Source organism: Acidovorax sp. Root70, assembly GCF_001428225.1.
Taxonomy (GTDB): Bacteria; Pseudomonadota; Gammaproteobacteria; order Burkholderiales; family Burkholderiaceae_C; genus Acidovorax.
The window spans coordinates 233,260-290,930 of the sequence record NZ_LMHQ01000027.1; the positions used below are offsets into that span (position 1 = coordinate 233,260).

A 57,671-nucleotide genomic window follows, 5' to 3' on the forward strand; every position below is an offset into this window, starting at 1 on the left:
CTCTCGCCGCATCCGCATGCGCAGCCGCACTGAACGCACCGTCCTCACCGCCATCGCGGTCGTGGTGGTAGCTGCCGCCGCCGCTGCGTGGTGGACGCGTGATGCCTGGCTGCCGCACGCGGGGCCCTGGTCCGAGCAGGTATGGAAAAAGATCACCCGCCCCGGCGCTGACACCTTGCCGCCCGACAAGCGGCCCGCCCAGGCGCAGCCCCAGCGCAACGGCGCCTCAACCCCGGCTGCGCCGCAACCGCGCAAGTGTGTGAAAGACGGCCGCACCACCTACACCGACCAGCCCTGTCCCAAGGGCACGCAAGAGCTGCCGGTAGATGGTGCGGTGACTTCGCTCCCGCCCTGACGGTTCGCTGCCCAGCGGACAAAGACGTGCCCAGGCGCCTGAGCCCGCGCTTGTGTGCGGCATGGGTTCTTGCATCGCAGCATTCACTGTCGCCCCGGTGTCTCCTGCGTTTCTGCCCTGCGGACATCCGCGCCACCATGTCACGCCGCTGCAATGGCGCCGCCCTAGAGTCGGCCTCTTTTCAGAAACGGAACCGCTGCCATGAAAGCCTTGTCCTCCTTCGCCGCCGTCTGCCTGTCTGCCCTGGTGCTTGCCGGGTGTGGCGGTAGTGACGATGCGCCCGCGCAACCCCAGGTCATCGCGCACCGTGGCGCCAGCGGTTATCTGCCCGAGCACACGCTGGGCGGCTACGAGCTGGCCATCCGCATGGGGGCGGACTTCATCGAGCCCGACTTGCAGATCACCAAAGACGGCGCGCTAGTCGCCATCCACGACGACACCCTGAACCGCACCACCAACGTGGCCACGCTGTTCGCGCAGCGCAACGGCGGCTACAAGGTGTCTGACTTCACCCTCGGCGAAATCAAGACGCTGACCGTGGTGCCCACCGGCACGGGCAAGGCAAGCTATCCGGGCTTCACGCCCAGCTCGGCCAACGCGTTCGCCGTGCCCACCTTCCAGGAAGTGGTGGACCTGGCCAAAAAGCAAAGCAGCACCGCAGGCCGCGAAGTGGGCATCTACCCCGAGGCCAAGCAGGCGGACCCCGCCATGGAAGACGGCATCTTGAAGACCTTGGCCGCCAACGGCTACAACGCCACCAGCAAGGTCTTCATCCAGTCGTTCAGCGATGCCACGCTGCGCAGCCTGCGCACCAAGCAAGTCGCGCAGAACAACAAGATGCCGCTGATCCTGCTGGGGGTGGCCACCACCGCAGCGGACGGCACCGCACGCATGGGGGTCACGGGCGCCACCGGCGTGCAGGCGCTCACGCTCAAGGATGTGGCGGCCTTCACCGAGGGGGTGGGCGTGCTCATCAACAACACCACCTACCCCGTCACGAAGTCCTTCATCGACCAGGTCCATGCCGCAGGCCTGAAGGTGCACGGCTGGACCTTTGCGCAGGCCGATGCCGCTCCTGCCGCCGCAGAGTTCCGCAAGCACCTGGACATGGGCATGGACGGCATGTTTGCAAACTACCCCGACCTGGCGGTGACCGCCCGCAACGCCTACGTGCAAGGCAAGTAACCCCGGCGCAGCGAAGGGGGGGCGGTCCCCGCACACAGCGTGCCGGTGCGCTGGATAGCCCCCATGCGACAACCGGGCGGGCGCTTCTGGGCTAGTCTTGCGGCAACGCCCTGTGCTTGAGCCTTTCGACCATGTCCTCTTCTGCTCCTTCTCGATCCCTGCCCCTGCGCGGCGCCACCAACTTCCGCGACCTGGGCGGCTACACCGGCCACGGCGGCCGCCCCGTGAAGTGGCGCCGCATCTTCCGCTCCGACCACCTGGCGGGCCTGACCCCCGAGGACCAGGCCTTGCTGGCCGAGCTGGGTGTGGCCCGTGCGGTAGACTTTCGGGGCCAGGCCGAAAGCGCTGCGTATGCCTACGCGCTGCCCGGCGTGGCCTACCACCCGCTGCACATCGAACCCACGGTGGTACAGCGCGCGCTGGAACTGCAGCGCACCGGCCGCCAGCTCACCGCCCAGGACGCCGTGGGCCTGATGCAGGACACTTACCGGGGCTTTGTGCACGACAACGCCCCGCGTTTTGCCGAGCTGTTCCGCCTGCTGCTGGCCAGCGATACGCCCACGGTGTTTCACTGCACCGCAGGCAAGGACCGCACCGGCTTTGCCGCCGCCCTCATCCTGCTGACGCTGGGCGTGCCGCGCGATGTGGTCATGCACGACTACCTCCTCACCAACGCGCTGTACCAGCGCCCGCCCGGCATGGGTAGCCACGCGCCAGAGGAAGTGCTGCGCGTGCTGTGGCGCGTGCAAGAGGAGTTTCTGGACGCCGCCCTGCACATGGTGGACAACGACTTTGGCGGGCTGCAGGCGTATCTGGTGGACGTGCTGGGTGTTGACGCTACCGCGCAGAAGGAATTGGCAGAGCGGTATCTGCAGACGGCCTAAATCGCTGATGGTGCCCGCTGGCGGCGCCTGCCCAGCTTACCCCGGGCTGTGCTGCGGCCGTATTGTCACAGCGCGCTGTTGGCGCACCCGCCAGAACAGCCAGCCCACGATGGACAGGTTCAGCAGGTTCCACGCCATGCCGTTCAAGAACGCCGCACGGTAGCTGCCCGTCAGGTCGAAGATCCAGCCCGACATCCAGCCCCCCAGCGCCATGCCGATCAGCGTGGCCATGATCACCGCGCCCACCCGCGCGCCCGCCTCTTGCGGCGCGAAATACTCGCGGATGATGATGGCGTAGGCGGGCACGATGCCGCCTTGGAACAGCCCGAACATGGCCGAGATGACGTACAGCGGCACCAGCCCGTCAAACGGCAGAAACAGCGCCAGCCCCACGCCCTGCAACGCTGAGCCCAGCAGCAGCGTGCGCACGCCGCCAATGCGGTCACAGATAACGCCCGACACCAGGCGGCTGACGATGCCACACGCCAGCATCAGCGACAGCATCTCGGCCCCGCGCGCCGCGCCAAAACCCAGGTCGGTGCAGTACGCCACGATGTGCACCTGTGGCATCGCCATGGCCACGCAGCAGGCCACACCCGCCACACACAACAGCAGCTGCGCATGCAACGGGCGCAGGCCAAACGGGCGGCTGCGGTCGAGCAGTAGCGCAGTGGGCACCACACCAGCTGCCACACCTTGCGCCGCAGCGGCCGGTGCAGGGGCTGCATCCATCTGCGCCACCGGCGCGCGCTGGCGCATGCGCAGCGCCAGCAGCAGCATGCCCACGCCACACACCAAGCCCAGCAGCACATAGGTGTGGCGCCAGCCGATCAGCTCGATGCCGTGCTGCACGATGGGCGGCCACAGCGCGCCCGCAATGTAGTTGCCGCTGGCGCAGATCGCCACCGCAATGCCGCGCCGCTTGTTCCACCACAGCGCGGTGTCGGCCATCAGCGGCGCAAACGTGGCCGAGCTGCCAATCAGCCCCATCAGCCCGTGCGCCAGCCCAAATCCCCAGATGCTGCCCGACAGCCCCGCCCACACAAACCCGCCACACACGGCCACCGCGCCCACGCACAGCACCGGCATCAGCCCATGCCGGTCGGCCATGCGCCCCGTCCAGATCCCGCCCAGCCCCAGGCACACCATCATCAGCGTGTAGGGCAGCGACGCATCCGCACGGCCCACGCCAAACTCGGCTTGCACGGCGGGCAGCACCACCGACACCACATACATGCTGCTGTTGCCCAACACCACCAGGCCCAGCGTGGTCAGCAGGCGCCAGGCGGCTTGGCGGGAGTCGATGAGGGATGCCGGGGCGGCGGCAGAGGGGGGCGAAGAGGTGTTCGGCATGCGGGGCAATTTACCTGACGGTACTGCAGGGACTTGCAGGGCGGCACCAGTGCACGCCGAGGGCCAGGGTACCGTTAGTTGATCGGTATGAAATTGATAGCTGCTATCGCTTATTGGATAAGCGCTACAGGCCAATATGGTTTGAATGATCTTGGTTGGGCAAATCTCTCTGCAGCGGCCCACTCTACCGGCGCTCGCCAAAACGTTTGGCATCGAAAAGTTGCGCCCCACTGCTGCACCACCTAAAGTGCCTTAACAACTGCATACAAAGATATGTACCGCACAGCATAGGGAGGGGCAACCAGCAACATGGCGAGATTAATACCGGCACTGGGTGCGTGCTTGCCGCGCATGACCAGTGGAGAAAAGCGGCAGGTTAAGAGGCTGCAACAAAAGACCAACGACTCGCTTGAATTGAGGTCGTATTACCGTGGGCGGTGCGCGCGCCCTGCTGCGTGATGGAATTCGCCACCATCACTCAATTCGGCGGCGCCTTGGCCGCCTTGATGCCACTGGTGCTGATCGCTTGCTTTGTCTTTGTGATCTGGCGCACCGTGTCGCTGCACACCTTGCTTCGGCGCCTGTGGCTGCTGGTGCACGGTAGCGAAGAAATCTCAGACCCCAAGATCCGTGCGTATGTGGACGAGCAGACCAACCTCATGTCCTTTCGTATGTTCTCTGGCGTGCAGGCGGCCAGCCTGGTAGAAGCGCACCAGCTGATTCAGTGGGCTCAACTCCACAGCGTCGATTTGCGCCAGATCGCCGCATGCGGGCGCTACTTCGACACCGGGCTGCGGCAGGTGCGCAAGCAAGACTTGCCCTCTCGCACCCACCTGTTTGCCCAGATTGCAGTGTTCGTCGTGTCCCTTGTCGGTTCGTTGGCCTTTGCTTGGCTGCTGCTGATCCCGCAAGTGCCGTTCACCTTCAAGTCGAGCGAGCGGACCTTTCTCGCCACAGAGTCCAGCGCCCAGACCTTGTGGCCCCCGGTCCTGTTCAACAGAAACCCAATGAAAAAGGGCGATTGCGATCAGCCAATGGCCGCGAACGCGGCGCGTACCTCCTTCACGGAGGCTGAGGTGAAAACGTTGTGCGAGTTTTTGCCCAGCGCAGAGTGGCCCGCACATCTAGCGAGCAAGCTGAAAGAACAGCGCTGGTCTTTGTTTATCTGCACGTTGTTCTTTCTTGCTCTGCTTGCTCGCGCGGTTGTGGTTTTGAACAAGGTCGTTGCGGCGAAGGATCTTTTGGCCCGTGGCCTGACACCAGCGTTGCCGGGGGCGCAGGCGGAGTTGGATTTCTGTGGCGCGAAAGATTGAAGTGCCACACTTTGACTGCTCTAAGCGGAGGCGCATCGGTATGACTTCGCTAAGGGGCAAAGCGGTGCTGTGCGCAGACACCAAGACGCGCGACCTGTGCCCCCTCACCCTGGCGCAACGCAAGCTGCCGGTAGAGACCCGGGGGACTTTGACCCCAACAGCAACAAGATCAAGTTGATGACCATGAAGGTCAGCAAGGGCTTGGGGTTCCCCGTGGTGGCGCTACCCCGTGTGGCGCATATACCTGCGGCGGAGGAGGATGAGAAGGAAGCGGCGCGGGTGTCTTATGTAGCGGCTACGCGGGTACGCAGAGGTTGGTGATTAGGCCAATCGGATAGGGAAATTTCGCAAACCAACTAAAAATCTAAATTAGAAGAGTGTGAAAGAGCTCACGCACAACGGCTTAAGAAATATTCAAAGATTACAAGGAAAAATATGCTTCTCGGTATGGGTTTGAAAAATTACAAAGTTTACAAAAGTGTTCAATACGTGCCCATTTCATCGGGTGCAAGTTTTTCAGCATTCCTTGGTCCAAATGGAATCGGAAAAACCTCCATATTTGAAGCCCTTGATCGATTTTTTAATGGTGGTGAGTGGGTTACCAATAATGAATCCAAGAAGACGTCAGGTGACGACGCCTACGCCGCACCGCTTTTCTTGATACCCATAAATGATATTTCTTTGAACAAAAAAGAGAAAAGAATTGCCACATTGTTAAGTTCCTATTTCTGGGATTACACAGGCGCTCCTTACGACCCTTTTGTAAAAGCTGTCATTGATAACCTCGCCGCGAACAAGGCAGCAGGTCACAGCAAAGATTCTCACTATTTTTTTATGCTCGGAAACACCAACCAAGCAAATGAAATAAAAATTCCATTCTTTGAAAATGAAATAGAAACATTATTTAATCAACATACCGATGTTGAATTCAACGATCTCAGCGATTTACTCAAAAAAATAAAATCCCACTATAGATATATATACCTTCCGGCAGAAGCAGATTCGCTGAGCTTTAGTCGCATGGAGTCCATATACATCAAAAAATTACTGGACGAGGACATTAAAGCAAAAATTCAAGACTCAATCAGCAAAAGTAGCATTGACGACATCAACAAAAAACTAAAAGAATTTATCGACCAGATAAATAATACGCTTGATCAGTATGTATACAAAGGCAAATACAAAGATCAACTCACAGCAAATGATCTTATCGAAAGAATATTTTCCGCATATTTCGGAATAAAGGTCCTTCACAAGAAAAATTCAGGCAAGGACACAACGATAAAAGACCTCAGTTCGGGGGAAAAAAGGCAGGCATTGATCGATCTTTCCCATGCTCTTATCTCCAGATCGAATCTGAAGAATTATCAAATCATACTTGCGATAGATGAACCAGACGCTTCGATGCATGTTGCGGCGTGCCATGATCAATTCGAAAAGATCGCCAGAATACCAAGCTTATGCAAACCCGCCCCTCAGGTCCTAATTAACACACATTGGTACGGCTTCATACCGGTCATACGATCCGGCATAGCACACTCACTATCCAGGGGTACAAATTCTATTGATTTCTTCTCTTTCAACTTAGAAAACTTCAGAGAACACATCAATCAGAATGTAAAAAAATCACACGGCAAATACCCAAAAGAAGTCGAGCTTAAAAGCTATCAAGACATGATCCAATCGGTCGTTGTGAGCATGCTTCGCGACAAGCCTTACAACTGGATATTCTGCGAAGGTTTATCAGATAAGATTTATCTTTCACACTATCTATCCAACCTTGTTGAAAACAACAATCTTCGCATCGTTCCTCTCGGAGGTTTCAAACAGGTGCGTCGCGTATATCAATATCTTTCGGCACCATTAAGCGATAAAGAAGCAGGCTTTAAGGGCAAAGCTTTGTGCATCGTAGATACAGATGCACAAAAGGAGCATGTTGAACTAAGTAAAGAGGCCAAGTGTCTCTTTTTCAAACGAATAGTACGAGATGAAAGTCAGTTGGAAGTTGTAGCACTCGACACGGATAGTCAGCACAGCTTCCCAACGGAAATTGAGTTTTCTTTGCGCGAGGAGGTATTCAAGAAATTACTTGATTCACCTGATATGCAAAAAGGCATGGAGGCCTTCTCGGTACTGCAGAAGATCGTGAAGGAAACAACCGTATCTGATGGTTCAAACAATCTTTACGACTATTTGAATCTGGGTCCGAGGCAGAAGAAACAATTGATGGATGATTTTTTCGATATCGGCAATAACAAGGTTGCCTTTGCCAACGCCTATATCGCCTGCGATTCAGAGAGGTCTTTTGAGCCCAAATGGATGGAAACTATCAGGCAATCTATCAAAGGGCAATAATGTAGTCACAACGTTCTTGCGTTTGCATTAATGACCGCTTGCGAATATTCCAAATGGCTTGCCGCTCTATTTGGCCAAAAATACCTTGATATTTACGCGTCGTCCGGCTGCTGCTCCATGGTCAAACATCAGACGCTTCAGAAAGCAACGGTATGCTCCCTCAGCTACCTATCCACCCGGCAACATACGTCCTATGCACGAAATCATCTGCCCCCACTGCAGCAAAGCCTTCAAGATCGACGAGGCGGGGTATGCCGACATCCTCAAGCAGGTGCGCGATGGCGAGTTTGAGCAGCAGTTGCACGAGCGGCTGGAGCTCGCCGAGCAGGACAAGCGCAATGCGGTGGCGCTGGCGCAGGCCCAGGTGGCCAATGAGCTGCAGAAGTCGGCGGCGGCCAAAGATGCCGAGATTCAAACCCTGAAGGTGCAACTGGATGCGGGCGCGGTGGAGCGCGACCTGGCGGTGGCGCAGGCCCTGAGCGCAGTGGAGAAGCAGCGCGATGCGCTGGCCAATGAACTGGACCGTGCGCGGCTGGCGCAGCAGGCCGCGGACCAGTTGGCACAAGCGCGGCTGGCGCAGGAACTGCAGGGCGTGGCGGCCCAAAAGGACGCAGAGATCCAGCAGCTCAGATCGCAACTGGAGGCGGCCGACGTGGCGCGCAAGCTGGCGGTGACCGAGGCGGTCACAGTGGTGGCCCGCGAGCGCGATGAACTCCAAAATAACCTGAACCTGGTGGTGGTGAAAAAGCAGCTCGAAGAGACCGCCATCAAGGAGCAGTACGCCTTGCAGCTGCGCGACCGCGACGGCGAGATTGCGCGGTTGCGGGACATGAAGGCACGCCTGTCCACCAAGATGGTGGGCGAGACGCTGGAGCAGCACTGCGAGACAGAGTTCAACCGCATCCGCGCCACGGCGTTTCCGCGCGCGTACTTTGAGAAGGATAACGACGCGCGCAGCGGCAGCAAGGGCGACTACATCTTTCGCGATGTGGACGAGGCGGGCAACGAGATCGTCTCGATCATGTTTGAGATGAAGAACGAGAGCGACGAGACCGCCACTAAGAAACGTAACGAAGATTTCTTGAAAGAGCTGGACAAGGACCGCAATGAAAAGGGCTGCGAGTACGCGGTGCTGGTGTCGCTGCTGGAGCCCGAGAGCGAGCTGTACAACACCGGCATCGTGGACATGTTCTACCGCTACCCCAAGATGTATGTGGTGCGGCCGCAGTTTTTCATCCCCATCATCACGCTGCTGCGCAATGCCGCGATGAAGTCGCTGCAATACAAGTCAGAGCTGGCACTGGTGAAGGCGCAGAACCTGGACATCACCAAGTTCGAATCGCAGTTGGAGGAGTTCAAGGGCGCGTTTGGGCGCAACTGGCGGCTGGCGTCGGATGGGTTCGAGGAGGCCGTCAAGCGCATTGACGAAGCCATCAAGGACCTGGAGAAGACCAAGGAAGCGCTGCACAAGTCGGCCAACAACTTGCGCCTGGCCAATGACAAGGCCGAGGACCTGACGATCAAGAAGCTCACCCGCGGCAACCCGACGATGGCGGCCAAATTTGCGGAGCTGAAGCAGGTGGGGATGTTGGACGGGGAGTGAGACAGGGCGGCACGGTGAACGGCGTGCGGCTGTGCATTGCAAACTGTCACCGCAAGCGGTGGCCAGGGCCCCGCTCGGCCTGACGCAGCCACGGTGCGCACATGCGCCCGGGCTCACACCTTGATGGAAGCCCCCGTCGCATAAAACTGCCCGCCCGCCACGTAGTGCAGCGTGCGCAGGTCTTCAGGCCCGGTGTCGAACTCCCAGTGCCCGTTGCGGAACACGCGGTCGTCGGCCCAGGCGGCCACCACTTCGCCGATGAAGAGGTCGTAGGCCTGCTGGTTGTGCGGCTCGGGGAGCACGCGGCACAGCAGCCAGGCGGCGCAGCCTTGCACCAGTGGGGGCGTGGTCTGCACGGGCTGGCCCGGTGCTTCAAACAACTCCACGCCATGGCGCTGCAGCTTGTCGGGCATGGTCTTGGCGCTGTCGGTGCCCAGCGCGACGGTGAGCGCCGCCAGGGGCACGGTGGGCAGCTGCAGCGCAAACAACCCGCTGGCCTCCACCAGCTCGCGCGTGCGGGTGGCCTTGTCGAGCACCACCGTGACCTTGGGCGGCGCAAAGTCCAGCGCGCAGGCCCAGGCGGCGGCCATCACGTTGTGCTGGCCCGCGTGCGCGGCCGACACCAGCACGGTGGGGCCGTGGTTGAGCAGGCGGTAGGCCTTGTCGAGAGGCACGGGGGTGACGTGGGGGTGGGAGGCAGTGGGCAGCATGGGGTGTCAAGGCCTGTTCAGAGGGCGATACCAAGCGGTGGGGGCGGGGCGCAGAGCCAGTGGGTGTTGACGACGTTCGCTACAAATTACATAGCTACTCAGACATATTGCACTAGCACTACAGCGCATTTTGACCGCAAACCGGCCTCCGTACCGGCTATGGGGCTGCTACGGAGCCAGGGCGGCGGGCGCAGCCGTGGCGGCCGTGCAGGGCCCTGCGGCGCGCGGCGTGCATGACGGGCTGGTTCCGCGTTGCCCTAACATCGCCCGGCCAGTCCGTTGGCTACAACCCGCCCCCCAGGGGCCTACAGGAGACGATGAATGTTCAGTCATGTGATGGTCGGTGTGAACGACCTGGAGCGGTCCAAGACGTTTTATGACGCGCTGCTGGGCACGCTGGGCGTGCCGCCCGGCCTGGCCAACAAGAACCGCTATTTCTATCGCGGCCCCACCGGTACCTTTGGCATCACCACGCCCATCAACGGCGAGGCCGCCACCTTTGCCAATGGCGGCACGATCGGGTTTGCGATGCAGTCGCCAGAGCAGGCCGATGCCTTTCATGCAGCCGGCGTGGCCCACGGCGGCACCACCTGCGAAGACCCACCGGGCTGGCGCGAAGGCCCCGGCGGCAAGCTGTACCTGGCGTACCTGCGCGACCCGGACGGCAACAAGATCTGTGCACTGCACCGCCCACCCCAGGCGTAGTCAACGGGCGGGGTAGCCCGTGCTGCCTCTGTGGCGCTGCAGCCAGCGTGTGGCGCCCCGTGCGCCGTGGCACGCTGCGCTGGCCGTGACGGCAGTGGCCGCCAGCATGGCCATGGTGTGCACGCCCAGCGCGGCCAGCGCCAACAGCAAGGGGGTGGAGGGCGCACCTGCACCTGCCGCGCCATTGCCCAGGCACAGCGGTACCAGCGCGGGCACCAGCGCCAGCCCCGCGCCGTGCGCGGTGGCCGCCCCCAGCGACCACAGTGCCATGCCCACCGGCCCGGCGGGCTTGCGCAGACGATCCAGAGTACGACCCGGCCGATGCGCGACAGCCAGGGCCAGCACCACCCCTCCACACAACCCGCCCGCCACGGCCCACAGCACAGGCCGGGACAGCGACAGGCCCCACACCACCGCAGCAGCCGTCAGTGCCACCGAGGCCAGGTGCCCTGCGGCCATGGGCAGCAGCGCGCGCAGCGGCACGCTGCGGTCGTTGGCGTGCAGGCTCCAGGCGGTGGCCAGCCCCCAGCCCGTGAGGGGGTTGAGCCCATGCAGTGCGCCCATGGCGGCGATAGCGAGCCAGGGCCAGAGGGTGGTGTCCATGGTTGTCGTCGCAGTCGCGTGTTGCTCAGCTCCGCGCGGAGCAGCATCCAACCGGCGCGGGGTGAGACGGTGCGGCCTGAAGTGCATGCGCAGCGGACGAAGCCGCGGAGACAGCCGTTGCCTGGGCGGGCGCATACCGGTCGTGGTGGCGCACCCAGTCCATGGGGTAGGCCGGGTTGGTCTCGTGGCGGCCTTGGGGCGTGAGGTCCAGCAATTGGTAGGTGCCCATCATGGCCTCCACGCCGCGCCCGAAGGTGGAATAGGCGTGGAACACCTCGCCCGCATCGCTGCGCACAAATACGCTGAGGCCCGGGGCCTCGTCGGCGGGGAACGGCCGCATGCCGTAGTTGTAGAGCACCTCGCCATTGCCGTGTGCGCGCTGCTCGGGCGTGAAGCTCACGGCAAAGTCGTGGTTGAAGTCGCTGTCGTGCGACGACGCCCAGCGGAACTGCCAGCCCATGCGCAGGCGAAAGCGCTCGATCTCGGCCAGCGGCGCGCGCGACACGGCGAGCACCGATACGTCGCGGTGTTGCAGGTGCAGCTCCATGCCGCCCATGTGGTCGGCCATGAACGAGCAGCTGGGGCAGCCCTGCTCCCACCCCGGGCCAAACATGAAGTGCTGCACCAGCAACTGGCTGCGGCCATCGAACAGATCGGCCAAGGCGCGCGGACCCTGCAGCGTGTCCAGCGTGTAGCGCTTGTCCACGCGGGTCCAGGGCAGTGCGCGGCGCTGCGCGGCGACCTCGTCATGCAGACGGGTCAGCGCCTTCTCGCGGTCCAGCAGCGCGTGGCGCTGGGCCAGCCATTGGTCGGCAGAAACCACGGGATGGGGGGTGGGTGCGTTCATCGGGGTGCTCCTGGTAGGTAGTGGATGACGTTGCGGGATGGGATGGAGGAGTGCATGGGGAGGGCGGCGCCGACAGGCGCACCGCTCCCCGGCCTGCGGCATCGCCTGATGCGCGCAGGGCCTGTGGTGGCAAAGGTGGTGGTGGGTGCGGCGGGGCGCCGCGTCACTCAGGGGGTCAGAGCCGGGCCGCCTTGGGCCGGCGCACGGCGCGGACCTTGCCGCTGCCGCCGCCCCCGCAGTAGAAGAGGTCGGCGCCATCGGATTCGAGGCCGCTCACGCCCATGCCCTGCGGCATATCGAGCTGCTGCAGCACGGCGCCGGTGGCGGGGTCGATGTGGCGCAGCGTGCTTTCGTCGCCCTCCCAGGTGCCATGCCACAGCTCGCCGTCCGCCCAGGTCACGCCGGTCACGAAGCGGTCGGTTTCGATGGTGCGCCGGATGGCGCCTGTGGCCGGGTCGATCTGGTGGATCTTGCGGTCGCGGTACTGGCCCACCCACAGGCTGCCCTCGGCCCAGGTGAGGCCCGAGTCGTTGCCTTTGCCGGGCGCGGGGATGGAGGCCACCACCTCGCCGGTAGCGGGGTCGATCTTGTCGATGCGCGCCTCGGTGATCTGGTACAGGTGCTGGCCGTCAAACGCGGTGCCTGCATCGCTGGCCACGGCCAGCGTGCGCCGGGTTTCGCCGGTGGCGGCATCAAAGGCCACCAGGTGCGCCCCCGTGGCGGCCCAGACATGCTGGCCGTCGTGGGTCACGCCGCTCACGCTGTCCGCGCCCGCAAAGGGGCCGTATTCGCGCACGATCTCGGCAGGCTGTGAGGGCTGGTGGCGGCTGGCGGCAGGTGTCGGGTCGTCGTGGGTGCATGCGGTCATCGTTGGCTCCTGTAGGGTGGCCCGGTGGGGGCTTGGCGTCCACTTTATGCAATTGGCAGCGCAGCGGGGAGTAACAAGATCGTCGTGAATCCGGACAGCGGCGGCGCCAGCCAGCGCTGCGCACGGGCGCGGCCGATGGAGCGCACCCGGCCTTGTTCTTCCAGCTCGGCCAGCGCGCGCTGCACGGTGCGCTGGCTGGCATCCACGGCCAGCGCTAGCGCCGATGTGGACCAGGCAGCACCGTCCGACAGCAACGCGAGCAACGCTGCCTGCTCGCCATCGATGGGCGGCGCCAGCACCACCACCGGCCGCCCGTCCAAGGGCTGCAGCGCAAAGCCGCGCGCCGTGGCCTCGATGCGCGCCAGCGGCCGCAGGAGCGCGCGCAGGCGCCCCACTTCCACCCGCAGCCGCGCGCGGTGGGTGTCGTCCGGGTGACGGGTGCGAAAGGCCTCGGCGATCAGCGCCTCGCGGTCTGCGTCGCCGGGCCAGGCTTGCGCCAGCGCGCGGGCGAGGGCAAACAGAATGGGTCGGCGTGCCAGTGGTTGCCAGACGGCGGTGGCGTCTGCGGCGGACAAGTCAACGCCCACCCCCACGCAGCGCCGGCACGCGTCCACCACCAGCGCGCCAGACGCCAGCAGGTCGGCCACCTCTGACAGGCGCAGCGGCTGGTCCACCCCCGCCCCCACGCGGCGCGCAGCGGGCTGGTCCAGCAGGGCGTGCGCCTGCGCCACCTCGGCCAGCAGGGCCGGTACGCGGGCTTGCTGGGCGGCCTCCTGCGCGCGGTCCAGGGCCGCGCGGGCGGCGGCCATGTGCAGCGAGCGCAGTGCCAGTTCGGCGCTGGTCAGGTCGGTCATGGCCCGCAGGGCGGGGGGCAGGTTGCCCGCTGCGGGGGCGGGAGCCACAGAGGCCATGGCGGCAGCGGCTTCGTCCAGCCGGCCGATGCGCAGCAGCCGCCGCGCCGCAATCAGCCGGGCCTGTGTGGCATTGGCAGTGTCGCCATGGGCTTGCAGCGTGTTGGAGGCCTCGAGCAGCGGTCGGGGTGACCCGCCCAGGTCGCGCATGGCCAGCGCCACCTCGGCCTCGGCCACCACGCAGCGGGCACGCGCCTGGGCTTCGTGGGAGCCAAAGGCGCGCGCCGCCTGCCGCAGCAGGTCGCGCGCACGGGGGTGCTCGCCCAGCTGCGCCATGGCAATGCCGCGCAAGGCCAGGGCGGGCGGGTCGTCGCGCAGGGCCACGCGCTTGAGGGCGCCCAGCGGGTCCCCGGCGGCCAGTGCGCGGGCGGATGCGGAGATCAGCGAATCCATGGGCCACAGACTACACGCCCGCCGCAGCCGCCGTCACGCCCACGCCAAGCACCCGGCCGGGTGCGGGATACTCTGGCGCTTTGCTGCTTTCACCGCCACAAGGACCGCCCATTGAAATCCGCCAGTGCCACCACCTTCGACGAGGCCTATTACCAGCGCTTCTATTTCGACAAGAAAACCAGCGTGGTGGACCCGCAGCACTTGGAGCGCCTGGGCACCTTCGTGTGCAGCTACCTCAAGTACCTGCGTGTACCGGTGCGCCGCGTGCTCGACGTGGGCTGCGGCATCGGGCTGTGGAAAGACATCATGGCGCAGCACTTTCCCGCCGCCAGTTACCAGGGCGTGGAGTTCAGCCCCTACCTGTGTGAGCGCTTTGGGTGGCAGCAGGGATCGGTGGTGGACTATGCGGCGAGCGAGCCGTTCGACTTTGTGATCTGCCAGGGGGTGTTGCCCTACCTGAGCCCGCCCGACCTGAAGGCCGCCCTGCACAACCTGGGCCGCCTGAGCCGGGGCGCGCTGTACGTCGAAGCGGTCTCGCGCGAGGACTTCGAGCGCGACATCATCGACGAGGACATCACCGACAACCGCGTGTTCCGCCACCGGGCTGATCTCTACCGGCGCGGGCTGCAAGAGGGCGCCATTGAGCTGGGCGGCGGCGTGTGGCTCAGCCGCAAGGCGGAGGTGCCGCTGTTTGCGCTGGAGCAGGCGGGCGGCCAGTGAACGACTCCACGCCCCCGGCCCCCCATGCGGTAGCCCGCCTGCGCGCCGAGCGCCTGGCCCGCAGCGCCAAACCCTTCCTGGCGCGGGGCGGCCCCAAGGGTGAGCGCTGCGCGGGCTGCCGCCTGGTGCCCAGCCACTGCATCTGCGCGCTGCGGCCTGCGCTGCCCACGCGCGCGGGCATGTGCCTGCTGATGGCCGACATCGAGCCCCTCAAGCCCAGCAACACCGGCTGGCTGATTGCCGATGTGGTGGCCGACACCTATGCCTTTGGCTGGGCGCGCACCGAGGTGCACCCCGACCTGCTGGCACTGCTGGCCGACCCGCAATGGCAGCCGTATGTAGTGTTCCCCGGCGAGTTCGTGGCGCCCGAGCGCGTCGTCACGCAGGTGGCCACGGTCGAGGGCAAACGCCCATTGTTCGTGCTGCTCGACGCCACCTGGCCCGAGGCGCGCAAGATGTTCCGCAAGAGCCCCTACCTCAACCACCTGCCCGTGCTGAGCCTGCAGCCCGAGCAGCTCTCGCGCTACCACCTGCGCCGGTCCACGCGCATGGACCACTTCTGCACCTCCGAGGTCGGCGCGCTGTGCCTGGAGCTGGCGGGCGAGCTGCAAGCCGCGCAGGCGCTGGAGGCGTACCTGGACGTGTTCACCCACCACTACCTGCAGGCCAAGCACCAGTTGCCAGTGGCTGCGGACGATGCCACGCACCTGCGGCTGCGCGCCCTGGTCACGCCCCCCTGAGCCGGTTCGCACCGGTGGCCGTTGCCCGTGCGGGCCAGCCTGCTCACCACGCCCGCGGTCAGCCCCCGCGCTGCGATTGCGCCGCATCCGCCGGTGCAAAGCCCCGGCTCAGGTAACGCGAACCCTGCAACCCGAACCGCCAGGGCATGTCCACCGCCTTGCTGATGCCGATGCGGGGCCCGGCCACCACTGGCAGCGCGCGGCGATGCTCGGGCGCGGGCTCCAGCAGCGCAAAGGGGGGCGCGTTCAGCGGCAGGTGGTTGAAGCTGGCGTCAATGCCCAGTGCCTGCGCCAGCCGGCCGGGCCCGGCGCACAGTAGCCTGGCGTCTTGCATGCCACCACGCCGTGCGCGCATCACGTCCAGCCCGTGGGTGGGTTCCAGGGCCCGCAGCAGCACGCCTGCGCCGTGCCCGGCCTCGCGGCACACGGTGTTGATGCACCAGTGCAGCCCATACGAGCGGTACACGTATGCCCGACCGGGCGGGCCGAACATCGCGGCATTGCGCGCCGTGGGGCCGCTGTAGGTGTGCGATGCGGCATCGGCCTGGTCGTAGGCCTCGGTCTCCACGATGCGGCCGCCCACGCCGTCCACCCACAGCGTCACGCCGATCAAGCGCTGCGCCACCGCGGGGGCGGGGGCACTGAAGTCGATGAGCGCCGGCACGAGCGACAGCTCGGGCAGCGAGGGAGGGGACGGGGACATGCCCGGATGCTAGTCCACGCGCGGCATGCGGCACAATCGCGCCCCGCACAGCGCCTTTGGGTTCCACGCCCCGGCCGACCCACCCCCACCCCTTGCGGGCCCGGGCGCCCCGGTTCGCACTACAGTCGTTCCTCGCGCACCAAGGCCCTGGGGCTGAAGGCGCGCTATTCCCTTGATCACCCGAAACGAAAGAGCTCCCATGACCAAAGACCTGGCCCGCCAGCGTGAACTCCAGCCCATGGTGCTGTGCGAGCCCTGCCAGGGCATCCAGCGCAACTGGCGCAAGGCCCCTGGCCACGCCGAACTGGTGCAGCGCGGCAACCGCAAGGAAGACCGCGAAGAGGGCACCGTCACCATCACCCGCTACGTGTGCGACCGCTGCGGCACCGCGTGGGAGTACGAGAACGACAAGAACAACCAGCGGGCAGGCTGGTCGGTGGTGGGGCGCTGAGCACAACCCATGCCCCGGTGCCAAAGCCGCCACGCGGGCAGACCACCTGGTTGCCAGCGCGCCATCTCCCTGCCAGCCAATGCACCTGTTTTGATAGCTACACAGGTATATGGCACTAGCGCTACCGCCCTGTAGAGCGCATATTCACCTGCGCGAGGGCTATAACCAGCGCACGGGCACCTTTTTGCGCCCCCGGTGTCACACCGGTTTTGACGGAGAGCACCCATGCTGCATCGCAGACGATTCCTGACCGCTACGACCCGTGGCCTCGCCCTGGGCGGCGTGGCGCTGCTGGCGGCGCGGGGCGCACAGGCCCAGCCCAGCTACACCGTGCCCCTGGCCCAGCTGCAGGCCATGGTGGACCCCAAATTTCCCCGCAGCGTGCCAGTGCAGGGCCTGTTCAACCTGACCGTGCAGACGCCGCACCTGCGCCTGCTGCCCGAGGTGAACCGCCTCGGCGCGGCCATGGCGCTCGACGTGGCCGGCCCGGCTTTGCGACGCAGCTACCCCGGCAGTCTGGATGTGGAATTTGCGCTGCGCTACGAGGCCAGCGACCGCACGCTGCGCGCCCACCAGATCCAGCTGGGTCGCATGGAGTTTCCCAGCCTGCGCCCGGCGGTGACCGAGCTGCTCAATGCCTACGGCCCGCAGCTGGCCGAGCAGTCGCTGCGCGAGGTCACGCTGCACCAGCTGCGCCCGCAAGACACGGCAGTGTTTGACGGCCTGGGCCTGCAGCCAGGGCCCATCACCGTGACGGCCAAGGGGCTGACCGTGGCGTTTGTGACCAAGGCGCCCTGAGTACAGACGCTAGGCACCCTGCGCTCAGCCCGACGTTTTTCTCAGATAAGGTGCCAGATACCGCCCCGTGTGGCTGGCCGGGTTGGCCGCCAGCTCTTCGGGCGTGCCCACCCCCACCACGGTGCCCCCGCCCGCACCGCCCTCGGGGCCCATGTCGATGAGCCAGTCAGCCGTTTTGATCACGTCGAGGTTGTGCTCAATGATCACGATGGTGTTGCCCGCATCGCGCAGCTGGTGCAGTACCTTGAGCAGCAGGTCGATGTCCGCAAAGTGCAGGCCGGTGGTGGGCTCGTCCAGAATGTACAGCGTGCGGCCGGTGTCTCGCTTGCTCAGCTCCTGCGCCAGCTTCACACGCTGCGCCTCGCCGCCCGACAGCGTGGTCGCCGCCTGGCCCAGGCGGATGTAGCTCAAACCCACGTCCAGCAGCGTCTGCAGCTTGCGGGCGATGGTGGGCACGTCCTTGAAGTACGCCGCCGCGTCTTCCACCGTCAGCTCCAGGATCTGCGCGATGTTCTTGCCCTTCCACTGCACTTCGAGCGTTTCGCGGTTGTAGCGCTGGCCGTGGCAGATGTCGCAGGGCACGTACACGTCGGGCAGAAAGTGCATCTCCACCTTCACCACGCCGTCGCCCTGGCAGGCCTCGCAACGGCCGCCGCCGGACGACTGCGACACGTTGAAGCTGAAGCGCCCCGGACCATAGCCACGTTCTTTGGCAGTGTTGGTCTCGGCCATGAGTTCGCGGATGGGGGTGAACAGGCCCGTGTAGGTGGCGGGGTTGCTGCGCGGCGTGCGGCCAATAGGGCTCTGGTCCACGTTGATGACCTTGTCGAAGTACTCGATGCCGACGATCTCTTCGTGCGCGGCGGGTTCTTCGTGCGCACGGTGCACCTGCCGCGCCACGGCGGCGTACAGCGTGTCGTTGACCAGCGTGCTCTTGCCCGAGCCCGAGACCCCTGTCACGCAGGTGAGCAGGCCCACGGGGAAGTCCACCGTCACGCCCTTGAGGTTGTTGCCCGTGGCCCCCACCACGCGCAGCGCCTGCACGGCGCCTTGGCGTGCGTGGTGCTCGGCCATGCGCTCGGCGCGGCGCTTGCTGGCCTCGGTCTGCGGAAAGCGCGATTTGGCCTTGGCCTCGACCACGGGCGCGGGCTGGTCCAGCACGGGCAGCCACGGCGTGCGGCGCTGGGGCACGGCAATGGTGCGCGTGCCCGACAGGTACTGGCCGGTGAGCGACTGGGCATTGGCGCGCACTTCGTCATACGTGCCCTGCGCCATCACCCGCCCGCCGTGCACGCCCGCGCCGGGCCCCATGTCGATCACATGGTCGGCGGCGCGCATCATGTCCTCGTCGTGCTCGACCACGATCACGCTGTTGCCAATGTCGCGCAGGTGCTGCAGCGTGGCAATCAGCCGGTCGTTATCGCGCTGGTGCAGGCCGATGCTGGGCTCGTCCAGCACATACATCACGCCCGTCAGGCCCGAGCCGATTTGCGACGCCAGGCGGATGCGCTGCGCCTCGCCGCCGGAGAGCGTCTCGGCGCTGCGGTCCAGGCTCAGATAGCTCAGGCCCACGTCGTTCAAAAACTGCAGGCGCGTGGCGATCTCGCGCACCACCTTGTCGGCAATCTCGGCCTTGGCGCCGGTGAGCTGCAGGGCGCGGAACCACGCGTGGGCATCGCTCAGCGTGGCGTGGCTCACTTCGTAGATGGCGCGGGCCTGTTCGCCCTCGCCCACCTTCACATGGCGGGCCTCGCGGCGCAGGCGCACGCCGTGGCACTCGGGGCAGGGCTGGGTACTGCGGAAGCGCGCCAGGTCCTCGCGCACCACCACCGAGTCGGTCTCGCGGTAGCGGCGCGCCATGTTGGGCAGGATGCCCTCGAACGGGTGCTTTTTGGTGTGCACCTTGCCCTTGGAGGCCCCGCTGTCCATGATGTAGCTGAAGGCGATTTCTTCCTCGCCCGAGCCGTGCAGGATGGCGTGCTGCACCGGCGCAGGCAGCGACTCAAACGGCGCCTCGATGTCGAACACATAGTGCCGGGCCAAGCTCTCCATCATCGCAAAGTAGTAGCCGTTGCGCCGGTCCCAGCCCTTGATGGCGCCGCTGGCCAGGCTCAGCGTGGGGAAGGCGACCACACGCGCCGGGTCGAACACCTCACGCTGGCCAATGCCGTCGCAGGCGGGGCAGGCGCCCATGGGCGAGTTGAAAGAGAACAGGCGCGGCTCCAGCTCGGCCAGCGAATAGCTGCACACCGGGCACGCGAACTTGCTGCTGAACAGGTGCTCCTGCCCCGTGTCCATCTCCAGCGCCAACACGCGACCATTGCCGTCATGGCCGCCCACGCGCAGGGCGGCCTCGATGCTCTCTGCCAGGCGCTGCTGCAGGTCGGCCCGCACCTTGATGCGGTCGATCACCACGTCAATGTCGTGCTTCTCGGTTTTCTTGAGTGCGGGCAGGTTCTCGTGTTCGTAGATCTGGCCATCCACGCGGAAGCGGATATAGCCCAGCGCCTGCATCTGCGCAAACAGCTCGGTGAACTCGCCCTTCTTCTCGCGCGCCACAGGGGCGAGGATCATGAGCTTGGTGTCCTCGGGCAGCGCCAGCACGGCGTCCACCATCTGGCTCACCGTCTGCGCCGCCAGCGGCAGGCCGTGGTCCGGGCAGAACGGGGTGCCCGCGCGGGCGTACAGCAGGCGCAGGTAGTCGTGGATCTCGGTCACCGTGCCCACGGTGGAGCGCGGGTTGTGGCTGGTGGCCTTCTGCTCGATGCTGATGGCGGGCGACAGTCCCTCGATCAGGTCCACATCGGGCTTGTCCAGCCTCCCGAGAAATTGCCGCGCATAAGCCGACAGGCTCTCCACATAGCGCCGCTGGCCTTCGGCATACAGCGTGTCAAACGCCAGGCTCGACTTGCCCGAACCCGACAACCCCGTAATCACCACCAGCTGGTTGCGCGGAATGTCCAGGTCGATGTTCTTGAGGTTGTGCGTGCGCGCGCCACGGATGCTGATGCGCTGCTCGCGCAGGGCGCGGGCGAGGTAGACACCATCGGCGGATCGGTCGTCGGCAACGGGGGGAGGGGTCACGGGCGGGCTCGGTGCGGGAAAACCCACCATGATAGGCGAGAGCCTCTGAGCCGGAGCCTCACTCTTATGACGAAGCGCTGCGCCCTCCATCCCGGCTTGCTACAGCTACCCCTATAACCTTGATCAATTGTTAACATCACCGGTTTAATCAATATCCAGTCACGCCTTGGATGCATTTCGCCCGACGCAACGACCTCGGCGATGCCGAACGCGGGTCTTCGGGAGGAAACAATGAAATGGATTCTGGGCGCAGCCTTGGGCCTGCTCTTGGCTGGAACGTCGCACGCTGTCAATTACGCCGTACAGGATGGTGGCGCAGCAAACGGCTGCCAGAATGCCTGGCCACCCGCTATCGTCGGTAACTACAACGAAAACGGTACGCTCAACGGAGCGCCCCGCTATGACGGAAACGGCTGGTACCTGTACCGTGCATCCGTCTTCGGACAGGACAACTGGGTCGTCAGCAATTCGCTCGGCAGTACGGACCTCAACAACAGCACCATTGCTTTCTACGCGCTTTCCTCGGCCAGCACGCCTGTCACCGGCACGGGCTACAACAGCACCAACTCGGCCTGCGGCAAGATCAACGTACAGCAGGGCGTGACGGTGCCAGCACCTGATGCGCCTACGATCGGCCCGCTGAATTCTGGTGTACAGCCCTACATCTCCGGTGGGAGCACTACCGTATATTGGTCCGGGGTGGCCGGCGTGGTGGGCTACAAACTCGATGTAGCGACCGATGCCGCGTTCACAACCTTCCACCCAGGCTATAACGGGCTGGTGATCACAGCGTCGCCCACGCCTCCGACCAGCGCCACGGTCACGGGTCTCAGCAACGCTGGCACGACCTACTATTTCCGTGTGCGCTCGTACAACGGCGGCGGTGACAGCGTCCCATCGGCCACGGTGAGCACCACCACAGTACCCGCAGCGCCCACCCTACAGGCGGGCACCAATGTGCGCGCCGATCGCTTCACAGCCAACTGGAATGGCGCCACCGGCGCAGATGCGTACCGCTTGCAGGTATGTACAGACGCAGGGTTTACTTCTTGCATCGCGGGCTACAACCCGGCCAGCGTCGGCGACTCGCCAGCCCTCGTTTCGGGCCTTGCTCAAGCCACCACCTACTACTACCGTGTATCCGCCGGAAATGCGAACGGCTATAGCGCCTATTCCAGCAGTGCCAACGTCACCACCAATACCCGCCCCAGCCTGAGTGGCGGCTTCATGACAAACGGAGCAGTCAACGACAACGCCACGATTGCACCGTTCGCGGGCATCACCGTCTCGGACGCGAATGGCGACGCAGTCTCGGTACAAATCAGCTACACAGCAGCCAATGGCACGCTCTCGGGCACAGGGCTCACGGGCAGCGCGGGCAGCTATGTCTTGACAGCCCAGACACCAGCCACAGTGACCAGCAACCTGCGGGGTCTGGTATTTACGCCCACCTACCAGCAAGGGCCAACAGGGAGCACGGTGACCACCACGTTCACGCTGGTCCCTGACGACGGCACCGATGTCGGCACCAGCAACAGCACCACCAAGGTGACCACCACAATGACCAACGTCGCGCCCAGCTTCGTTGGTGCCACGACAACGATTACGGTCAGCGCGAACGCGGCCTCTACCGACATCAAGTCATTGCTGCACGTGAGCGATACCGACACGGGCCAGACAGAGATATGGTCCGTGCAGACGTCACCGGTGCACGGAACGCTCACCATCAGCGGCACAGCGACTCCCTCGGGAGGAACCGACATTGCACCTTCTGGCACCATCACTTACACCCCCGCAACCAACTACAGCGGCAATGACAGTTTTGCAGTGCGGGTGAGCGACGGCTCCGATGGCGACGTACGCACTATCACGGTGACGGTGCAGGCCGTGGCCCCCGGAGCCCCCACCATCGGCACCGCCACAGCAGGCGATACGCAGGCCAGCGTCACATTCACAGCACCCGTCAGCAATGGCGGATCGCCCATCACCACCTACACCGCCACCTCCAGTCCGGACGGCAAGACCGGCACCTGCGCCGGGCCCACTGCCTGCGCCATCACCGTGGGGTCGCTGACCAACGGGCAGGCCTACACCTTCACGGTGACGGCCACCAATGGCGTGGGCACCAGCTCGGCCTCAGGGGCGTCCAATTCGGTCACGCCCAAGGCCAACCAGATCATCACGTTCGCGCAACCCATCAGCTACAACTTTGGCGCCACGCCGACATTGAACGCCACGTCCAGTTCAGGCCTGACCGTGTCGTTCACTTCATCCACCACGGGCGTGTGCACCATCACCACCGGTGGCGCGCTGACATTCGCCGCCGCCGGCATCTGCACCATCGATGCCGACCAGGCGGGCAATGCATCCACCAATGCAGCCACCACCGTGACGCGCTCGTTCATGGTGAATGCCGTTATGCCGAGCGCACCCACCATCGGCACCGCCACAGCGGGCAACGCGCAGGCCACCGTCACGTTCACAGCACCTGTCAGCAATGGCGGCTCGCCCATCACCACCTACACCGCTACCTCCAGTCCGGACGGCAAGACCGGCACCTGCGCAGGGCCCGCTGCTTGCTCCATCACCGTGGCATCCCTGACCAATGGAACGGCTTACACCTTTACCGTTACGGCCACCAACAGCGCGGGTACGGGGGGAGCGTCCGCCAACTCCAATTCCGTCACGCCCAAAGGCGCGCAGATGATCACGTTCGCCAACCCTGGCGCGCAAAACTTCGGCACCAGCCCGAACCTGAGCGTCTTGAATGGTGGTGCATCGTCCACTTCTGGGCTGGTGGTGGGCTTTACCTCTTCCACGACAGGCGTGTGCACCGTCACGCCCGGCGGCGTGCTGACGTTCGTCACGGCGGGCAATTGCACCATCAACGCCGACCAGGCGGGCAACAGCAGCTATTTGCCAGCCACGCAAGTGAGCCGAACATTCATCGTCAACGCCGTGGTCCCCGGCGCGCCGACCATCGGCACCGCCACGGCGGGCGACACACAGGCCTCGGTGAGCTTCACTGCGCCCGCCAACACCGGCGGGACAAGCATCACCAGCTATACCGTCACGGTCAGCCCTGCGGATGTTGCGCCTGTCAATGGAGCGGGCTCGCCCATCGTGGTCACGGGTCTCACCAACGGTACGGCCTACACCTTCACCGTCACGGCGGACAATTTTGCGGGCACGGGCCCGGCATCGTCCAGCTCCAATTCCGTCACGCCCAAAGGCGGGCAGACGATCACGTTCGCCAACCCTGGCGCGCAAAACTTCGGCACCAGTCCTACGCTCACTGCCACCTCGGATTCAGGTTTGACACCCACTTTCACGTCGTCCACGACTGGGGTGTGCACCATCACCACGGGCGGTGCACTGACCTTTGTAACGGCGGGCTCCTGCACGATCAATGCCGACCAGGCGGGCGACAGCAGCCACCTTCCCGCTACCCAGGTCTCCCGCAGCTTTGCCGTCAACCCAGTTCTGTCCGCCTCTGGTTCCGTGGCAGGGATGGCAGGTGTCGTGACCGCAACGCTGTCGGGTGCCGCCACCTGCACATTCGCGCCCGGTGCCACCAGTTTCATGGTGCCCACGGGCATGCCGGCCGGAGTGTCGGTGCCCCATGGGGCCTTTCAGTTTCAGGCGACAGGGTGTGCCGTTGGCGGTGCGACCATCACGTTGCAGTACCCTTCGGCGCTGCCCGCAGGCATTCAGTTCTGGAAGTACGGCCCGGCCACGGCGGGAGCACCGACTTCCACCTGGTTCGCCTGGACAGGAGCCACCCTCAGCCCGGACCGGCGGACCGTGACCTACACCGTGACTGACAACGGCATCGGCGATGCGGACGGTGCAGTCGGAAGCATCCGTGATCCCTTCGCCCCCGCGTTTTTCGTGAGCGTTGGCGCTGCGACCATTCCCGTGGACAACCCCTGGGCCCTGGGTGTGCTGGTTGCGATCATGGCCTGGCTGGGTGTACGGCGTCGGCACCTGCGCATCTGAACGCCGGGGCCGCAATGCCATCCACCGCAACATTGCCTTCCACTGTCTTCGCCACCAACCACCTGGCGGCCGAGGAGCGCTTTGAGGCCTGGCGCAGCAGCATTTCAGTGATCTTCGACGTCGCTCCCATGGGGCGCGAGCCGCCCGGTGACTTCCAGGCCTCGGTCACCGCCAGCCACCTGGGCGCGCTGCTGGTGGGCGACCTGCATTTTGGCCCGCAGCAATTCTCACGCGGTTCGCCGCGCGTGGCGCGCGACGGGGTCGACCACTATCTGGTGCAGTGGTACCGGAGCGGGGGTTTCGTGGGTCAACACGACGACCGTGCCGACATGGCGGTGCATGCGGGCGACATCACCGTGTTCGACCTGGGGCGCACGCAGCGCACCTATGCCCAGCCGTCACATGTGTTGTCGCTCGTCGTGCCGCGCGAGATCGCCGCCGAGTCCTTCGGCAAGCGCGACGCGAACCTGCACGGCACCGTGCTGCGCCAGGGCACCGCGCTGGGCGGGCTGCTCAGCGACTATCTGCGGTCCCTGCATCACCGCCTGCCGGACATCACGCTCGCTGAAGCGCCTGCCGTGGTGCAGGCCACTACCCAGATGCTCGCGGCCTGCCTGCGGCCCAGCCGCCATACCCTGGCCCAGGCACGCGCCGAAGTGCAGGGTGTGACGCTGGAGCGCATCCAGCGCCACATCGCGCAGAACCTGGCCACACCACTTGGGCCCGACGTGCTGTGCCACCGCTTCGGCATCTCGCGCAGCATGCTGTACCGCCTGTTCGAGCCGCTGGGCGGCGTGGCGCACTATGTGCAGCAGCGCCGCCTGCTGCGCGCCTTCCATGCCCTGGCCAGCCCGGCCAACCGGCGCCTGCGGGTGGCCGAGGTGGCCGCGCGCAACGGGTTCCTGAGCGAGGCGCATTTCAGCCGCACTTTCCGAGCGGCCTTCGGTCTCACGCCCAGCGATGTGCGGGCCATGGCCGCTGGCACATCGGTCGGAGCGGCCGGCGCCGCCGGCAATGTGGGCCGTTCGACGGCCGAGTACGCAGACTGGGTGCGCGCGCTGCAGGTTTAGGCTGCGCAGCGGGCACCGTCTGGAACGGGTAGTCAAGAACGCCAAAACGCCCAGTCAAGCCAACCTGCCGGCGGCGCCTAGCATGGGCCAACGCCTGTTCACACTATTGCGCGCGACCCCATGCATTTCATTCGCCATCTGGCTGCGGCTGTGCTCGTGGCCGTGCTGTGCTGTCCGCTGCTGGCCAGCACCCTGCCTGCCGTTACCAGCGTAGCGCCCACCGAGGGCCTGACCATGGGCTGGACCCAGGTGGTCTTCACCGGCACCAACCTGGGCAGCACCTCGGCCGTGCGCTTTGACGGCGTGGACGCCACCAATCTGTTCGTGGACGGCAGCGGCGCCAGCACACGCCCGGGGCACCGTTGCGGTGGAACTGGTCACCGCCCAAGGCACGGCAGCGGCGGGCAACTTCACCTATGTGCCCCAGCCGGACATCACCAACTGGAGCCCCGGCGGAGGCTCAATGCTCGGCGGCACGGTGGTCACCATCACCGGCAGCGGGTTCACCGGTGCTTCGACAGTGTTGTTCGGGAGCCAGCCCGCCACCAGCTTCACGGTGGACAGCGACACGCAGATCACCGCTGTCGCGCCGCCCCAGGCCGCGGGCCTCACGGTGATGTTCGAGGTCGCCACGCCCATTGCCCATATGCCGCACCCCATCGGCTATTTCACCTACACCGTGCCGCCAGAACTGCGGCCCACCGTCACCAGCGTAGCCCCCTGCAGGCGGGGTGCCGGTGGTGCTAACCGGCGCCAACCTCACGGGCACCACGGCGGTGCGCTTTGCCGGCCAGCCGGCCCTCTCCTTCACCGTGGACAGCGCCACGCAGGTGACCGCCATTCCTCCCCCTGCGCCGTTGCAATCGGGAGGCGTGGAGATCACGACCAGCCTCGGCACGGCCCAGGGCTTTTTCCTATATGCCCTAGCGCCGGTCTTGGCCAGCGCCAGCCCTGCCACTGGACCAACGACTGGCGACACCCCAGTAACGCTACGCGGCAGCGGCCTGCTGAGTACGACAGGCGTAAGCTTCGGCGGCGTGGCGGCCCGCAGTTTCAATGTGGTGGACGACACCCGCATCGACGCGGTTACCCCTGCCCATGCCGCAGGCTCTGCCTCTGTGCAGGTGGTGGCAGAGAGCGGAACGGCAATGCTGGACGGTACGGCTTTCACCTTCACCGCGCCGGCCATCGACGGCGCCTGCGGCGCGGCGGACGGGCTGGAGCGCGTCACCCCGCCGACGGTCGGCCTGTGCAGCGCCGGTGTGGCAGGCAGCGTGGCCGCAGCCTCGGGAGCTTTTGCCTGGACCTGCGCGGGCCAGAACGGCGGGGCCAGCTCCCGCCAGTGCAACGCGTCCTGGCCCATGTCCGGTGTCGGGGGGCTGCGCGCATCCCTCACGTTGCCCGACCCGGCCGCCAACCAGGGCTGGGGCCTGGATGCCGCAGCGTTCGATGCCACGTTGCCCGCGCCACTGCCTAGCGGCGCGAGCACGCAGCACCGGGCATTGCGCCTGGTGCTCAGCGGCGGTGGCGTTGGCTCCAGCGCCCAGTTCACGGTGCAATACAGCGAGCCCGTGGCAGCAGGTGCCGTCTACCTCAAATACGGCCCCAGCCCCCCAGGTCTGAACTGTGCCGGTGCCGCCTGCGCCCAGCCCCACTGGTATGCGCTGCCCGGCAACGCGGCGGTGTTTGCCCCCGACCGGCGCAGTGTGACGCTGACGCTGACCGACGGCGGTCTGGGCGACACCGACGCTGTGCCTGGTCGGATCACCGATCCCGGGCTGCCGGTGCTGCTGGCCGGAGCAGGTGGAGGGGTTGGACTGATGTCCGTGCCCGTACTGGGCCCCGGGGCGGTGGCTGGATTGGCGTTGTTGTTGGTATTGCCCCTATTTGGCGGATTGGGACATCGGCTCAGTCAAAAAAAAATAGCTGTCCGCAGAACCAATGTATGCGCTGCAGGCAACTGGTTGGCACTGACTGAGAGTTGCTTGGCTAGGCCAGCGGTACTGTTCCTTATCACCTTCTGACCGAGCGGCCCATCCTATCTGGCCTACCCGCAACGCCCTGCAGAACAGCAAAAACCATCGTCCTGCGCTGAAATCAGGAACCGGCGGCGCCAGCTGCCACCCCACGAGCAATATGGGCCGGGGGTGCCGCCTCACCATGCGTGCTGCCGGAGCAGGCCTTTTCCCTCATAGCCACCCAAGCGCACGGGAGGGTCCGGCCGCCATGGTCACATTCACCTATCCGCGAATCACCGCCCGTGGTTCACGCACGGCGCTTTACCTTGCTCCCTCCGAGGTGCGCGCACCGGCACGGCATGTCGGCTCCCTGCGACGCAGAGCAGATCTGCCAAGTACGCCACCTGGGGTTGGCCCCTGCAAGGCATTTCCGACGTCTTCAGAGCTTCACCAGGCGAGCCCAACGTCCAGGACGCAGGCAGCAACGGCAGGGCGGTTGGAACACCTGGTCAACAAAATGCAAACGCAGAGGCAAGCTGCGGTCCAAAGCGCGGCATAGGATGAGCCACGCTCCCTGTGCGGCCGTGCTTTTCGCATGGAGGCTGTGGGTGCGCCGACCTGCCCCATGTCACAAGCGAGCATCCTTTTTCTGCCCAGCCAGCGCCCGCACCTTATGGCCATCTGCACCGTGGCGCGCGCGCCCCTCAAAGGCTGGGCAAGCGCATGGATGCTGGGTGCGGCTTTGTCCGCCAGCGCAGAAACCATGCCACCGCCCCGATCCACCCACCCCGCGCAGAAGCCTCCCACAATAACCACGGTCGCCCTGTCCCCACCCCGTGCACAGGCGGCGGGCAGGCCCCGCCCAGGCCCAGCGGCAGGGTCCAAGCCCGCCAGCACGTCGACAACCCACAATGGGTCGCACATTCCCACCCCTATCGACAACCCCTGGGCACTCGGCATGTTGGCCGCACTTGCAGCCCGGATGCTGTGGATGGACAGGCGTTCCAAGCAAGGCCACGGCTCAGAACGCGAGCGTCCAAATCCGCGTGGGTGAATCCGAACTGTGCGTGTGGGCCTCCATAACCAACACCGTCACGGAGTCCAACGCAGCCATGGCCCGGGCTACGGAAGGTGTTTGCCGTGCGAACAGGTGTGTTGCCGCTGGACAGGTGGACATGGCAGGCTCTTTCGCGCCTTCTCGGTGCGCCAATCGGCGGGCCCGCGCCCAATGGGCGAAAATCCAGCTTTTGCTTTACCGGGCCATAGCGCACCACCGTGCCGGATTCTTCTCCCCTGTCAGCCACGGCCGCAACGCGGCCACCCGCCCTTGACTCCCACATGACCGCCCTGGAGCGCCGCTCCAGCGTCAGCCTGGCGCTGATCTTTGCGCTGCGCATGCTGGGCCTGTTCCTCGTGTTGCCCGTGTTTGCCCTGGAGGCCCGCAAATACCCTGGGGGCGACGACCCCGCACTGGTGGGCTTGGCCATGGGCATCTACGGCCTGACGCAGGCGGTGCTGCAGCTGCCGCTGGGCATGGCATCCGACCGGTTTGGGCGCAAACGCGTGATCGTTCTGGGCCTCCTGGTGTTTGCGGCAGGCAGCCTGTTGGCCGCATTGGCGGATTCTCTGTCCGGGCTGCTGCTCGGGCGGGCGCTGCAGGGGGCGGGGGCCGTGTCGGCCGCCGTGACCGCTCTGCTGGCCGACCAGACGCGCGACGCCGTGCGCACCAAGGCCATGGCGCTGGTGGGTGGCAGCATTGGGCTGATGTTTGCCGTGGCGCTGGTGGCGGCCCCCGTGCTCACTGCTCACATTGGGCTGGCAGGGCTGTTTGGCTTGACCTGCGCACTGGCACTGGCGGGTGTGGCGGTGGTCGTGTGGTGGGTACCGCCCGAGCCTGCGCAGCACCAGAACGCCCCCCGGGGCCGCCTGGCCGATGTGTGGGCCCACCCTGATCTGCTGCGTCTGAACCTGGGCGTGTTTGTGCTGCACACCGTGCAGCTGTCCATGTGGGTGGCCGTGCCCGCCATGCTGGTACAGGCAGGCCTCACCAAAGACCACCACTGGCAGGTGTACCTGCCCGCCGTGGTGCTGTCGTTTGCCGCCATGGGGGGCCTGTTTGCGCTGGAACGCGCGGGCCGCCTGCGCGCCGCGCTGCTCGGGGCCATCGCCCTGGTGCTGGTGGTACAGGCGGGGCTGGGCCTTCTGGCAGCCAGCGGCATGCCGGCCACGCTGTGGGTACTGGGGCCGCTGCTGTTCGTCTTTTTCTGCGGGTTCAATGCGCTGGAGGCCAGCCAGCCCAGCCTGGTGTCGCGCATGGCACCAGCCCACCTGCGCGGCGCCGCACTGGGCAGTTACAACACCCTGCAGTCGCTGGGCCTGTTTGCGGGCGGTGCGCTGGGTGGCGCGCTGGTCAAGTGGGCGGGCGCTCCGGGCCTGTTTGCGGTGACCACGGCGCTCACGGCCCTGTGGTTGGTGCTGACCTGGCCGTTGCGCCCGGTAGGACGCGGCGGGCACTGAGCCCCAGGTACGGAGGCCCCTTCGGGGGTTCCATTGCTCCTTGGTTGCGGCACAATGGCGCGTTTGGCGCCTGGAATCTCTCCCCAAATCCGGCGCTTTCATCTCTTTAAGGCATAGACAGCACCATGGCATCCGTAAACAAAGTCATCATCGTCGGCAACCTGGGCCGCGACCCTGAAATGCGCACTTTCCCCAGTGGCGACCAGGTGGCCAACGTGACGATTGCCACCACCGACAAGTGGAAAGACAAACAGTCCGGCGAAATGAAGGAAGCCACCGAGTGGCACCGCGTGGTCTTTAACGGCCGCCTCGCCGAAATCGCCGGCCAATACCTGCGCAAGGGTTCGCAGGTGTATGTGGAAGGCAGCCTGCGCACTCGCAAATGGACCGACCAGAGCGGCGTTGAAAAGTACAGCACCGAGATCCGCGCCGACCAGATGCAGATGTTGGGCAGCCGCCAAGGCATGGGCGGTCAGGGTGGCGGCCAGCAAGGTGGCGGCTACGACGACGGCGGTGGCTATGGTGGTGGCGACCAAGGGGGCTACGACCAGGCGCCCCGCCGTGCTGCGCCCGCGCCACGCCCCATGGCAGCCCCAGCACAACGCCCCGCGCCTGCCCCTGTGGCCCAGGCGCCCCGCGCCGCATCGGGCTTTGACGACATGGATGACGATATTCCGTTCTGATCGCCGATCCGATTCGGCGCGTCTCGATTTCTCGGCGCGGGCAGGCACCCAGGGTGTTCTGAGCCTGCTCCTGACAGGGCCCCTCTACGGGGCCCTGCTCTTTTTGGGGTCGCCCCCCAATCGCCACCATCGCCCCCTGACGGCATGGGCGGCAAGCAGCAGAACGCGACCCGCTTGCCGAGCACCGGTTACACCAGGACCACGCAATCCGCCAAGCACACTGGTGGCAGCACTGCGGCATCCACGCGACACACTACATTTTGAAACCTGAACGCCACTGCAGTCACAGATCATCCCCCTGCGTTTCATCGATTGCATCTTGCAACGAAGCGCCGTCCGCCACAGAGCCCCTCGATGGGCCAGCGGCCAGAACACAGCAACAACGAGGGAGGGAGTTTCGTGCCAGGTTTCGTCCGAAAAATACTGATATTCACCACGGGCTACGCGTGGCTGCTGCTGATCGCGGGCCCGGGACTCATCGGCATGTCGGTGTGGAGCCATTGGAAAGCCGAAGGCGACCATGCCTACAAACCACGCGAGCAACTGGAGGCCCTGTCAGGCACAGTCACCAGCGCAGCCGAGATCACCGTCAAACGCAAGCGCCGGGCCACGCAGAAGTACTACGAAGTCACAGTCACCCCGGAGGCAGGTGGCGCTGAGCGCAAGCTGCGCATCGACCACAGCACACCCTCCACGCTGGTGGGCAACCTCATCGACGAAAAGATCTCGGCGCTGTTTGACGGCGATGACAGCAACATCACCTACGAAGTTGTTACCAATGGTCAACCCATCATCGCGTACGAAACCACCCGCCAGCGGCTGCTTGCGGAAGCTCAGTCCAGTGCGCAATCGCTCAGCGGTGCTGGCATGTGGATCTTGGCGATCCTGCTGACGCTGGCGGGCGCCGGCGGGGCCTGGGTAAATCGCACCCTGCGCCGCACGGACGACAAGCTCCAGGCCGCTGCAGCCTGAAACGCGGCACTGATTCATAAAAAGAGAGAGGGAGGGAGGGGCAGCGCCCGGGGTGCGCTCCTCCCGCAGTGGGCGTGGGTCATTGCGCTCATCTCCGCGCTGAAAGACTGACGTCACTGCGCATACGCGGTGACCCCAACGGCAGCCCGGCTCGCCCCGTTGTGGAGAACAACCAAGTGTTCTCGCCCACAGGCCGCCACATGCGCCTTCCAGTCCTTCCGCTTTCTGTTCGCCCCTGCACAAGCGGGCTTACTTCTTGCGCTCAAAAGAAAGACGGCTGGTTAGTCGAGCACCCAATAAGGCAGATAAACGGGGAATAAGCCCCTGATAGCCGCAAGGACGCGACCTTTACAGCCATTGCAGGACTTTCCGCGCAAGTACGAGCGACAGATCGCCCCTTGACGAGCATCATGAGTTTCTGCCCGTTGTTTTATTTTGTAATAGTTTTTATCTATTGAATTGCAGGGACAATCACGGTTTGCGAACTCGGAATCAAACCCTGCGGCGGCTGTGGACGCCAAGGATTTGGACGCAGCGACGGGACAAGTCGCCGCACGAGCCACGGACCTCTTCTAAAAAAATACGCCGATTGAATCTGTTGCGCTCAAAAGCCCGTACAACCCATTCTTCTGTCTCCATGTGGTTTTCTTATGCAGGCTGACAAGCATCCGGGAACGCTCTTTCCAGCGTTCTTTCACACACACGCCCGGCGCTTAGAGCTGGCGATTTGGTGTCTGTCCGCGGTTGTATTTGTCTATCTGTCTCTGATTCCAACGACACAGCATGCACAGGTGCTGATTTCCGCAGCGCTACTCACGGTCCTGGGCGGTTGCTACTTGCTTGGCCGACGTGCGCAAGACCCCCGGCGGCGGCGCCTCGCGCGGTTGACCATCATCATGCTGTGCACCTTTCTGTCATTGCGTTACATGCATTGGCGCGCGACCGATTCGTTACCTCTGCAGTTCGGGCTCCTCTCCATGGTGTGCGGGCTGCTGCTATTCGCCGCCGAAGGCTATGGTTTTGTGAACATGCTTTTCGGCTTTTTCATAAACAGCGAACCATTTGCCCGTCATTCGATACCGTTGCCTGACGATGAGGATGTTTTGCCCCATGTAGACATCTACATACCCACTTACAACGAAGATCCTGACATTCTCCGACCCACGGTCATTGCAGCCACGCAGATGCACTACCCGCGCCACAAGCTGCATGTGTATGTTCTAGACGATGGCGGAACAGCACAAAAACTCAACGACGAGAACCCCGCCAAAGCCGCTGCCGCGCATGAGCGGGCGCAAGAGCTCCAATTGATTGCGCGCCAGTTCGGTGCGGGCTACCTCACCCGCGAGCGCAACCTGCATGCGAAGGCTGGCAATATCAACAGCGCGTTGTCCAGCACACAGGGCGAGTTGCTGCTCATTCTGGATTGCGATCACATTCCAGCGGCAGACTTTCTGCAGCGCACCGTGGGGTTCTTTCTGGCGGATCCCCAGCTTTTTGTGCTGCAAACCCCCCACAACTTCGTCAGCCCAGACCCCGTAGAGCGGAACCTGGACACCTTCGAGAACTCGCCGGCCGAAAACGAGTTGTTCTATGACGTGATGCAGCCGGGCCTGGATTTTTGGGGCACGTCTTTCTTCTGCGGCTCGGCTGCGGTGCTACGGCGCAGTGTGATTGACAAGCTCGGCGGCGTGTCGGGTCAGACCATCACCGAAGATGCAGAGACCACCCTCGATGCACTTTCCCTCGGATACAAGTCTGCTTATTACAACCGCCCCATGGTGTCGGGACTGCAACCGGAGACCTACTCAGGCTTCATCGTGCAACGCGTCCGCTGGGGCCAAGGCATGCTCCAGATCTTTCTGCTGAAAAACCCCTGGAAGCAGCCTCACCTGACCTTCACGCAGCGCCTTCTCTATACCAACTTTGCCTTCTACTGGGGCTTTGCAGGGGCCCGGGTGATCATGCTGCTCGCCCCTCCGGCGTACCTGATGTTCGGCATCAACCTGTGTGACACCACCGCGCCGCAGCTGCTGGCCTATTCCGTACCGGCTTTGATCGCATCGCTGGTTTCCACCCAGTTTTTCTACGGTCGGGTGCGCTGGCCCTTCATGTCGCAGCTGTACGAAATCGTCCAATCGGTCTACGTGCTGCAGGGTCTCGCGGAGGTGATACGCAAACCGCGCTCCCCGTCGTTCAAGGTGACGCCCAAGGGCGAAGTGCTCAACCAGAACTTCATCTCCTCGCTGGCCTGGCCGTTCTACGTGTTGCTGATTCTGACCGTCCTGGGCGTGGGGTTCGGGGTGCTGCGCATATCGAGTGAGCCCTGGAACGTCGGCGCCATCAGCTTTGTGTTGTTCTGGGCCGTCCTGGACACGGTGCTGCTGCTCGGGGTCCTGGGGATCACGTTCGAGCGCCGCCAGTTGCGATCAGAACCAAGGCTGCGCCATGAGGAACCCATCACGGCGCACATCGCCGGGCAGACGTTCGAAGGAACCACCACCAATGCGTCCGCGTCTGGCCTCGCCGTAAAGCTGCGATATCCACCCGGTAAGACCACGCCCGACATCCAGCCAGGCAGCCCCATCGAGATCACCCTGCATGGCCGGCCCGGTCGCCTGCAGGGCCACCTGCAATCCTTCAGGCACATCAACAGCCAGGAGTTCAGCCTTGGGCTCAAATACAGCCACGGCAGGCAAGCCCAGGAGCGTCTTGCCATCGATCTGGCCTTTGGCTCCAGCGATACGCTGGTACAGAACAACCAGCGCCGGCACGCAGGACGGAGCGTGCTGGGCGGCTTGTTGGCAGTTATCCGCTTCGCCCTCACCCAAGGGTTGGGCCATCTGATTTTCCTGGTGCAGCAGCAAGCCCATCGCACGCTTGCCGCAGCGCGCATTCTGCTTTCTCCCAAAAACTCTTCATGATGCATCTCGCCGCGCCCATGCTCCATCACCGCCATGCCTTCAGGGCGACCCGGTTTGCCGTTCTGTTGCCCTTGGTGCTGGCGCCATTGACCGCCATCGCAGACACCAAGCGCCCGGGTGAGCCCAGGGCGCAAGCCCCGCAAGAGCGCACCGATGGCAAAGAATTCACGATCCCGCTGTCGCGGCTGAAGGGGGAAGACAGACCCTACCGCCTGGCGGGCGTGGCCTCCAGCATGAAGCTGTCGCTCCCCCTGCCGGCGCTCGTGCAGGCACAGGACGTGCGACTCGAACTCTCAGGCACGGCCTCGCGTTCATTGACGGCCTCGTCACAACTGGAAATCGCAGTCAACGGCCGTGTGGTCCGGCAGTTGGGACTGAGTGGCAGTGAAGAGAACTTCCGTCACTCCATCAGTCTCCCGCTGAGCGCTCTGCGCGAGGGCTTCAACGAAGTGCAAATCAGTGTTGCACAGCACTATGCCAGCACATGTGAATACCCGATGGCCTCCCAACTGTGGACGGACATCCACCTGCGGGAATCACAGTTCGTCGTATCGGCCACCCCCAAGGCCTTGCCAGCAAGGCTCGACAGGCTCGATGCCTTGTTTGACAAGGCGGTGTTTGCCGATCCCGCCCCCGTCGCCATCCTCACGGCCAAGGCGCCGGAAGGCGCGGTGCTCAGCGCTGCAGGACTCGTCGCCCAGGGGGTCGGACACCGCTATGACTACGTGCCCGTCCGCATTTCCAGTGCACGGTTTCCGGCGACACCGGCCGAGCTGGGCACCGCTTTGCCACCCCAGGCCCGGGCGGCCGTGGTACTGGGCACCTTCGACAACCTCGGTGCCTATCTCCAGGGGCTGGGGACGCCCACGGACTCCGGACCGGTGGTCGCCGTACGTACCTTGCCAGAGGACCCCACTCGCTTTGTCGTGATCCTCGCGGCAGCCACCGAAGCAGAACTCCCGACGGCAGCCACGGCCTTTGCCATGCAGCGCATGCCCTGGCCGGGCAAGGCGTGGGTCGCAGTGCGTGATCTCAAGCTGCCATCGCCAAAGGATCTGCGCGAGGCAGCTGACGCCCAGGACGCATCAACCCATGCGCAGCCGCTGAGCGCCCTGGGGTACGCCACCACCACTTACAGCGGCCTGCCCACCGGCAACGCAAGCCTCCGTTTCTGGAACTCCAATTGGCAAGGGCGCATGCAGGTGCGACTGCACCTTGCCTACGGCAGCGGCATGTCGGCACAGTCGGCCCTCAATGTGGTCGCCAATGGGGTCATGCATGGCTCCATACCACTGAATAACCCTGCGGGCGGCGTGTACACCAACTACGCCGTGAGCCTTCCCACCGGGTCATTGCGCATGGGTTGGAACACCCTGGAGCTGCAGCCTGTGCTGGTGCCCCAATCCAATGGTGGGGAGTGCAAGCCATTCTTCCTGGGCAATCTCGCCACCACGATCTATGACGACAGCACGGTGCAGAACTTCGGGGGCAGCCCGCTCCTGCGTCCCGACCTGGGGCTGATCGCCCGCGACGGGCGCGGCTCTCCGATTCCGCCTCTGGGTGACGGCATGGCGGTGCAGCTGACCGATGCACAGGACCCGACTGTGGGGGCCGGCCTCACGCTCATGGCCAAGCTGGTACAGGTGCTGCGAACCCCCTTGTTGCGCACCTCTTTCCAGGTCGGCCAGGACGAGAAAGCCACCAACCGCCTCTGGGTCGGGGCCATGGAACGCCTGCCGGAGAACGTACGAGAGCGGGCAGGACTGAACACCGCCAGCAGCCTCTTGCTGAATGTGCCCCTGATGCAATCCGTCAGAGTCCCGGTGATCGAAGGCAATGACACCCTGATGCAGCTGCGCGAACTCATCGAGGGCTCGGCAGCACGCCCCCTGGTGCTGGGTGCCGCCGTAGCGATCAACGATGCCCCCACACAACACGCCATTGCCACCACCGTGTTTGATGGCAACCAGCCCCTGACGGTGTTCACCGCGGCCAACCCCGAAGAACTGCAGGCAGCCCTGCATGATGTGGTGGGGTATGGCCCATGGGGCCAACTGCGCGGTGGCATGGCGTTCTGGCGGCCGGGTGAACCCGTGAAGACGGTGATTTCGGAGGACACACCCTTCAGCGCCTACGCCTTGCGCGGCAGCATCGGCCTGTGGGTTTCGCAGTACCCCTGGTGGTCGCTGGGCATTGTGCTGGCCCTGATCGCCTCGCTGGTCGGACTCACGCGCACGGTGCTGGCCCGCTATCGGCAGCGCAATCTGCCGGTACAAACCCAGCGTGCATCCGGGAGCAAGGCATGAGCCACCACCTGCATCGGTATCTCCTGTTGATCGGGCTGTCCTGTGCGGGCCCCTTGGCATCGGCACAAGACGCTGCGCCAAAGCTCTACATCGGGGGTAGCCAGGGGTCCTCAGCAGGTACCTACACCTATGCCGGGCAGATCGTCCCCCTGGAGGGCGCGCAGGTGGGCCAAGGCTGGTTCCAGAAAACCGTGGCGAGCTGGCTGACCTACCAATACGACACCACGGTGGCGGGAGTACCCACCGAGGCGAAAGCCGGTGCTGCGGGCATTGAGAGCGGCTGGGGGTACGCCTGGGACACCGAGCGCTTCAAAGGCGACGTGTCGCTCTCTCTGGGCCTGCGCAATACCCACCTGCGCCCGGCCGCAGTCCGGGCAGACGGTCAACACGGCACCCGCGTCACCCTGACACCACAAGTCGCCGCGCGCTATCTGCTCACCCCCCGGTGGGACGCCGACGTTCTCGCGTCGTACAGTGCAGGCACCCAAAGCAGCTTTACCCGAGCGCGCATGGGCGTTCGACCCGGCGACACCGAATGGCGCCTGGGGCTCGAGGCCACGCTGTCCGAGGGCAAGGACTACCGCACCCGGCAAACGGGGGTGTTCGCGGGTCGCAGCATGGGATCTGGCTGGTTTCTGGAAGTCAATGCCGGCCAGGCACGGCCCAAGGATGGCAAAAGCACGCCATACGTCGGACTGTCTGCATCGCTCGTGCGATAGGCTGGTGCGTTTACCGCCAGGGGGTCTGCAGCGCACCCTCAGCGCTGAATCGATAGCGACCCTCCAGAGCCCCTTGCGCGAACAACGCCAGCACTTGGTCATAGTAGGTCGGAGGGTTTCCCAGCAACCCCGTCGCAAAGCGCGAGGCAGGGCAGCCAAGGGAGGGACGGGCGGCTGGTGCGGCCTGCCGCGTTGAACGCACCACAAGCGCCTGCTGTGCCTGGAGCAGCGCCGTCGCCCCGTGCGCCTTCAAGTACGGCAGAAGTGCGGCAGAAAAACCGGGCGGCGCCACTCCGAGGCCAGAGCCGTCGTCCGTGCGAACCTTCTGCGGCGGCTGGGCATTGCCAGCAGCGAGCCAGTCCCGCATCCCCCGCAGCCCTTTCAACAGTTCAGGGCGGGCAGGGTCGGCCCCATGCACCAAACCCGCCCACAGATACGCACGAATCGCGTCATAGCTGCCCAATGCCGGACTGGCGGCAGTGGCATGCCAGCCTCGGTGCTCACTGTATTCGACCCAATCGGGCACGAAGCCATGGGGTGTCATGGCACGTAGCATGGCGAGCGTGTTGGTGGTGATCTCAGCCCAGGGGCCTTCGCCACGCAGCGCGGCCAAATAGCGCAACTGGTGGATCGGCAGATAGCTCGGATTGAAACGCCAGCGGGCTGTGTCTGTCTGAAAGCCCTGGGGGGCGGGAAGCAGCATCCAGCCCAGGCCCGGCAGCCGCACCAGCTCCGAGGCTTCAATGCGCGCCAGCAACGAGTGCCCCAACTGGCCGTAACTCGGCATGTTCCACAAGCGGGCTGCCTCCAGCAAGGTGTAGACAAGCCACAGGTCTGCGTCCGACGCAGGGTTGGCATCCACCAGCATCCACTCGCCACTGTCGTGCCGCCCCCAGCGCCATCCCGGGAGACGCGCTGTCAGGTCCCCCGCCGCCAGATGGCGCTCTGTCCAGCGCAGCAGCGTGTCAAAACGGCCTCGCTCATTGGCCACCAGACTGAAAAACAAGGCATAAGCCTGCCCTTCGGAGGTGGTGTAGCGCGTCTGGTGCTGGTCATCAATCACACGCCCATCGTCTTGCACAAAACGCGCCAGAAAGGCATCCCACAAAGGCCACGCGGGACACCGGGGCGCAGGCTCATGCAGGGGCGGCGGCGCAGCCGCAACCACCACCGGCCAGGCCAGACATCCAGCGGCCAGGCGACGGCGCCGAAGGTCAACCAGGGGCCGGCCCGGGGGCACCTTCAGCGGAGACTCCCCACAGGTCCCAGCGTCGGCAGGCACCTGGGGAGTCTCTGGCATCACACCACGCTCGCAATCACACCGCCACCCAGGCACACGTCGCCGTCGTACAGCACTGCGCTCTGCCCCGGCGTCACGGCCCACTGGGCTTCGGGGAACTGAAGCCCAAAACCGTCCGGCGCGGCCTCCAGCGTGCAAGCGGCATCCTGCTGGCGGTAGCGCGTCTTGGCGGCATAGGCGCCGGGTGTGGGCGTATGACCGGCGCACCAGCTCACGTCCTGCGCCACCAGACGGTGTGACAGCAGCCACGGGTGGTCGTGCCCCTGCACCACGCGCAGCGTGTTTTTTTCCAGGTCCTTGCGCGCCACGAACCAGGGCTCGTGCGCACCGCCACCCCGCTGTGCGCCCTTTTCTTTCACTCCGCCAATGCCCAGCCCCTGGCGCTGGCCCAGCGTGTAGAAACTCAGGCCCACGTGCTGGCCCAGCTTGCGTCCCCGGTCATCCAGAATGGGGCCGGGCGCATGGCTGATGTAGCGGTTGAGAAATTCACGGAACGGCCGCTCACCGATGAAGCAGATACCGGTGGAGTCCTTCTTCTTGGCGTTGGGCAGGCCAATTTCCTCGGCTATGCGGCGCACCTCGGTCTTGTGCAGCTCGCCCACGGGGAACAGCGTCTTGGACAGCTGGGCCTGGTTCAGGCGGTGCAGAAAGTAGCTCTGGTCCTTGCTCGGGTCCAGTCCCTTGAGCAGCTCGAACAGGCCAGATGTGGCGTTCTGGCGCACGCGGGCGTAATGCCCGGTGGCGATCTTCTCCGCCCCCAGCCGCATGGCGTGGTCCAGAAAAGCCTTGAACTTGATCTCTGCGTTGCACAGCACATCGGGGTTGGGTGTGCGGCCCGCCTGGTACTCGCGCAGGAACTCCGCGAACACGCGGTCCTTGTAGTCGGCCGCGAAGTTCACATGCTCGATCTCGATGCCGATCACGTCGGCCACCGCGGCTGCGTCCACGAAGTCGATGTTGGACGAGCAGTATTCGCTGTCGTCGTCATCTTCCCAGTTTTTCATGAAGATGCCGACGACCTCGTGGCCCTGCTGTTTGAGCAGGTAGGCGGTCACGGCCGAGTCCACCCCGCCGGACAGGCCAACAACGACCCTGTGTTTGTTCATCCCCCGATTATCCCCGGCGCATTGCTACCACCCTCGTTGCGCCCGGAATACCCGCCGTGGAGCGGCGGGAAGGGATGTCCACGCACCCAACCGCTATCGCACCACCATCGACGTGAAGGGCCATACGTAGGCCTGCAGGGTGACCAGCAGCCCGACCAAGCACGCCAGCGCGATCGAATGGAAGAAGACGAAGCGCAGGATGTCCCCTTCGTGGTTGAACCAGCGGGTGGCGGTGGAGGCCACGACGATGGACTGCGCATCGATCATCTTGCCCATCACACCGCCCGAGCTGTTGGCAGCGCCCATGAGATTGGGCGAAAGGCCCAGCTGCTCGGCAGCCACCTTCTGCATGCCACCAAACAGCACGTTGGAGGCCGTGTCGGACCCGGTCAGCGCCACACCCAGCCACCCCATCAGGGTGCCGAAGAAGGGATACAGCACACCGGTGTTCGCGAATGCCAGTCCCAGGGTGGTGTCCGTGCCCGAGTAGCGGGTGAGCGTGCCCAGCGCCAGCATGAGCACGATGGTCAGCAGCGAATAGCGCACCAGCCAGATGGTGCGGAAGAACGTGCCGACGATGGCGACCGGGCTATAGCGCATCAGCAGGGCACTGATCAGTGCAGACAGCAAGATGCCCGTGCCGGTGGCCGACAGCAGGTTCAGCGTGTAGACCGCGCCTTCCTTGGTGGGCTTGGGCACCACGGGAGGCATCTTCTCAATGAGGTTGTGCAGCCCGTCCATGGGGAAAGCCGGGGCGAAGATGCCATTGAGCGCTGCCTTGACCGATGGCAGCCCCCAGACAAACACACACACCGACAGAATCAGCCAGGGCATCCAGGCGTTGATCAGCTGGGCGCGCGAGTAGCGAACGACCGGCTGTGCAGGCTTGGCTTCGGCAGCGCTCGGGTCGTGGCCCCGCATGGAAGGCGAGGTCCAGATCTTCTTGGGCTGCCACACGCGCAGGAACGCGATCAGGCTCGCCATGGAGATGATGGCCGCAATGATGTCCACCAGCTCGGGGCCGATGTAGTTGGAGACCAGGAATTGCGGAATGGCAAACGACACACCAGCCACCAGAATGGCAGGCCAGATCTCCCACATGGCCTTGCGCCCCGCAAATGCCCAGATCAGCCAGAACGGCACCAGCACCGAGAAGAAGGGCAACTGGCGGCCGATCATGGCCGTCACTTCCATCAGGTCGTAGCCATGCACCTTGGCCAGGGTGATCACCGGCGTGCCCAGGGCACCGAACGCCACGGGGGCCGTATTGGCAATCAACGACAGACCCGAGGCCGCCAGCGGCGAGAAACCCAGCCCGATCAGGATGGCGGCAGTGACCGCCACGGGCGTGCCGAAGCCAGCGGCGCCCTCAAAGAACGCACCAAAGCAAAACGCAATCAGCAACAGCTGAATGCGGCGGTCCTCGGTGATGTTGGACAGCGAGTCCTGCAGCACCTTGAAGCTGCCGTTCTGCTCCGTGAGCTGGTGCAGAAAGATGATGTTCAACACGATCCAGCCTATCGGCAGCAGCCCCGTGAAGCCGCCATACAAAGCCGCGCGACCGGCCATGTCGGCAGGCATGCCATAGGCAAATATGGCCACCACCAGCGCTGCGACGAGCCCCATGCCCGCAGCAATGTGGGCTTTGATGTGAAAGAACCCCAGGGCGGCCAGCATGATGATCACCGGGATCGCAGCCAGTGCGGTGGACACAACCATATTGCCCGCCGGGTTGTAGATTTGTTGCCAGATCATGGCCTGTCTCCGTTCGGAAAGGGTTGAAGTGAAAAGATGCGGGCGCAGCATTCGCCTGTGCCAGCTCGCCGGCGGATTCTTCGGGAAAGCGCTTGGGGCGCTCTTGAAATGCAGTCCACCGGCGGTGCAAATAATTTCAAGTCCCCAGCTTCCACAGGGAATTGACGGGCCCCGGATGCGCGGACTGCGTGTTTACCCGGAGCAACGGCGTCAGCCTGCTGAAAGTGCTGCGTTGCGCGCGCCGCACGCAGTCGCCAACGAGTCAGGTGCGAGTGGCGGCACCGGTGTATTTGCGTTCCCGGGAGCAACGGACACGCCGGAGTACAGTGCCGCATGACCAAAAGGGCGCCATGGAACTGAGACAACTGCGCTATTTCGTGCGTGTGGTGGAGCAGGGCTCCATGAGCCGCGCTGCGCTGGACCTGGACGTGGTGCAGTCTGCGCTCAGCCAGCAGATCACCCGGCTGGAGAGCGAGCTGGCCACGCGGCTGCTGCAGCGCACGCCGCGCGGCGTCACGCCCACCGAGGCGGGGCTGGCGTTCTTTCGCGAGGCGCAGCTCACCCTGCGCCATGCCGACCAGGCCGTGCGCGCGGCGCAGCAGGCGCGGCTGTCGGGCACTGTCACCGTGGGCCTGGCGCCCACCACCTCGGGCGTGCTGGGCCTGCCGCTGATGCAGGCCATGCGCACACGCTACCCCGACGTGCGGCTGCACATGGTGGAGAGCATGTCGGGCCACCTCACGGCCATGCTGCATGCGCGCGAGCTGGACCTGGCCGTGTTGTTCGACACCCGCCTGCACCAGGCGCAGCAGGCCGCCGGCGCGCGCCGCTGGGACATGGCGCCGCTGCTGGAGGAGGACCTGTTCCTCATCTGCGCCCGTGACCGAGGGGAGGGCCCCGGCAACCCCCATGGCCGGCAGCTGCCGGAAACCATCACCGTCGCTGAGCTGGTACAGGAGCCGCTGATCCTGCCCACCGGCCCACACGGCCTGCGCAGCACGCTGGACACCGCCTTTGCCCGTGACCGCGTGGCGCCGCACGTGGTGCTGGAGGTGGACTCGCTTGCCATGGTGATGGCCGCCGTGGACGCCGGCCTGGGCTCCACCGTGCAGCCCTGGGCGGCCATGGGCCGCTACCCGGATGCGTCCGAGCGCTTTCAGTGCGCACGCCTCACCGACGCGCCCGCGCGCCGCGTCAATTTACTGTGCAGCCTGCCCGACGAAGAGCTCTCGCCCGCCGCGCTGGCAGCGCGCGTGGTGCTGACGGACTGTGTGCGCGACCTGGTGACGACTGGCCAGTGGTTTGGCACGACATGGATCGGTGGGCAGGACGCCTGCGCTTGAGCGCCCCTCAGCCATCACGATCCGTGATACCCCCATGACCTGAACCTGCTGCACAGCGGGTCTGCGTCTCCCTACAGTCGCCATCACCCCGATGAACGACACGGCGACCGCGCCAGGAGACACCCCATGGGCCCCACAACCCTTTCTTCATTCCCCCGCGCACGGCGCATGGCCTGGAGCCACCGCCCATGAGCGGCGATGCTGTGGTCGATGTGCTGGTGATCGGCGGCGGCAATGCCGCCCTGTGCGCCGCCCTGATGGCGCGCGAGGCCGGTGCCAGTGTGCTGCTGCTCGAATCGGCCCCACGCGCCTGGCGCGGCGGCAATTCGGCCCACACCCGCAACCTGCGCTGCATGCACGACGCGCCGCAGGACGTGCTGGTCGATGCCTACCCCGAAGAAGAGTTCTGGCAAGACCTGCTCAAGGTAACGGGCGGCCTCACCAACGAGCACCTGGCGCGCCTGGTGATCCGCGAGTCGAGCACCTGCCGGCCCTGGATGCGCCACCACGGCGTGCACTTTCAGCCCGCGCTGGCGGGCACGCTGCATGTGGCGCGCACCAACGCATTCTTCATGGGCGGCGGCAAGGCGCTGGTCAACGCCTACTACCGCAGCGCAGAGCAGCTGGGCGTGCAGGTGCGCTACGAAGCGCCCGTGCAGCGCATCGAGATGGATGGCCGCCGCTTCATCGCCGCGCACCTGGCGAGCGGCGAGCGCATTGCCGCCAAGAGCTGCGTGCTGGCCGCCGGCGGGTTTGAATCGAACCGCGAATGGCTGCGCGAAGCCTGGGGCCAGAACGAACGCGGCGAGTGGCCGGCCGACAACTTCCTGATCCGCGGCACGGCCTACAACAAGGGCGTGCTGCTCAAGCACCTGCTCGACGACCACGGCGCCGACCGCATCGGCGACCCCACGCAGGCCCACATGGTGGCCATCGACGCACGTGCGCCGCTGTACGACGGCGGCATCTGCACGCGCATCGACTGCGTGTCGCTGGGCGTGGTGGTCAACCGTAACGGCGAGCGCTTCTACGACGAGGGCGAGGACTTCTGGCCCAAGCGCTATGCCATCTGGGGCCGCCTAGTGGCGCAGCAGCCGGGGCAGATCGGCTACTCCATCATCGACAGCAAGGCCATCGGCCGCTTCATGCCGCCCGTGTTCCCGGGCGTGAAGGCCGATACGCTGCCCGAGCTGGCGCAAAAGCTCGGCCTGCCCGTGGACACGTTCACCGGCACGCTCGATGCCTACAACGCCGCCTGCCGCGTGGGCCAGTTTGACCACACCACGCTGGACGACTGCCACACCGAAGGCGTGGCACCCGCCAAGACGCACTGGGCGCGGCCCATCGACACCGGGCCGTTCTACGGCTATGCGCTCAAGCCCGGCGTCACCTTCACCTACCTGGGCCTGCACACCGACGACACGGCTGCCGTGCGCTTCAACGACCAGCCCAGCCCCAACCTGTTTGTGGCGGGCGAAATGATGGCCGGCAATGTGCTGGGCAAGGGCTACACCGCCGGCGTGGGCATGAGCATTGGCACCGCGTTTGGCCGCATTGCGGGCACGCAGGCAGCTTTAGCCTCCAAACGGCCAGTAGCGCTAGTTGCACATGCCTCAAACGCTACAAAACAAGGAGCAAATCATGCAAACGCTTGAGGCCCTGACGCGCAACGCCCGGGCGCTGGCGAACGGCGACATCGTGCTGTCTGCGCCCGAAACCGAAGTGGCGCGCCAGCTGCAGATCTGCAACGCCTGCCGCTACTGCGAAGGCTTTTGCGCCGTGTTCCCGGCCATGACGCGGCGGCTGGAGTTCGGCAAGGCCGACATCCACTTCATCGCCAACCTGTGCCACAACTGCGGCGCCTGCCTGCATGCCTGCCAGTACGCGCCACCGCACGAGTTTGCGGTGAACATTCCACAGGCCATGGCCCAGGTGCGCGGCCAGACCTATGCCGACTACGCCTGGCCACCCGCACTGGGCCAGCTCTACCAGCGCAACGGCCTCACGTTGGCGCTGGCGCTGGTGGCAGGGCTCACGCTGTTCCTGCTGCTGGCCGTGGGGCTGCACGGGCAAGGCCTGGCGGCGCTGTGGATGGCCCCCGTGGGCGGCTTCTATGGAATCTTTCCGCACAACCTGCTGGTGGGCTTGTTCGCACCCGTGTTCCTGTTTGCCGTGCTGGCGCTGGGCTTGGGCGTGCGCCGCTTCTGGCGCGACGTGACGCCCGCGACAAGCGGTGCGCCGCTGAGCGCCCCCGCCACCGCCGAGGCCACCGATGCCGTGCTGCGCCTCAAGTACCTGGACGGCGGCCACGGCGATGGCTGCCACAACGAGGACGATGCCTACACCCTGTCGCGCCGGCGCATGCACCACCTCACGTTCTACGGGTTCATGCTCTGCTTCGCCGCCACCAGCGTGGCCACGCTGTACCACTACCTGCTGGCCTTGCCCGCACCGTACGACTTGCCCAGCCTGCCCAAGCTGCTGGGCGGTGCGGGCGGCATCAGCCTGACCGTAGGCACCGCAGGCCTGTGGCGGCTGAACCTGCGCCGCCACCCACAACATGGCGACGCCGCGCAAAAGCCCATGGACCGCGCCTTCATCGCCCTGCTGTTCCTCACCGCCACCAGCGGCCTGGCCTTGTGGGCCGCGCGCGGCACCGCCGCCTTGCCGCTGCTGCTGTGCCTGCACCTGGGCGCGGTGATGGCACTGTTTGCCACCATGCCCTACGGCAAGTTTGCGCACGGCATCTTCCGCACCGCTTCGCTTCTGCGCCACGCGGTGGAGAAGCGCCAGCCCAACCCCATCGGCCTCGGTTCCGATTGATCCCCGCACCCCACCACCCACGATGAAGGAGACCCCCATGAAAAAACGCACCCTCTTGATGAGCGCGCTGGCACTCGCCACCGCTGCCGCGACGCTGTCTGGCGCAGCCCACGCGCAGGATTTCCCGCCCAAAAAGCCCGTCACGCTGGTCGTGGGCTTTGCCGCAGGCGGCGCGGCGGATGCGGCGGCGCGCCTCATCGCCAAGAAGCTGGGCGAGAACATCGGTCAGTCGGTGGTGGTGGACAACAAGGGCGGTGCGGGCGGCAACATTGCCCACCAGTTCGTGGCCAATGCGCCCGCAGATGGCTCGGTGCTGCTGCTCGGGTCCGTGGGGCCGCTGACCATTGCGCCGCACCTGATGAAGGTGAACTACGACCCCTTCAAGGACCTGACCGCGGTGTCGGGGGGCGTGAACTTTCCGAACGTGTTGGTGGTGCACAAGGGTGCGGGCGTGAAGACGCTGGCCGAGTTTGTGCAGCTGTCCAAGAAGAAGCCCGGCAGCGTGGACTTTGCCTCCACCGGCGCGGGCTCGGCATCGCACCTGGCGGGCGAATTGTTCAACCAGCGCGCAGGCATCGACATGACCCACGTGCCCTACAAGGGCGGCGCTCCCGCGCTGCAAGACCTGCTGGGCGAGCGCGTGACCTCGTACTTTGCCGCGCCGCCCACCGCGCTACCGCACATCGAGGCCGGCAAGCTCATCCCCCTGGCAACCACCGGCCTCACACGGCCCTCGTACATGCCCAACATCCCCACCGTGGCCGAGGCGGGCTACCCGGGGTTTGAAGCGCTCAACTGGTACGCCTTCGTGGCCCCCGGCAAGACGCCTGCGCCGCTGCTGGACCGCTGGAACCAGGAGATCGTGAAGGTGCTGAACGACCCGGGCGTGAAGGAGGCACTGAACAAGCACGGCCTCACGCCGCAGCCCACCACACGCGCCGAGCTGACGGCCTTCATGAAGAAGGAATCGACCCAGTGGGCCACCATCATCAAGGAACGCAAGCTGACGGCGGACTGAGGCCACAAGACCTCGCGTCGCCCAGCCCGCGCAGAGCTATTGCGCAGCGGGCTCGGTGACCGAAATATCGGTGTGCACCAGCGTCAGCGGAAAACGCTGGCCCGCCAGGTAGTCCTCCAAGCAGCGCAGCAGCAGCGGGCTGCGGTGCCGTTCAGGGCAGGCGCGGATCTCGTCGACCGTGAGCCACAGAGTACGCACGATGCCGGTGTCGAGCGTGCGCCAGTCATGGTGCGTGCCCAGCTTGCCCGCGAACGCAAAACGCAGGTAGGTGGTGTCGTCGCCCGTGCGCGTCTTGGTGAAGCGGTTGAGGTACACGCCGATCAGCGCGGTGGGCTCGAAGTCGTGGGCGGTTTCTTCCAGCACCTCGCGCGCGCAGGCCTGGATGGGCGACTCGCCCGGGTCCAGGTGGCCGGCGGGGTTGTTGAGCTTGAGGCCGTCGGTGGTTTCTTCCTCGACCAGCAGAAAGCGGCCATCGCGCTCGATGAGGGCGGCCACGGTGACGTTGGGTTTCCAGCGATGGGGCATGGCGGGCATTATGACGAGGGCAGGTGACAGTGGGCCTACACAAGCTGCAGCGCTCGCGCCATGTATACGGCGCCGTCGCCGTAGCTGGCCAGGCGGGCCTGCTGGGTGGCGTCCTGCAAGGGGTGCAGCGCATAGCCCTGCCGCTGCCAGTAGGCCTGCGAGCCCTGCACCGAGACCAGCGCGCTGTGCCGCAGCCCTTCTGCGCAGGCCTGCGCCCACAGGGGCTGCAGCAGCGCGTGGGCCAGACCTTGCCCCGCATGGGCGGGCAGCACGGCCATGTCGTGCAGGTACAGCGTGTCGGGCTGGGCGGTGGCTTCAAAGTCGCCATGCAGCGGGGTGACCTTGCCGCGCACGCTGCGGTAGGCTGCCAGGTAGGCACACACCGCGCCGCCCTGCTCCAGCACCAGCGAGCAATTGGCGGGACTGGCGAGGCGGCGGGCAAACACATCGCCGCTCTCCACAAACCCTTCGCCATAACAGGCCAGTTGCACGGCCAGCAGGTCGGCCAGATCGCTCAGCGCCAGCGGGCGCACCACCACGGACATGGGAGAACTTCGCTGGGTCAGTGCGGCAGCACCGGGGCCTGCACAAAGTCGTCGAGCGACAGACCCTTTTCCTTCAACAACGCCTCCAGCACGGGCTGCAGGCGGCCCAGGCTCTCCTGCACGGCCTCGCGCACGGTGTCCACCACCACCTGGGTGCTGCGCTCGATCTCGATGTTCAGGCGGTCACCCACCTTCTTGTGCTCAAACACCGTGGCGCGGCGGGTCTCGGGGATCATCCAGATCTCGAACCAGCCCTCTTGCCGGTTTACCTCGGCCACCGTGAGGCTGGCGCCGTGGATGGCGATGTAGCCCTTGGCGAATACATAGCGGCGAAACGCCTCGGGCACGGCCACGCGCCACACCAGGTTGTTGTCGAACTCGCGGCGCTCGATGAGCGTGCCGGTGAAGTCCACATGGCCCGACAGCGGGTGGCCGCCGATCTCGGCGCCGTCCTTGGCCGCGCGCTCCACGTTCACACGGTCGCCCTGCGCGTAGCTGCCCAGCGTGGTGATGTTCAGGCTCTGCAGCATCACGTCGAAGTTGGCCTGCGTGGGCGACAGGATCTCGGTGACCGTGAGGCACACGCCATCGGTGGCCACGCTGGCGCCAATGGCCAGGTCCTGGCAAAAGCCCTCGGGAAAATCGAGCGTGAACGTGCGCAGCCCTGCGCGGTCGTGGATGGCGGCAATGCCTGCCGTGGCTTGGACGATGCCTGTGAACATGGTGGCGCGGCTTGTGGAGCGTTGGAAGGGGAACCGGGAATTTTGCCACCCGGCCCCCACCGCGCGCTGGTGCCGGGTTACTTGGCCCGGAGCAACTCGCCCACTTCCAGCAGCACCAACTCGTTGTCATCCGCCTTGTTCGGATCGCGGCTGCTGCTGAAGGGCAGGTTGTTGTCGTTGCCCACCACGATGTGCGTGCCGTCCACGATGTCCACGTTCTCGATGGTGAAGAACGGGAAGGTGAGCACGCCGTTATTCAGCGGCTTCTTGGCCAGGCGCTGCGGGTCCTGGATGTTCATGAGGTCGATGTAGCCCACCTTGCGGATCTCGCCGCCCACGTTGGCGTCGCTCAGCTCGACTTTGTAGATGCGCTTGAACTTGGCCAAGTCGTGGAAGCAGTCCGTGCGCTTCTGGCCTTCGGCGCAGGCTTTGTCGGCCGTGCCTTCGCCGTTGTCGCGCTCGATGATCAAACCGGTCGTGTTGTCGATCATGTTGAAGTCGCCAATGGCGTGGTGGTTGGCCTCCAGCACGTACTTCCAGTGGCGGCCGGTCCATTGCTCGGTCTTCACGTCAAATTCGAGCACGCGCAGGTACTGCTTGCCGCCGACGTTTTCATAGGCCTTGGTGCTGTCGTTCCACAGCGCGCCTTCGAGCAGCGCGTAGAGCTTGCTGCCGTCCTTGCTGGAAGCCATGCCTTCGTAGCCCTTGGAGCGCTTGACTTCAAAGGGCGTGGGTTTGGCGTCGGGTGCGCCGGGCATGAGCACGCCGGGCGCGTCGGGCGAGCGCACGACCTTGCCGTCCACCTGCGTCTCGAACACGGCCAGCACCTTGCCGTTCAGGTCGGCCTTGATCAAGAAGGGGCCAAACTCTTCGCCGATCCACAGCGCGCCACCGGCGAACTGGAAGCTCTCGGGGTCGAAGTCGGCGCCGGTCAGGTAGCGCTTGTCGGTGCCTTCGTGGGTGATGCGGAAGGGGATCTTCTTGTCGGGGTCGTGCAGGAAGATGGTCTTGAGGCGGTTGAACTGGCCGCTCTTGAAGTCTACGGTGTAGTGGCTCAGGTGCAGCATGAAGTCGGGCGAGTTGGCCTTGGAGCCGGCGCCGTTGTCGGTGAGGATCCAGAACGATCCGTCGGCCATGCGCTTGATGCCCGAGTGGCCCTGAAGGGGTTGGCCCTGGAAGGGCAGCGACACGCCCGTGTCGCGGCCGCCCGACTGGCCCATCACGCTGCCCACGGCGTCCACGCGGCGGGGGGTGGTGAACTTGCCAGCCACCTGCAGGTCTTGCGGCGCGTCCTTGGGCGCGGCAATCACGGTGAGGGCGGGCAGCACGGCGTGGCCGGCCAGGGTGGCCGGGTAGGCCCGCTGGGCGATGGCGGGGGTGGCGGCGGCGCACAGCAGCGCTGCGCAGGCGGCAATCAGGGACAGTCGGGACATGGTGGTCAAGGTGAAGAGGGCCAAAACCGTGAACAATGCCGCCGCCCTGTGACACCGCCATGAAAGGCGGTTCTCCAACGCCCCCAACCTGGCAACGCCGAATCAGTCACACACCAGGGACCTTGCCAGGGACCTTTTACCGCTGGCAGGAGTCACACCCGCCTCACCCCACCCGCACAGCCTGCGCACCCCGCCATGGAAACCCTCTCTGCATTGCAATCCCTCGGCCTGGAGCTGCCCAGCCCGGCCTACATCGTGGGGGCCATCCTGTTTGGCCTGATCGGTATGGCGGCGTACTGGCACGGCAAGCGTGCGCAGCAGCCGCGCACCCGCTGGTGGGGCGTGGCGTTGATGTTCTATCCCTATGTCGTCTCGGCCACCTGGCTGCTGTATGCCGTGGGCGTTGCGCTGTGCCTGGGGATGTGGTGGGACGGGCAGCGCGGCTAGGGACCCTCTGCACGAATCACCGCGCCGTGTGCATCTGCGGTCTCGGGCGGTCTGCGGCGTTGCAAATACTCGCAATAGCTTCAGCTATTGCTGCGTTTTGCGCCTTGTAGCCCATCCCGATCCGCAGTGCCCACTTACCGCTCGATTCGTGCAGAGGATCCCCAGGGGCCGCCCGTACGAATCGCCGCAGGCATCAACCGGCGGCGGCCACCAGCCCCGCGCCGTGCCCACGCGTGAAGGCCTCTTCAAACACCGAATACCCCGACCAGTCGGCATGCGCAAACGCCAGCCGTGCGGTGGTGGGCGTGGGCAACCAGGCGGCACGCTCACCATTTGATAGCACCTTGGGCATGAAAGACCTGCGCTCCAGGCCGATTTGACTCAAAAACTGCTGCAAACTCGGTGTGGGGATGGACATGGCGTGCCCGTAGCGGGTGATGTCCACGCGCGTGGCGCGCTGGCGCAGGTCTGGGTGCGGCACGGCCAGGGCGGCCAGGGCGGCGTCGGCCCAGTGCTGCCAGGGCTGGGTGGCCAACTGCTGGCGGCCGTCCGCCCGGTCGCCCAGTGCCTGGTAGTAGGTAAGCACGGTGGGCCCGGCCAGCGTGGCGCGGGTGTCCAGGCGCTGGTGGCCGGCGTTCACATAGCCCAGGCCGCCCGCCGTAGGGTCGGCGTACAGGACGTTGTCCCAGGCCGGCGCAGCGCCGGGGCGGTCGGTGAGCGGGCTTTGGATGTGGATGTTGGCCACCAGCCAGGGCGCCCACGACAGGCGCTGGGCCGCCCCGGTGAGGAAGGCGGGCGGGTTCTGCACCACACGCGCCGCCACGAAGACGGGCAGCGCCACGATGCAGCGTGGCGCCTGCCAGCGCTCCACGCTGTCGGTGGCGTGGTTGAACGCATCTACCTCCACGCCGTGGCGGCCTTCGGTGATGCGCAGCACACTGGTGCCAGTGCGCAGCTGGCCGCCGCCGTTGGCCGTGTTGGCCAGCGGCTCGGCCAGGCGCCGGGTGATCCAGCCATTGCCCTCGGGCCAGGTGAGTACGCTCTCGCGGGCTTCGTCCACAGCCTCGCCGGGCGCGTGAAAACCGTGGCGGCTGGCAAAGTAGTGGATGCCCGCCCAGGCCGAGACGCGGTCGGCCCCGGCGCCGTAGTCGTCGCGGCAGCAGTAGTCCAGGTACCAGCGCAGGTGGGCATCGTCCAGCCCTTCCTGCGCCAGCCAGGCAGCAAACGTCACCGCATCCAGTGCCTGCTGGCTGGGTGCCAGCGGGCGCTTGGCGGTCCACAGCTTGAGTGCGGGCATGGCAAACCGCGCGGCCTTCGACTCACGCTCCACCGCCTGCGCAAAGCGGCGGTACTGCGCCAGCGTGGCCTCGCCCACGCCCTGCACGGGCAGCAGGCCCTCCTGCCACTCGCCCTCGAAGTACAGGCGCTCCTGCGGGCTGTGGCACAGGTGGCGTTCGTCGTACTGCCAGCGCCCGGCCACGCGCTGGCGCAGGCCCAGTTCTTCCAGCAGGTCCTGCACCTCGCGCGCGTCGCCGCCGGGCACGGGCAGGTAGTGCGCGCCCTGCGGGCAGGCCAGGCCGTTGACGGCGGTGCCCCGGCTGTTGCCGCCTGCGGTGTCTTCCAGTTCCAGCAGCGCAAAGTCCTGCACGCCCGCCGTGCGCAACGCGCGCGCAGCGGCCAGCCCCGCCACACCACCGCCCGCGATGATGATCTGCGCGCGCCGCACCACGGCGGGCTCGGGCCAGGTGCCACGCGCCAGCCACTCGCGCAGCTGGTGGCCGCGCGCCATGTCGATGCCGGTGAAGCCGCCTTCCAGCGGCGGCATGGCGCGGTCGCACCCGCCCAGCGCCGCCGTGGCCAGGGCGGCAGCGCCCGCCACAAACTGGCGGCGCTGCAAGGTCCAGGGGGTCATGCGGTCACCCCTCAGTCGGCCCAGCGGGCGCGGATCTCGAGCAGCTGCGGCAGCAGCGGGGCGAACAGCGCCACCAGGGCGGGGTCGAAGTGTTTGCCCGCCTGCGCTGCAATGTGGTCCAGCGCGTCCTGCACGGGCCAGGGCTCCTTGTAGGGGCGGCGGGTGGTGAGGGCATCGAACACATCGGCCACGGCCACGATGCGCGCCGACACCGGGATGGCCTCGCCTGCCAGCCCACGCGGGTAGCCGCTGCCGTCCCACTTTTCGTGGTGGGCCAGCGCAATCTCGCGGGCCAGCTGCAGCACGCCGGACGGGTGCTCGCCGATGATCTCGGCGCCGATCTCGGGGTGGCGGCGCATGGTGTCCCACTCGTCGGCGTCCAGCGGGCCAGGCTTGCGCAGCACGGCGTCGGGGATGCCGATCTTGCCCACGTCATGCATGGGTGCGGCGTTGAGCAGGTCTTCGGCCCAGGCCGGGCTGTGGCCGGCAGCCAGTGCCAGCAGCTGGGCAAAGTGGCTCATGCGGATCACATGCATGCCGGTTTCGTTGTCCTTGTACTCGGCTGCGCGGCCCAGGCGCTGCACGATCTGCAGGCGGGTTTCGCGCAGCTCGTCCATGCGCACCAGCGACAGGTGGGTGCGCACCCGCGCGCGCACCACGGGCGGGCTGACGGGCTTGGTGATGTAGTCCACCGCGCCTGCGTCAAACCCGGCGGTTTCGTCCTGGCTGTCGGTGAGGGCGGTGATGAAGATCACCGGGATCGAGGCCGTGGCGGCATCGGCCTTGAGCGCGCGGCACACGGTGTAGCCATCCAGGTTCGGCATCATGATGTCGAGCAGCACCAGATCGGGCCGCTGCTCGCGCGCCACCTGCAGCGCGCGCTCGCCGTCGGTGGCAAACAACAGGCGATAGTCGGCCTGCAGGATGTGGCGCAGCACCTGCAGGTTGGTGGGCTCGTCGTCCACCAGCAACAGGCGGGGCCGCTGGTCAAGGGCCGGGGTCATGCAGGGTTCTCCAGGGGTTCGTCCAACCAGTGCGTGCGCAGCTGCTGCAGCTGCACCACGGCTTGGTCAAAGTCAAAGCGGTCGATGGCCTCTTGCAGGCGCTCGGTAACGTCGGCGGGGAGCAGCTGCACCAGCACGTCCAGCGGCGGCTGGGCCAGCTCGGACTGCGCCAGCGCCTGCTGCAGCGCCTGCGCGGCAGCCAGGGCCTGCTGGCACTGGTCGGCGGTCAGCGGTGCGTGCTGGCCCACGCCGGGGGCGGGCGCTGCGGCGGCCTCGGCCTCGTGGGCCAGGGCCTGCTGCACGGCCTGCAACGCGGTGGGCAGGGCGGCCACCAGCGGCTGCAGCGCCGTGCGGTCCAGGCTGTGGGCGGCCTCCTCGATGCGCTGCGCCAGCGTTTGCAGCGGGCCCAGCGCCAGGTTGCCCGCCGCACCACGCAGGCGGTGGGCCAGAGCGCGGGCCGCATCCATGTCGGGCTGCGCCATCAGGGCCTGCAAGGTGGCCGGGGTGGCAGCGTGGTCGGCCAGCAGGCGGGCCACGGCGTCGCGCAGCAGCGCGAGCTGGCCCCACAGGCGGGTGCCACGCTCCCAGTCCACGGCCGCAGCGGTGGCTTGGGGAGCGGGCGGCATGTCGGCGGGCCGCGCCGGGGTCTGCAGGTGGCTCCAGACCGAGGCCGGGGCATCGGGCTGCAGGTGCAGCACGCGGGCGATCTCGCGGAACAGGCGGGCGGGCTCGAGCGGCTTGCTCGCAAAGCCGTCCATGCCGGCGGCGCGTGCGTTGCGCCGGTCCTGCTCCAGCACGCTGGCCGACAGCGCAATCACCGGCACCGGCTTGCGCCGCTGCGCCTGCTCGAACGCACGGATGCGGCGCGTGGCCTCCAGGCCATCCATGCCGGGCATCTGCAGATCCATCAGCACCACGTCAAAGCGCCCGGCTTCGTAGGCGGCGACTGCGCTTTCGCCGTCCCGCGCCACGGTGATTTGGTGGCGGCCCCGGTCCAGGTGGATCTGCAGCAGCTCGATGTTGGCTGGCACATCGTCCACCACCAGCATGCGCAGCGGCGGCAGCTGCACGGCCTGGCTCACGGTGGCCACCGCTGCTGTGGCCTGGCCCACCGGCAAAGGCACACACACGGTGAACGTGGTGCCCACCCCCAGCGTGCTGCGCACGCTGATGCTGCCGCCCATCAGCTCGACCAGCTGGCGCGAGATGGTGGTGCCCAGGCCCGTGCCGCCAAACTGCCGGGTGGTGGAGGCGTCGGCCTGTGCAAAGGGGTCGAAGATGCGCTCCAGGTGCTGCGCCGCGATGCCGATGCCGGTGTCCTCCACCTCCATCACGAGCGTGCCGTCCTGGTAGTCCAGCCGCAGCAGCACATGGCCGCGTTCGGTGAACTTGAGCGCGTTGCCCAGCAGGTTGAGCAGCACCTGCTGCAGGCGCAGCGCATCGCCCTGCAGATAGGGCGGCACGCGTTCAGCCGTCACGCACTGCAGCGCGAGCCCCTTCTTGCCCGCATGGATGCGCAGCGAGGCGAGGATCTGGTCGCACACCTCCTGCAGTGAGAAGTCGGCAATCTCCAGCTCGACCGCGCCCTTTTCCAGTTTGGCGGTATCCAGGATGTCATTGAGCAGGCGCAGCATGGAGCGCGCCGCATGCTGCACGGTGCCCAGGTGGCGCCGCTGCTGCGCGTCCATGGGGGTGTCGAGCAGGGCCTCGGTAAAGCCGATGATGGCGTTCATGGGCGTGCGGATCTCGTGGCTCATGTTGGCCAGGAAGGTGCTGCGCGCGGCGGCGGCCTGTTCGGCGCGGTCCTTGGCGGCGCGCAGGGCCTGCTCCATGGCCAGGCGCTGGCTCAGGTCCGTGGCAAATTTGACGACCTTGAACGGTCGGCCCTGCACGTCGAAGATGGGGTTGTAGGTGGCCTGGATCCAGATGCGCCGCCCGTCCTTGCCCAGGCGCTCGTACTCACCACCATCGAGCTGGCCGGCGCGCAGCTGCGCCCAGAACTGCGCATACGCCTCTGTCTGCGCGTAGGCGGGCTCGCAGAACATGCGGTGGTGCCGGCCCACGATCTCATCGAGCCGGTAGCCCATGAGCTCGCAGAAGTTGGCATTGGCATCGAGCACATGGCCCTGCATGTCGAACTCCACCACAGCGAGTGCGCGGTTGATGGCCCGCACCGTGCTTTCGAACTCGGCATTGCGCTCGCGAAAGACGGTCATGTCCATGATGACGCCGTCGATCCACAGCACCTGGCCGTCATCGCCCACCACGGGGCGGCCGCTTTCCGACACCCAGCGCAGACGGCCTTCGCGATCCCTCAGTCCGAACTCCACGTGGTAGGGGCGGCGCTCCTGGATGGCGACCGAGACTTCTGCCCACAGGCGATCCACCTCTTCGGGCAGCGTGAGCTGCGTGAAGGTGATGCGGCCCTCCAGAAAGTCCTGCGGCAACCAGCCGGTGAGTGCGGTCACCGCATCGCTGACGAACAGCATGGTCCAGTCGGCGTCGTGGCGGCAGCGGAAGGTGACGCCCGGTATGTTGGCCATGAGCGAGCGCAGGCGCTGCTCGCTGGCCTGCAGCTCCTGCTCCATCGCGCGACGCTGGGTCAGGTCGCTGATGAAGCCCACGAACACCGGGTCGCCGTCGAGCGGCACCCGCCCCACAGAAATGCGAATGGGCACGGTGCTGCCATCGGGCCGCAGCGCCAGCACCTCGCGGCTGTTGGCGCCGACCACGCCGCTGCCCTGGCCTTGCAGGTAGCGCTGCAGATAGGTGTCGTGGCGGGAGCGATCCGGCTCGGGCATGAGCATCGACACGCTCTGGCCCACCACTTCATCGGGGCGCCAGCCCAGGATGCGCTCGGCCGCCGCGTTGAACGACTGCACACGGCCCCGCGCGTCGATCATCACCATGCCGTCCACGGCCGTGTCGGCAATGGCGCGCAAGCGGGATTCGCTCTGGCGCATCTGGAGGTACATCTGTCGGTAGCGCAGGCCCGCGTTGATGGCGATCACCAGCAGCCCGATACCTGACGCCACGGCTGCCACCGCCAGGGCCAGGGGCGTGCCCCCGGCCGCAGCCAGCAGCTCCAGTTCGTCGGGTGCATCGGTGAAACGCAAGGCTGCCATGCCCGTGTAGTGCATGCCGGCAATCGCCAGACCCATGACGGTGCCCGCCGCCGCATTGAGCCAGCGCGCGCGCCAGCGCACCCAGCGCTCCAGGCCAAACCGCACCCACAGGGCCACGATGGCCAGCAGCACGGCCACCAGCACCGATGCGGCAAAGCCCCAGGGGTCATAGCGCATGACCGCCGCCCACTGGGAAGCCGCCATGCCGATGTAGTGCATCGCACCAATGCCCGCGCCCACGCACACGCCCCCGGCCACCAGAGCGGTGCGGCCGATCTCGCGGCGCATCAGTAAGCCCAGCGCCACCCACGACGCGCCCACGCTGGGCACCATGGACAGCACAGTGGTCCACACATCGAACTGGCCCCGCGCGCACACCGCGAAGGCCAGCATGCCGATGAAATGCATGGACCAGATGCCGCCGCCCAGCGCCATTGCGCCCGACCCCCGGGCCATCTGCCGCATGAAGCGGGTGTCAGCGCGCCGGGCCAGGCCCGCCATCTGCAGCGCCAGCATTGAGGCCAGCACCGCCATCGCCACCGACAACGCCACCAGCCAGGGGTTGTGCTGCGCCCAAAGCAGCGGGTAGGGCTGTGCGTCAGAGAGGAAAAAGAGGTCCAGCATCGGGGGCGCCCACGGCGATCAGGTCTTGGCAGGTTTGTAGCCGATTGTGGTGCCCGTGCCAGCGGGCAGAACCCCTGCAAATTGCTCGGCGAATGGCTGTTGGGGCCCAGTCCACCGGCGGCTCAATGCGCCACCACTTTGCCCCATTCGCGCTCGTAGCTGTGCACCAGCGCCTGGTTGGACAGGCGGTTCACATCGGCCGGCACCCGCGCCATGTCGAGCGGAAAGTCGAACAGCAGCGGCAGCGAAGGGGGGCTCAG

General features: G+C 65.8%; 45 protein-coding genes and 2 pseudogenes (1 of these 47 running past the window's edge). 28 read left to right on the forward strand and 19 right to left on the reverse strand.

Annotated elements, in window-relative coordinates:
- The first annotated feature begins 16 nt into the window (after positions 1-16).
- From ASD94_RS14305 to ASD94_RS14315, 3 genes are all read left to right on the forward strand, one after another.
- On the forward strand, positions 17-355 hold the full coding sequence (locus tag ASD94_RS14305) for a DUF4124 domain-containing protein (RefSeq protein WP_056644007.1): 339 nt from the start codon (positions 17-19) through the stop codon (positions 353-355).
- A 201-nt stretch (positions 356-556) separates the two neighbouring features.
- Positions 557-1,540, forward strand: a complete 984-nt coding sequence (locus ASD94_RS14310; RefSeq protein WP_056644009.1) for a glycerophosphodiester phosphodiesterase family protein — start codon at positions 557-559, stop codon at positions 1,538-1,540.
- A gap of 131 nt (positions 1,541-1,671) precedes the next feature.
- Entirely contained in the window at positions 1,672-2,424 is a 753-nt protein-coding gene (locus tag ASD94_RS14315) for a tyrosine-protein phosphatase (RefSeq protein WP_056644012.1), read from the forward strand.
- 36 nt (positions 2,425-2,460) lie between these two features.
- Here ASD94_RS14315 and ASD94_RS14320 read toward each other — a convergent pair whose 3' ends face one another.
- Positions 2,461-3,777 (reverse strand): MFS transporter, encoded by a 1,317-nt coding sequence (locus tag ASD94_RS14320; protein WP_056644014.1) that lies wholly within the window; start codon positions 3,775-3,777, stop codon positions 2,461-2,463.
- Positions 3,778-4,235: 458 nt separating this feature from the next.
- On the opposite strand from ASD94_RS14320, the gene ASD94_RS14325 reads away from it, so the two are divergent.
- From ASD94_RS14325 to ASD94_RS14335, 4 genes are all read left to right on the forward strand, one after another.
- Entirely contained in the window at positions 4,236-5,090 is an 855-nt protein-coding gene (locus ASD94_RS14325; RefSeq protein WP_156391434.1) for a DUF6216 family protein, read from the forward strand.
- A 183-nt stretch (positions 5,091-5,273) separates the two neighbouring features.
- On the forward strand, positions 5,274-5,411 hold the full coding sequence (locus ASD94_RS23640; protein ID WP_162255826.1) for a hypothetical protein: 138 nt from the start codon (positions 5,274-5,276) through the stop codon (positions 5,409-5,411).
- 114 nt (positions 5,412-5,525) lie between these two features.
- Positions 5,526-7,445 (forward strand): AAA family ATPase, encoded by a 1,920-nt coding sequence (locus ASD94_RS23295; RefSeq protein ID WP_082576883.1) that lies wholly within the window; start codon positions 5,526-5,528, stop codon positions 7,443-7,445.
- A gap of 193 nt (positions 7,446-7,638) precedes the next feature.
- On the forward strand, positions 7,639-9,048 hold the full coding sequence (locus ASD94_RS14335; RefSeq protein WP_056644019.1) for a DUF2130 domain-containing protein: 1,410 nt from the start codon (positions 7,639-7,641) through the stop codon (positions 9,046-9,048).
- Positions 9,049-9,161: 113 nt separating this feature from the next.
- Here the strand turns inward: ASD94_RS14335 and ASD94_RS14340 are convergent, their stop codons facing one another.
- Positions 9,162-9,758: a flavin reductase family protein gene (locus ASD94_RS14340; protein ID WP_056644021.1), complete on the reverse strand. Its 597-nt coding sequence runs from the start codon at positions 9,756-9,758 to the stop codon at positions 9,162-9,164.
- A 321-nt stretch (positions 9,759-10,079) separates the two neighbouring features.
- Between ASD94_RS14340 and ASD94_RS14345 the strand changes: the two genes are divergently transcribed.
- Complete coding sequence (locus ASD94_RS14345) at positions 10,080-10,463, forward strand: VOC family protein (RefSeq protein WP_056644023.1); 384 nt, start codon at positions 10,080-10,082, stop codon at positions 10,461-10,463.
- On the opposite strand, the gene ASD94_RS14350 is transcribed toward ASD94_RS14345, so the two are convergent.
- From ASD94_RS14350 to ASD94_RS14365, 4 genes are all read right to left on the reverse strand, one after another.
- Complete coding sequence (locus ASD94_RS14350) at positions 10,464-11,066, reverse strand: hypothetical protein (protein ID WP_056644026.1); 603 nt, start codon at positions 11,064-11,066, stop codon at positions 10,464-10,466.
- Positions 11,067-11,091: 25 nt separating this feature from the next.
- Positions 11,092-11,913: a DUF899 domain-containing protein gene (locus ASD94_RS14355; protein WP_056644028.1), complete on the reverse strand. Its 822-nt coding sequence runs from the start codon at positions 11,911-11,913 to the stop codon at positions 11,092-11,094.
- Positions 11,914-12,088: 175 nt separating this feature from the next.
- On the reverse strand, positions 12,089-12,781 hold the full coding sequence (locus ASD94_RS14360; RefSeq protein WP_082576884.1) for a PQQ-binding-like beta-propeller repeat protein: 693 nt from the start codon (positions 12,779-12,781) through the stop codon (positions 12,089-12,091).
- A gap of 44 nt (positions 12,782-12,825) precedes the next feature.
- The gene (locus ASD94_RS14365) at positions 12,826-14,085 is read right to left on the reverse strand and encodes a hypothetical protein (protein WP_056644029.1); all 1,260 of its coding nucleotides are present in this window, start codon (positions 14,083-14,085) and stop codon (positions 12,826-12,828) included.
- Positions 14,086-14,196: 111 nt separating this feature from the next.
- Here ASD94_RS14365 and ASD94_RS14370 point away from each other — a divergent pair, with 111 nt between their 5' ends.
- Complete coding sequence (locus ASD94_RS14370) at positions 14,197-14,805, forward strand: class I SAM-dependent methyltransferase (protein ID WP_056644031.1); 609 nt, start codon at positions 14,197-14,199, stop codon at positions 14,803-14,805.
- Complete coding sequence (locus tag ASD94_RS14375; protein WP_056644033.1) at positions 14,802-15,545, forward strand: tRNA-uridine aminocarboxypropyltransferase; 744 nt, start codon at positions 14,802-14,804, stop codon at positions 15,543-15,545. The genes ASD94_RS14370 and ASD94_RS14375 overlap by 4 nt, the downstream gene beginning before the upstream one ends.
- A 58-nt stretch (positions 15,546-15,603) precedes the next feature.
- Here ASD94_RS14375 and ASD94_RS14380 read toward each other — a convergent pair whose 3' ends face one another.
- Positions 15,604-16,248, reverse strand: a complete 645-nt coding sequence (locus tag ASD94_RS14380) for a DNA-3-methyladenine glycosylase (RefSeq protein ID WP_056644034.1) — start codon at positions 16,246-16,248, stop codon at positions 15,604-15,606.
- A 199-nt stretch (positions 16,249-16,447) separates the two neighbouring features.
- On the opposite strand from ASD94_RS14380, the gene ASD94_RS14385 reads away from it, so the two are divergent.
- Together ASD94_RS14385 and ASD94_RS14390 are read left to right on the forward strand one after the other, a co-directional pair.
- Positions 16,448-16,699 carry a hypothetical protein gene (locus ASD94_RS14385; RefSeq protein WP_056644036.1) on the forward strand — a complete coding sequence of 84 codons (252 nt, stop codon included), beginning with the start codon at positions 16,448-16,450 and terminating at the stop codon, positions 16,697-16,699.
- A gap of 225 nt (positions 16,700-16,924) precedes the next feature.
- Positions 16,925-17,497 (forward strand): hypothetical protein, encoded by a 573-nt coding sequence (locus tag ASD94_RS14390; protein ID WP_056644038.1) that lies wholly within the window; start codon positions 16,925-16,927, stop codon positions 17,495-17,497.
- 24 nt (positions 17,498-17,521) lie between these two features.
- On the opposite strand, the gene uvrA is transcribed toward ASD94_RS14390, so the two are convergent.
- A complete protein-coding gene (gene uvrA / locus ASD94_RS14395) occupies positions 17,522-20,611 on the reverse strand; it encodes an excinuclease ABC subunit UvrA (protein ID WP_056644040.1) in 3,090 nt (1,029 codons plus the stop codon).
- A 201-nt stretch (positions 20,612-20,812) separates the two neighbouring features.
- Here uvrA and ASD94_RS14400 point away from each other — a divergent pair, with 201 nt between their 5' ends.
- The 11 genes and pseudogenes from ASD94_RS14400 to bcsS all read left to right on the forward strand — a co-directional run bounded on the left by ASD94_RS14400 (position 20,813) and on the right by bcsS (position 37,729).
- Positions 20,813-24,580, forward strand: a complete 3,768-nt coding sequence (locus ASD94_RS14400) for a fibronectin type III domain-containing protein (RefSeq protein WP_056644042.1) — start codon at positions 20,813-20,815, stop codon at positions 24,578-24,580.
- Positions 24,581-24,594: 14 nt separating this feature from the next.
- Positions 24,595-25,650, forward strand: coding sequence for a helix-turn-helix domain-containing protein (locus ASD94_RS14405; protein ID WP_056644044.1), 1,056 nt, complete (start codon positions 24,595-24,597; stop codon positions 25,648-25,650).
- A 463-nt stretch (positions 25,651-26,113) separates the two neighbouring features.
- Positions 26,114-26,203, forward strand: a pseudogene (locus ASD94_RS23300) (IPT/TIG domain-containing protein); the annotation flags it as partial.
- A gap of 175 nt (positions 26,204-26,378) precedes the next feature.
- Positions 26,379-26,537, forward strand: a pseudogene (locus tag ASD94_RS24310) (hypothetical protein); the annotation flags it as partial.
- Entirely contained in the window at positions 26,523-27,674 is a 1,152-nt protein-coding gene (locus ASD94_RS14415) for an IPT/TIG domain-containing protein (protein ID WP_369818064.1), read from the forward strand. The pseudogene ASD94_RS24310 and the gene ASD94_RS14415, both read left to right, overlap by 15 nt.
- A gap of 1,272 nt (positions 27,675-28,946) precedes the next feature.
- A complete protein-coding gene (locus tag ASD94_RS14425; RefSeq protein WP_056644051.1) occupies positions 28,947-30,125 on the forward strand; it encodes an MFS transporter in 1,179 nt (392 codons plus the stop codon).
- 125 nt (positions 30,126-30,250) lie between these two features.
- Positions 30,251-30,808, forward strand: coding sequence for a single-stranded DNA-binding protein (ssb, locus tag ASD94_RS14430; protein WP_056644053.1), 558 nt, complete (start codon positions 30,251-30,253; stop codon positions 30,806-30,808).
- Positions 30,809-31,207: 399 nt separating this feature from the next.
- Positions 31,208-31,780 carry a hypothetical protein gene (locus ASD94_RS14435; protein WP_056644175.1) on the forward strand — a complete coding sequence of 191 codons (573 nt, stop codon included), beginning with the start codon at positions 31,208-31,210 and terminating at the stop codon, positions 31,778-31,780.
- Between the two features lie 650 nt (positions 31,781-32,430).
- Entirely contained in the window at positions 32,431-34,704 is a 2,274-nt protein-coding gene (gene bcsA / locus ASD94_RS14440) for a UDP-forming cellulose synthase catalytic subunit (RefSeq protein WP_082576886.1), read from the forward strand.
- Positions 34,701-37,010, forward strand: a complete 2,310-nt coding sequence (locus ASD94_RS14445) for a cellulose biosynthesis cyclic di-GMP-binding regulatory protein BcsB (protein ID WP_056644057.1) — start codon at positions 34,701-34,703, stop codon at positions 37,008-37,010. The genes bcsA and ASD94_RS14445 overlap by 4 nt, the downstream gene beginning before the upstream one ends.
- On the forward strand, positions 37,007-37,729 hold the full coding sequence (bcsS, locus tag ASD94_RS14450) for a cellulose biosynthesis protein BcsS (protein ID WP_156391437.1): 723 nt from the start codon (positions 37,007-37,009) through the stop codon (positions 37,727-37,729). The genes ASD94_RS14445 and bcsS overlap by 4 nt, the downstream gene beginning before the upstream one ends.
- Before the next feature lie 10 nt (positions 37,730-37,739).
- On the opposite strand, the gene bcsZ is transcribed toward bcsS, so the two are convergent.
- The 3 genes from bcsZ to ASD94_RS14465 form a co-directional block, all read right to left on the reverse strand.
- The gene (gene bcsZ, locus ASD94_RS14455; protein ID WP_082576887.1) at positions 37,740-39,029 is read right to left on the reverse strand and encodes a cellulose synthase complex periplasmic endoglucanase BcsZ; all 1,290 of its coding nucleotides are present in this window, start codon (positions 39,027-39,029) and stop codon (positions 37,740-37,742) included.
- Complete coding sequence (gene mnmA, locus ASD94_RS14460) at positions 39,029-40,135, reverse strand: tRNA 2-thiouridine(34) synthase MnmA (protein WP_056644060.1); 1,107 nt, start codon at positions 40,133-40,135, stop codon at positions 39,029-39,031. Before mnmA ends, bcsZ begins: the two co-directional genes overlap by 1 nt.
- Positions 40,136-40,228: 93 nt before the next feature.
- Positions 40,229-41,890, reverse strand: a complete 1,662-nt coding sequence (locus ASD94_RS14465) for an L-lactate permease (protein ID WP_056644062.1) — start codon at positions 41,888-41,890, stop codon at positions 40,229-40,231.
- A gap of 350 nt (positions 41,891-42,240) precedes the next feature.
- Between ASD94_RS14465 and ASD94_RS14470 the strand changes: the two genes are divergently transcribed.
- The 4 genes from ASD94_RS14470 (at position 42,241) to ASD94_RS14485 (ending at position 47,074) form a co-directional block, all read left to right on the forward strand.
- On the forward strand, positions 42,241-43,233 hold the full coding sequence (locus ASD94_RS14470; RefSeq protein ID WP_056644178.1) for a LysR substrate-binding domain-containing protein: 993 nt from the start codon (positions 42,241-42,243) through the stop codon (positions 43,231-43,233).
- A 188-nt stretch (positions 43,234-43,421) separates the two neighbouring features.
- Positions 43,422-44,888, forward strand: a complete 1,467-nt coding sequence (gene tcuA, locus ASD94_RS14475) for an FAD-dependent tricarballylate dehydrogenase TcuA (protein ID WP_056644064.1) — start codon at positions 43,422-43,424, stop codon at positions 44,886-44,888.
- Positions 44,875-46,056, forward strand: coding sequence for a tricarballylate utilization 4Fe-4S protein TcuB (gene tcuB, locus ASD94_RS14480; protein ID WP_056644066.1), 1,182 nt, complete (start codon positions 44,875-44,877; stop codon positions 46,054-46,056). Before tcuA ends, tcuB begins: the two co-directional genes overlap by 14 nt.
- A gap of 37 nt (positions 46,057-46,093) precedes the next feature.
- Entirely contained in the window at positions 46,094-47,074 is a 981-nt protein-coding gene (locus tag ASD94_RS14485; RefSeq protein WP_056644068.1) for a tripartite tricarboxylate transporter substrate binding protein, read from the forward strand.
- A gap of 36 nt (positions 47,075-47,110) precedes the next feature.
- On the opposite strand, the gene ASD94_RS14490 is transcribed toward ASD94_RS14485, so the two are convergent.
- The 4 genes from ASD94_RS14490 to ASD94_RS14505 all read right to left on the reverse strand — a co-directional run bounded on the left by ASD94_RS14490 (position 47,111) and on the right by ASD94_RS14505 (position 50,299).
- Positions 47,111-47,599, reverse strand: a complete 489-nt coding sequence (locus ASD94_RS14490) for an NUDIX hydrolase (RefSeq protein WP_056644180.1) — start codon at positions 47,597-47,599, stop codon at positions 47,111-47,113.
- 35 nt (positions 47,600-47,634) lie between these two features.
- Entirely contained in the window at positions 47,635-48,144 is a 510-nt protein-coding gene (locus ASD94_RS14495) for a GNAT family N-acetyltransferase (protein WP_056644070.1), read from the reverse strand.
- A 17-nt stretch (positions 48,145-48,161) separates the two neighbouring features.
- Positions 48,162-48,866, reverse strand: a complete 705-nt coding sequence (locus ASD94_RS14500) for a riboflavin synthase (RefSeq protein WP_056644072.1) — start codon at positions 48,864-48,866, stop codon at positions 48,162-48,164.
- A gap of 77 nt (positions 48,867-48,943) precedes the next feature.
- Positions 48,944-50,299 carry an esterase-like activity of phytase family protein gene (locus ASD94_RS14505; protein ID WP_200954236.1) on the reverse strand — a complete coding sequence of 452 codons (1,356 nt, stop codon included), beginning with the start codon at positions 50,297-50,299 and terminating at the stop codon, positions 48,944-48,946.
- A 195-nt stretch (positions 50,300-50,494) separates the two neighbouring features.
- On the opposite strand from ASD94_RS14505, the gene ASD94_RS14510 reads away from it, so the two are divergent.
- The gene (locus tag ASD94_RS14510; RefSeq protein ID WP_056056709.1) at positions 50,495-50,746 is read left to right on the forward strand and encodes a hypothetical protein; all 252 of its coding nucleotides are present in this window, start codon (positions 50,495-50,497) and stop codon (positions 50,744-50,746) included.
- A 193-nt stretch (positions 50,747-50,939) separates the two neighbouring features.
- Here the strand turns inward: ASD94_RS14510 and ASD94_RS14515 are convergent, their stop codons facing one another.
- From ASD94_RS14515 to ASD94_RS14530, 4 genes are all read right to left on the reverse strand, one after another.
- Positions 50,940-52,658, reverse strand: a complete 1,719-nt coding sequence (locus ASD94_RS14515; protein ID WP_200954237.1) for an FAD-dependent oxidoreductase — start codon at positions 52,656-52,658, stop codon at positions 50,940-50,942.
- A gap of 11 nt (positions 52,659-52,669) precedes the next feature.
- Entirely contained in the window at positions 52,670-53,662 is a 993-nt protein-coding gene (locus ASD94_RS14520) for a two-component system response regulator (RefSeq protein WP_056644074.1), read from the reverse strand.
- Complete coding sequence (locus tag ASD94_RS14525) at positions 53,659-57,411, reverse strand: PAS domain S-box protein (RefSeq protein ID WP_056644077.1); 3,753 nt, start codon at positions 57,409-57,411, stop codon at positions 53,659-53,661. The genes ASD94_RS14520 and ASD94_RS14525 overlap by 4 nt, the downstream gene beginning before the upstream one ends.
- 122 nt (positions 57,412-57,533) lie before the next feature.
- Positions 57,534-57,671, reverse strand: partial view of a polyamine aminopropyltransferase gene (locus tag ASD94_RS14530; protein WP_056644079.1) — the 3' portion only. The gene runs 1,521 nt beyond the window's last position; 138 of the gene's 1,659 nt are visible here — the last part of the coding sequence; its start codon lies beyond the right edge, outside the window — the gene reads right to left on this strand; it ends in the stop codon at positions 57,534-57,536.

Excerpts from the sequence above, each read along its gene's own strand:
- ASD94_RS14405 (WP_056644044.1), top strand. The coding sequence starts at position 24,595 with ATGCCATCCACCGCAACATTGCCTTCCACTGTCTTCGCCACCAACCAC.
- bcsA (WP_082576886.1), top strand. The coding sequence starts at position 32,431 with ATGCAGGCTGACAAGCATCCGGGAACGCTCTTTCCAGCGTTCTTTCAC.
- ASD94_RS23295 (WP_082576883.1), top strand. The coding sequence starts at position 5,526 with ATGCTTCTCGGTATGGGTTTGAAAAATTACAAAGTTTACAAAAGTGTT.
- ASD94_RS14510 (WP_056056709.1), top strand. The coding sequence starts at position 50,495 with ATGGAAACCCTCTCTGCATTGCAATCCCTCGGCCTGGAGCTGCCCAGC.
- ASD94_RS14390 (WP_056644038.1), top strand. The coding sequence starts at position 16,925 with ATGCTGCATCGCAGACGATTCCTGACCGCTACGACCCGTGGCCTCGCC.
- ASD94_RS14425 (WP_056644051.1), top strand. The coding sequence starts at position 28,947 with ATGACCGCCCTGGAGCGCCGCTCCAGCGTCAGCCTGGCGCTGATCTTT.
- ASD94_RS14335 (WP_056644019.1), top strand. The coding sequence starts at position 7,639 with ATGCACGAAATCATCTGCCCCCACTGCAGCAAAGCCTTCAAGATCGAC.
- ASD94_RS14485 (WP_056644068.1), top strand. The coding sequence starts at position 46,094 with ATGAAAAAACGCACCCTCTTGATGAGCGCGCTGGCACTCGCCACCGCT.
- ASD94_RS14465 (WP_056644062.1), bottom strand. The coding sequence starts at position 41,890 with ATGATCTGGCAACAAATCTACAACCCGGCGGGCAATATGGTTGTGTCC.
- ASD94_RS14525 (WP_056644077.1), bottom strand. The coding sequence starts at position 57,411 with ATGCTGGACCTCTTTTTCCTCTCTGACGCACAGCCCTACCCGCTGCTT.
- ASD94_RS14520 (WP_056644074.1), bottom strand. The coding sequence starts at position 53,662 with ATGACCCCGGCCCTTGACCAGCGGCCCCGCCTGTTGCTGGTGGACGAC.
- ASD94_RS14385 (WP_056644036.1), top strand. The coding sequence starts at position 16,448 with ATGACCAAAGACCTGGCCCGCCAGCGTGAACTCCAGCCCATGGTGCTG.
- ASD94_RS14360 (WP_082576884.1), bottom strand. The coding sequence starts at position 12,781 with ATGACCGCATGCACCCACGACGACCCGACACCTGCCGCCAGCCGCCAC.
- ASD94_RS14320 (WP_056644014.1), bottom strand. The coding sequence starts at position 3,777 with ATGCCGAACACCTCTTCGCCCCCCTCTGCCGCCGCCCCGGCATCCCTC.
- ASD94_RS14400 (WP_056644042.1), top strand. The coding sequence starts at position 20,813 with ATGAAATGGATTCTGGGCGCAGCCTTGGGCCTGCTCTTGGCTGGAACG.
- ASD94_RS14305 (WP_056644007.1), top strand. The coding sequence starts at position 17 with ATGCGCAGCCGCACTGAACGCACCGTCCTCACCGCCATCGCGGTCGTG.
- ASD94_RS14350 (WP_056644026.1), bottom strand. The coding sequence starts at position 11,066 with ATGGACACCACCCTCTGGCCCTGGCTCGCTATCGCCGCCATGGGCGCA.
- ASD94_RS14505 (WP_200954236.1), bottom strand. The coding sequence starts at position 50,299 with ATGTCCCGACTGTCCCTGATTGCCGCCTGCGCAGCGCTGCTGTGCGCC.
- tcuA (WP_056644064.1), top strand. The coding sequence starts at position 43,422 with ATGAGCGGCGATGCTGTGGTCGATGTGCTGGTGATCGGCGGCGGCAAT.
- tcuB (WP_056644066.1), top strand. The coding sequence starts at position 44,875 with ATGCAAACGCTTGAGGCCCTGACGCGCAACGCCCGGGCGCTGGCGAAC.
- ASD94_RS23640 (WP_162255826.1), top strand. The coding sequence starts at position 5,274 with ATGAAGGTCAGCAAGGGCTTGGGGTTCCCCGTGGTGGCGCTACCCCGT.
- ASD94_RS14380 (WP_056644034.1), bottom strand. The coding sequence starts at position 16,248 with ATGTCCCCGTCCCCTCCCTCGCTGCCCGAGCTGTCGCTCGTGCCGGCG.
- ASD94_RS14490 (WP_056644180.1), bottom strand. The coding sequence starts at position 47,599 with ATGCCCCATCGCTGGAAACCCAACGTCACCGTGGCCGCCCTCATCGAG.
- ASD94_RS14500 (WP_056644072.1), bottom strand. The coding sequence starts at position 48,866 with ATGTTCACAGGCATCGTCCAAGCCACGGCAGGCATTGCCGCCATCCAC.
- ASD94_RS14365 (WP_056644029.1), bottom strand. The coding sequence starts at position 14,085 with ATGGATTCGCTGATCTCCGCATCCGCCCGCGCACTGGCCGCCGGGGAC.
- ASD94_RS14515 (WP_200954237.1), bottom strand. The coding sequence starts at position 52,658 with ATGACCCCCTGGACCTTGCAGCGCCGCCAGTTTGTGGCGGGCGCTGCC.
- bcsS (WP_156391437.1), top strand. The coding sequence starts at position 37,007 with ATGAGCCACCACCTGCATCGGTATCTCCTGTTGATCGGGCTGTCCTGT.
- ASD94_RS14495 (WP_056644070.1), bottom strand. The coding sequence starts at position 48,144 with ATGTCCGTGGTGGTGCGCCCGCTGGCGCTGAGCGATCTGGCCGACCTG.
- ASD94_RS14340 (WP_056644021.1), bottom strand. The coding sequence starts at position 9,758 with ATGCTGCCCACTGCCTCCCACCCCCACGTCACCCCCGTGCCTCTCGAC.
- ASD94_RS14345 (WP_056644023.1), top strand. The coding sequence starts at position 10,080 with ATGTTCAGTCATGTGATGGTCGGTGTGAACGACCTGGAGCGGTCCAAG.
- ASD94_RS14310 (WP_056644009.1), top strand. The coding sequence starts at position 557 with ATGAAAGCCTTGTCCTCCTTCGCCGCCGTCTGCCTGTCTGCCCTGGTG.
- ASD94_RS14470 (WP_056644178.1), top strand. The coding sequence starts at position 42,241 with ATGGAACTGAGACAACTGCGCTATTTCGTGCGTGTGGTGGAGCAGGGC.
- bcsZ (WP_082576887.1), bottom strand. The coding sequence starts at position 39,029 with ATGCCAGAGACTCCCCAGGTGCCTGCCGACGCTGGGACCTGTGGGGAG.
- uvrA (WP_056644040.1), bottom strand. The coding sequence starts at position 20,611 with ATGGTGGGTTTTCCCGCACCGAGCCCGCCCGTGACCCCTCCCCCCGTT.
- ASD94_RS14325 (WP_156391434.1), top strand. The coding sequence starts at position 4,236 with ATGGAATTCGCCACCATCACTCAATTCGGCGGCGCCTTGGCCGCCTTG.
- ASD94_RS14355 (WP_056644028.1), bottom strand. The coding sequence starts at position 11,913 with ATGAACGCACCCACCCCCCATCCCGTGGTTTCTGCCGACCAATGGCTG.
- ASD94_RS14315 (WP_056644012.1), top strand. The coding sequence starts at position 1,672 with ATGTCCTCTTCTGCTCCTTCTCGATCCCTGCCCCTGCGCGGCGCCACC.
- ssb (WP_056644053.1), top strand. The coding sequence starts at position 30,251 with ATGGCATCCGTAAACAAAGTCATCATCGTCGGCAACCTGGGCCGCGAC.
- mnmA (WP_056644060.1), bottom strand. The coding sequence starts at position 40,135 with ATGAACAAACACAGGGTCGTTGTTGGCCTGTCCGGCGGGGTGGACTCG.
- ASD94_RS14445 (WP_056644057.1), top strand. The coding sequence starts at position 34,701 with ATGATGCATCTCGCCGCGCCCATGCTCCATCACCGCCATGCCTTCAGG.